At 63.8% G+C, this 55,719-nt stretch carries 54 protein-coding genes (1 of these 54 only partly in view); 27 read left to right on the forward strand and 27 right to left on the reverse strand.

Annotated features, from left to right (window positions below; all coding sequences use genetic code 11):
- Positions 1-234: 234 nt before the first annotated feature.
- Together ade and HV823_RS22780 are read right to left on the reverse strand one after the other, a co-directional pair.
- Positions 235-1,929, reverse strand: coding sequence for an adenine deaminase (gene ade, locus HV823_RS22775; RefSeq protein ID WP_176951969.1), 1,695 nt, complete (start codon positions 1,927-1,929; stop codon positions 235-237).
- A 77-nt stretch (positions 1,930-2,006) separates the two neighbouring features.
- Complete coding sequence (locus HV823_RS22780; protein WP_176951970.1) at positions 2,007-2,876, reverse strand: aldose 1-epimerase family protein; 870 nt, start codon at positions 2,874-2,876, stop codon at positions 2,007-2,009.
- A 202-nt stretch (positions 2,877-3,078) separates the two neighbouring features.
- Between HV823_RS22780 and HV823_RS22785 the strand changes: the two genes are divergently transcribed.
- The 3 genes from HV823_RS22785 (at position 3,079) to HV823_RS22795 (ending at position 4,179) form a co-directional block, all read left to right on the forward strand.
- Positions 3,079-3,402 (forward strand): ArsR/SmtB family transcription factor, encoded by a 324-nt coding sequence (locus HV823_RS22785; protein WP_176951971.1) that lies wholly within the window; start codon positions 3,079-3,081, stop codon positions 3,400-3,402.
- Entirely contained in the window at positions 3,399-3,809 is a 411-nt protein-coding gene (locus HV823_RS22790; RefSeq protein WP_176951972.1) for an SRPBCC family protein, read from the forward strand. Before HV823_RS22785 ends, HV823_RS22790 begins: the two co-directional genes overlap by 4 nt.
- 157 nt (positions 3,810-3,966) lie before the next feature.
- A complete protein-coding gene (locus HV823_RS22795) occupies positions 3,967-4,179 on the forward strand; it encodes a hypothetical protein (RefSeq protein WP_176951973.1) in 213 nt (70 codons plus the stop codon).
- A gap of 59 nt (positions 4,180-4,238) precedes the next feature.
- Here HV823_RS22795 and aptA read toward each other — a convergent pair whose 3' ends face one another.
- From aptA to HV823_RS22825, 6 genes are all read right to left on the reverse strand, one after another.
- Positions 4,239-5,564, reverse strand: a complete 1,326-nt coding sequence (gene aptA, locus HV823_RS22800; RefSeq protein ID WP_176951974.1) for an omega-aminotransferase AptA — start codon at positions 5,562-5,564, stop codon at positions 4,239-4,241.
- A gap of 178 nt (positions 5,565-5,742) precedes the next feature.
- Complete coding sequence (locus HV823_RS22805) at positions 5,743-6,078, reverse strand: ArsR/SmtB family transcription factor (protein WP_176951975.1); 336 nt, start codon at positions 6,076-6,078, stop codon at positions 5,743-5,745.
- 128 nt (positions 6,079-6,206) lie between these two features.
- The gene (locus HV823_RS22810; protein ID WP_176951976.1) at positions 6,207-6,980 is read right to left on the reverse strand and encodes a HugZ family pyridoxamine 5'-phosphate oxidase; all 774 of its coding nucleotides are present in this window, start codon (positions 6,978-6,980) and stop codon (positions 6,207-6,209) included.
- 179 nt (positions 6,981-7,159) lie between these two features.
- Positions 7,160-8,203 (reverse strand): choline ABC transporter ATP-binding protein, encoded by a 1,044-nt coding sequence (choV, locus tag HV823_RS22815; protein WP_176951977.1) that lies wholly within the window; start codon positions 8,201-8,203, stop codon positions 7,160-7,162.
- Positions 8,200-9,072 (reverse strand): choline ABC transporter permease subunit, encoded by an 873-nt coding sequence (gene choW, locus HV823_RS22820; protein ID WP_176951978.1) that lies wholly within the window; start codon positions 9,070-9,072, stop codon positions 8,200-8,202. The genes choV and choW overlap by 4 nt, the downstream gene beginning before the upstream one ends.
- Before the next feature lie 190 nt (positions 9,073-9,262).
- Positions 9,263-10,219, reverse strand: a complete 957-nt coding sequence (locus HV823_RS22825) for a choline ABC transporter substrate-binding protein (protein WP_176951979.1) — start codon at positions 10,217-10,219, stop codon at positions 9,263-9,265.
- A gap of 233 nt (positions 10,220-10,452) precedes the next feature.
- Here HV823_RS22825 and HV823_RS22830 point away from each other — a divergent pair, with 233 nt between their 5' ends.
- The 8 genes from HV823_RS22830 (at position 10,453) to HV823_RS22865 (ending at position 19,050) form a co-directional block, all read left to right on the forward strand.
- Positions 10,453-11,043 (forward strand): thymidine kinase, encoded by a 591-nt coding sequence (locus HV823_RS22830; RefSeq protein ID WP_176951980.1) that lies wholly within the window; start codon positions 10,453-10,455, stop codon positions 11,041-11,043.
- A gap of 34 nt (positions 11,044-11,077) precedes the next feature.
- The gene (locus HV823_RS22835) at positions 11,078-11,452 is read left to right on the forward strand and encodes a c-type cytochrome (RefSeq protein WP_176951981.1); all 375 of its coding nucleotides are present in this window, start codon (positions 11,078-11,080) and stop codon (positions 11,450-11,452) included.
- A 210-nt stretch (positions 11,453-11,662) separates the two neighbouring features.
- A complete protein-coding gene (locus HV823_RS22840; protein ID WP_176951982.1) occupies positions 11,663-12,751 on the forward strand; it encodes a coiled-coil domain-containing protein in 1,089 nt (362 codons plus the stop codon).
- A gap of 151 nt (positions 12,752-12,902) precedes the next feature.
- On the forward strand, positions 12,903-14,051 hold the full coding sequence (locus tag HV823_RS22845; RefSeq protein WP_176951983.1) for a hypothetical protein: 1,149 nt from the start codon (positions 12,903-12,905) through the stop codon (positions 14,049-14,051).
- 4 nt (positions 14,052-14,055) lie between these two features.
- Entirely contained in the window at positions 14,056-15,969 is a 1,914-nt protein-coding gene (locus HV823_RS22850; protein ID WP_176951984.1) for an AAA family ATPase, read from the forward strand.
- A gap of 222 nt (positions 15,970-16,191) precedes the next feature.
- Positions 16,192-16,593 (forward strand): endonuclease domain-containing protein, encoded by a 402-nt coding sequence (locus HV823_RS22855; RefSeq protein WP_176951985.1) that lies wholly within the window; start codon positions 16,192-16,194, stop codon positions 16,591-16,593.
- Positions 16,590-17,891: a DUF6638 family protein gene (locus HV823_RS22860; RefSeq protein WP_176951986.1), complete on the forward strand. Its 1,302-nt coding sequence runs from the start codon at positions 16,590-16,592 to the stop codon at positions 17,889-17,891. Before HV823_RS22855 ends, HV823_RS22860 begins: the two co-directional genes overlap by 4 nt.
- A complete protein-coding gene (locus HV823_RS22865; protein WP_176951987.1) occupies positions 17,884-19,050 on the forward strand; it encodes a DUF2333 family protein in 1,167 nt (388 codons plus the stop codon). Before HV823_RS22860 ends, HV823_RS22865 begins: the two co-directional genes overlap by 8 nt.
- Positions 19,051-19,130: 80 nt before the next feature.
- On the opposite strand, the gene HV823_RS22870 is transcribed toward HV823_RS22865, so the two are convergent.
- Positions 19,131-19,592, reverse strand: coding sequence for an Lrp/AsnC ligand binding domain-containing protein (locus tag HV823_RS22870; protein WP_176951988.1), 462 nt, complete (start codon positions 19,590-19,592; stop codon positions 19,131-19,133).
- 274 nt (positions 19,593-19,866) lie between these two features.
- Here HV823_RS22870 and HV823_RS22875 point away from each other — a divergent pair, with 274 nt between their 5' ends.
- Positions 19,867-21,552, forward strand: a complete 1,686-nt coding sequence (locus tag HV823_RS22875) for a formate--tetrahydrofolate ligase (protein WP_176951989.1) — start codon at positions 19,867-19,869, stop codon at positions 21,550-21,552.
- Between the two features lie 443 nt (positions 21,553-21,995).
- On the opposite strand, the gene HV823_RS22880 is transcribed toward HV823_RS22875, so the two are convergent.
- The 3 genes from HV823_RS22880 to HV823_RS22890 all read right to left on the reverse strand — a co-directional run bounded on the left by HV823_RS22880 (position 21,996) and on the right by HV823_RS22890 (position 26,000).
- Positions 21,996-24,263 (reverse strand): TonB-dependent hemoglobin/transferrin/lactoferrin family receptor, encoded by a 2,268-nt coding sequence (locus HV823_RS22880; RefSeq protein ID WP_176951990.1) that lies wholly within the window; start codon positions 24,261-24,263, stop codon positions 21,996-21,998.
- Between the two features lie 212 nt (positions 24,264-24,475).
- Positions 24,476-24,985, reverse strand: a complete 510-nt coding sequence (locus tag HV823_RS22885) for a DUF1993 domain-containing protein (protein WP_176951991.1) — start codon at positions 24,983-24,985, stop codon at positions 24,476-24,478.
- Between the two features lie 100 nt (positions 24,986-25,085).
- On the reverse strand, positions 25,086-26,000 hold the full coding sequence (locus HV823_RS22890; RefSeq protein ID WP_176951992.1) for an extensin-like domain-containing protein: 915 nt from the start codon (positions 25,998-26,000) through the stop codon (positions 25,086-25,088).
- A 24-nt stretch (positions 26,001-26,024) separates the two neighbouring features.
- On the opposite strand from HV823_RS22890, the gene trpLE reads away from it, so the two are divergent.
- The 4 genes from trpLE (at position 26,025) to queF (ending at position 29,886) form a co-directional block, all read left to right on the forward strand.
- Positions 26,025-26,069 carry a trpE operon leader peptide TrpLE gene (trpLE, locus tag HV823_RS26530; RefSeq protein WP_210270910.1) on the forward strand — a complete coding sequence of 15 codons (45 nt, stop codon included), beginning with the start codon at positions 26,025-26,027 and terminating at the stop codon, positions 26,067-26,069.
- A 110-nt stretch (positions 26,070-26,179) separates the two neighbouring features.
- Complete coding sequence (locus HV823_RS22895; protein ID WP_176951993.1) at positions 26,180-28,369, forward strand: anthranilate synthase; 2,190 nt, start codon at positions 26,180-26,182, stop codon at positions 28,367-28,369.
- Positions 28,370-28,507: 138 nt separating this feature from the next.
- On the forward strand, positions 28,508-29,425 hold the full coding sequence (locus HV823_RS22900; RefSeq protein WP_176951994.1) for a cation diffusion facilitator family transporter: 918 nt from the start codon (positions 28,508-28,510) through the stop codon (positions 29,423-29,425).
- The gene (gene queF / locus HV823_RS22905) at positions 29,422-29,886 is read left to right on the forward strand and encodes a preQ(1) synthase (protein WP_176951995.1); all 465 of its coding nucleotides are present in this window, start codon (positions 29,422-29,424) and stop codon (positions 29,884-29,886) included. The genes HV823_RS22900 and queF overlap by 4 nt, the downstream gene beginning before the upstream one ends.
- 191 nt (positions 29,887-30,077) lie before the next feature.
- On the opposite strand, the gene HV823_RS22910 is transcribed toward queF, so the two are convergent.
- A complete protein-coding gene (locus HV823_RS22910) occupies positions 30,078-30,431 on the reverse strand; it encodes an SPW repeat protein (protein ID WP_246301889.1) in 354 nt (117 codons plus the stop codon).
- Between the two features lie 217 nt (positions 30,432-30,648).
- Positions 30,649-31,227, reverse strand: a complete 579-nt coding sequence (locus HV823_RS22915; RefSeq protein ID WP_176951996.1) for a HupE/UreJ family protein — start codon at positions 31,225-31,227, stop codon at positions 30,649-30,651.
- 260 nt (positions 31,228-31,487) lie between these two features.
- On the opposite strand from HV823_RS22915, the gene HV823_RS22920 reads away from it, so the two are divergent.
- Positions 31,488-32,066, forward strand: a complete 579-nt coding sequence (locus tag HV823_RS22920) for an ATP-dependent Clp protease proteolytic subunit (protein ID WP_097140838.1) — start codon at positions 31,488-31,490, stop codon at positions 32,064-32,066.
- 143 nt (positions 32,067-32,209) lie between these two features.
- Here HV823_RS22920 and HV823_RS22925 read toward each other — a convergent pair whose 3' ends face one another.
- On the reverse strand, positions 32,210-32,410 hold the full coding sequence (locus HV823_RS22925) for a hypothetical protein (RefSeq protein ID WP_176951997.1): 201 nt from the start codon (positions 32,408-32,410) through the stop codon (positions 32,210-32,212).
- A gap of 415 nt (positions 32,411-32,825) precedes the next feature.
- On the opposite strand from HV823_RS22925, the gene leuA reads away from it, so the two are divergent.
- Positions 32,826-34,535: a 2-isopropylmalate synthase gene (leuA, locus tag HV823_RS22930; protein WP_176951998.1), complete on the forward strand. Its 1,710-nt coding sequence runs from the start codon at positions 32,826-32,828 to the stop codon at positions 34,533-34,535.
- 103 nt (positions 34,536-34,638) lie between these two features.
- Here leuA and HV823_RS22935 read toward each other — a convergent pair whose 3' ends face one another.
- From HV823_RS22935 to HV823_RS22950, 4 genes are all read right to left on the reverse strand, one after another.
- Positions 34,639-35,448 carry an anti-sigma factor family protein gene (locus HV823_RS22935; RefSeq protein WP_343052011.1) on the reverse strand — a complete coding sequence of 270 codons (810 nt, stop codon included), beginning with the start codon at positions 35,446-35,448 and terminating at the stop codon, positions 34,639-34,641.
- A 33-nt stretch (positions 35,449-35,481) separates the two neighbouring features.
- Positions 35,482-36,000, reverse strand: coding sequence for an RNA polymerase sigma factor (locus HV823_RS22940; protein ID WP_176952000.1), 519 nt, complete (start codon positions 35,998-36,000; stop codon positions 35,482-35,484).
- Positions 36,001-36,218: 218 nt separating this feature from the next.
- Positions 36,219-36,818: a tetratricopeptide repeat protein gene (locus HV823_RS22945; protein ID WP_176952001.1), complete on the reverse strand. Its 600-nt coding sequence runs from the start codon at positions 36,816-36,818 to the stop codon at positions 36,219-36,221.
- 102 nt (positions 36,819-36,920) lie between these two features.
- Positions 36,921-37,835 (reverse strand): metallophosphoesterase family protein, encoded by a 915-nt coding sequence (locus tag HV823_RS22950; RefSeq protein WP_176952002.1) that lies wholly within the window; start codon positions 37,833-37,835, stop codon positions 36,921-36,923.
- Positions 37,836-38,017: 182 nt separating this feature from the next.
- On the opposite strand from HV823_RS22950, the gene HV823_RS22955 reads away from it, so the two are divergent.
- The gene (locus HV823_RS22955; RefSeq protein ID WP_176952003.1) at positions 38,018-38,509 is read left to right on the forward strand and encodes an NUDIX domain-containing protein; all 492 of its coding nucleotides are present in this window, start codon (positions 38,018-38,020) and stop codon (positions 38,507-38,509) included.
- A gap of 27 nt (positions 38,510-38,536) precedes the next feature.
- On the opposite strand, the gene HV823_RS22960 is transcribed toward HV823_RS22955, so the two are convergent.
- The gene (locus HV823_RS22960) at positions 38,537-39,523 is read right to left on the reverse strand and encodes a glutathione S-transferase family protein (protein WP_176952004.1); all 987 of its coding nucleotides are present in this window, start codon (positions 39,521-39,523) and stop codon (positions 38,537-38,539) included.
- A gap of 283 nt (positions 39,524-39,806) precedes the next feature.
- On the opposite strand from HV823_RS22960, the gene HV823_RS22965 reads away from it, so the two are divergent.
- Both HV823_RS22965 and HV823_RS22970 read left to right on the forward strand, forming a co-directional pair.
- Positions 39,807-40,364, forward strand: coding sequence for a GNAT family N-acetyltransferase (locus HV823_RS22965; protein WP_246301892.1), 558 nt, complete (start codon positions 39,807-39,809; stop codon positions 40,362-40,364).
- A 227-nt stretch (positions 40,365-40,591) separates the two neighbouring features.
- Positions 40,592-41,080, forward strand: coding sequence for a hypothetical protein (locus HV823_RS22970; RefSeq protein ID WP_176952005.1), 489 nt, complete (start codon positions 40,592-40,594; stop codon positions 41,078-41,080).
- A gap of 167 nt (positions 41,081-41,247) precedes the next feature.
- Here HV823_RS22970 and HV823_RS22975 read toward each other — a convergent pair whose 3' ends face one another.
- Genes HV823_RS22975 through HV823_RS22990 form a run of 4 tightly spaced genes read right to left on the reverse strand, consistent with a single transcriptional unit; the run spans position 41,248 to position 48,077 of the window.
- Positions 41,248-43,317, reverse strand: a complete 2,070-nt coding sequence (locus HV823_RS22975) for a hypothetical protein (RefSeq protein ID WP_176952006.1) — start codon at positions 43,315-43,317, stop codon at positions 41,248-41,250.
- Position 43,318: 1 nt separating this feature from the next.
- The gene (locus tag HV823_RS22980) at positions 43,319-46,135 is read right to left on the reverse strand and encodes a DUF4159 domain-containing protein (protein WP_176952007.1); all 2,817 of its coding nucleotides are present in this window, start codon (positions 46,133-46,135) and stop codon (positions 43,319-43,321) included.
- Complete coding sequence (locus HV823_RS22985) at positions 46,132-47,052, reverse strand: DUF58 domain-containing protein (protein ID WP_176952008.1); 921 nt, start codon at positions 47,050-47,052, stop codon at positions 46,132-46,134. The genes HV823_RS22980 and HV823_RS22985 overlap by 4 nt, the downstream gene beginning before the upstream one ends.
- Positions 47,053-47,063: 11 nt before the next feature.
- The gene (locus tag HV823_RS22990) at positions 47,064-48,077 is read right to left on the reverse strand and encodes an AAA family ATPase (RefSeq protein WP_176952009.1); all 1,014 of its coding nucleotides are present in this window, start codon (positions 48,075-48,077) and stop codon (positions 47,064-47,066) included.
- A gap of 160 nt (positions 48,078-48,237) precedes the next feature.
- Between HV823_RS22990 and HV823_RS22995 the strand changes: the two genes are divergently transcribed.
- From HV823_RS22995 to HV823_RS23005, 3 genes are read left to right on the forward strand one after another with little or no spacing between them, the layout of a single operon-like run.
- Positions 48,238-48,861: a DUF1285 domain-containing protein gene (locus HV823_RS22995; RefSeq protein ID WP_176952010.1), complete on the forward strand. Its 624-nt coding sequence runs from the start codon at positions 48,238-48,240 to the stop codon at positions 48,859-48,861.
- On the forward strand, positions 48,858-49,490 hold the full coding sequence (locus HV823_RS23000; protein WP_176952011.1) for a CoA pyrophosphatase: 633 nt from the start codon (positions 48,858-48,860) through the stop codon (positions 49,488-49,490). The genes HV823_RS22995 and HV823_RS23000 overlap by 4 nt, the downstream gene beginning before the upstream one ends.
- Positions 49,487-50,743 (forward strand): CCA tRNA nucleotidyltransferase, encoded by a 1,257-nt coding sequence (locus HV823_RS23005; RefSeq protein WP_176952012.1) that lies wholly within the window; start codon positions 49,487-49,489, stop codon positions 50,741-50,743. Before HV823_RS23000 ends, HV823_RS23005 begins: the two co-directional genes overlap by 4 nt.
- A gap of 107 nt (positions 50,744-50,850) precedes the next feature.
- Here HV823_RS23005 and HV823_RS23010 read toward each other — a convergent pair whose 3' ends face one another.
- From HV823_RS23010 to hemF, 3 genes are all read right to left on the reverse strand, one after another.
- Positions 50,851-51,039 carry a DUF1059 domain-containing protein gene (locus HV823_RS23010; protein WP_176952013.1) on the reverse strand — a complete coding sequence of 63 codons (189 nt, stop codon included), beginning with the start codon at positions 51,037-51,039 and terminating at the stop codon, positions 50,851-50,853.
- A gap of 145 nt (positions 51,040-51,184) precedes the next feature.
- Positions 51,185-51,415: a hypothetical protein gene (locus tag HV823_RS23015; RefSeq protein ID WP_176952014.1), complete on the reverse strand. Its 231-nt coding sequence runs from the start codon at positions 51,413-51,415 to the stop codon at positions 51,185-51,187.
- 184 nt (positions 51,416-51,599) lie between these two features.
- Positions 51,600-52,511 (reverse strand): oxygen-dependent coproporphyrinogen oxidase, encoded by a 912-nt coding sequence (gene hemF / locus HV823_RS23020; protein WP_176952015.1) that lies wholly within the window; start codon positions 52,509-52,511, stop codon positions 51,600-51,602.
- A gap of 176 nt (positions 52,512-52,687) precedes the next feature.
- Between hemF and HV823_RS23025 the strand changes: the two genes are divergently transcribed.
- The 3 genes from HV823_RS23025 to HV823_RS23035 all read left to right on the forward strand — a co-directional run.
- A complete protein-coding gene (locus tag HV823_RS23025; RefSeq protein WP_176952016.1) occupies positions 52,688-52,948 on the forward strand; it encodes a hypothetical protein in 261 nt (86 codons plus the stop codon).
- 593 nt (positions 52,949-53,541) lie between these two features.
- Positions 53,542-55,125 (forward strand): ABC transporter substrate-binding protein, encoded by a 1,584-nt coding sequence (locus HV823_RS23030; RefSeq protein WP_246301893.1) that lies wholly within the window; start codon positions 53,542-53,544, stop codon positions 55,123-55,125.
- Positions 55,126-55,406: 281 nt separating this feature from the next.
- Positions 55,407-55,719: the start of a hemolysin family protein gene (locus HV823_RS23035; RefSeq protein WP_176952018.1), read on the forward strand. The gene runs 971 nt beyond the window's last position; 313 of the gene's 1,284 nt are visible here — the first part of the coding sequence; it begins with the start codon at positions 55,407-55,409; its stop codon lies beyond the right edge, outside the window.

The following is a 55,719-nucleotide window of genomic DNA, read 5'->3' on the forward strand; positions in this document are numbered from 1 at the left end:
GAACGAACCGTCGAAACAACATGGAGGCGCGTCGGCGATCTCCTGCAGCTCTTTACGCCGCAGGAGTGCTCGAACTATCTGCGACATGCAGGCTATGGTGCAGCCTAGCCCTGACAGACTCTAGCGATGCTACGCTCTCTTCGATCTTTTCAAGCTTCGACATCAGCGGGTTCCGGTAAATTTGATTACCTGCGAAAAATAGGTCGTTTCCGCCTTGCTGCCAAGTATTGTCATTCACCCGATCAGTTCGAACCGGCCCACGTCGACCATGCCGCGGTCGGAGATCTTCAGGTGCGGGATAACCGGCAGTGGCAGGAAGGCGAGCTGCAGAAAGGGCTCCTCCAGCGTCGCACCGAGCGCACGTGCCGCCTGGCGCAGGTGGTGCAGCGTGTCGCGGACTGTCTCGAAGGGCTCAAGGCTCATCAGGCCGGCCACGGGAAGCGCGATCTCGCCGGTGATCCTGCCGTCCTCGACCACGACGAAGCCGCCGCCGATCTCGCCCAGGCGGTTGGTGGCAAAGGCCATGTCGTCTTCGTCGACGCCGACCACGCAGATGTTGTGGCTGTCATGGCCGACGGTCGAGGCAATCGCGCCCTTCTTCAGGCCGAAGCCCTGGACGAAGCCGTTGGCGTGGTTGCCGTTCTTGCCGTGCCGTTCGATGACGGCGACCTTGATGATATCCTGCGACAGGTCCGCCGCCGTCTGGTTTCCCTTGGAAGGCAGGCGGAAGCGGCGATGCTCGGTGATGATCTTGCCGGGGATGACGCCGATCACCGGCGTCTCCCCCTCCGTCACCGGCACGGCGAAGTGGGCCGCCTTTACCTGTCTTGCCCTGACGCTGTCGAGGCCTACGGGTGCGACAGGCTTGCGACCGGCAAATAGTGCGTCTGTGACGCGGCGACCGGCCGAGAAGACCATTTCGGCACGGCAGTCCTCCAGCGTGTCGATAACGACGAGGTCGGCCCGCCAGCCGGGGGCAATCAGGCCGCGGTCGTGCAGGCCGAAGGCCTTCGCCGCCGAGATCGAGGCGGCGCGGTAGACGGCAAGCGGGGCGCGGCCGTGGGCGATCGCGGTGCGGATCATGTGGTCGAGATGGCCCTGCTCGGCGATGTCGAGCGGGTTGCGGTCGTCGGTGCAGAGCGCGATGAACGGCGACAGCCGCTCGGTGAAGAGCGGCATCAGCGCCAAGAGGTCCTTCGATACGGAACCTTCGCGGATCAGGATGTGCATGCCCTTCCTGATCTTTTCCAGCGCCTCTTCCGCGCTGGTGCATTCGTGGTCGGTGCGGATGCCGGCTGCGAGATAGCCGTTGAGGTCGCGGCCGGAGAGCAGCGGTGCGTGGCCGTCGATATGGCCGCCCTGGAAGGCTTCGAGCTTGGCAATGCAGACGGGATCCTTGTGGATCACGCCGGGAAAATTCATGAACTCGGCCAGCCCGATCACCTTGGGATGGTGGCGGAAGGGCAGGAGCTTCTCGATCGGAAGGTCGGCGCCCGAGGTTTCCAGATGCGTCGCCGGCACGCAACTCGACAGCTGCACGCGGATGTCCATGATCGTTCGTTCGGCGGAATCGAGGAAGAAGCGGATGCCGTCTTCGCCCAGTACGTTGGCGATCTCGTGCGGATCACAGATTACCGTCGTTACGCCATGCGGCAACACGCAGCGGTCGAACTCGTGCGGGGTGACGAGCGAGCTTTCGATATGCAGGTGGGTGTCGATGAAGCCCGGAACGACGATGCGGCCGGAAATGTCGATCTCCTCGCGCCCCTCATAGGCCTCGCAGGTGCCGACGATCCGCTCGCCGCAAATCGCGATGTCGGAGGCGACGAGTTCGCCGGTGACGAGGTCGAAAAACCGGCCGCCCTTGAGCACGATGTCGGCGGGTTCGCGCCCCGTGCCCTGGTCGATGCGGCGTTCCAAGTCGGTCATGGCGGTCTCCGGATTGTTGTCTTGCGACAGTGCGAATGTGCCCGGTCAAAGGGCGGAAGCGGGTGAAGACCACTATCTCATGCGGGCAGTTCAACCGAAAAGCCGTAGTTTGCACTTTCCCCCGCTGCCAGCGCCGCCGTGAAGGGTCGCTCGGTCAGTTCGGCGGTGCCGCCGGCATGGGCGGCCATGCCGTGCCAGGGTTCGATACACAGAAAGGGGGCACCCGGCTTCTGCCAGAGGGCCAGATTGGGGAGGTTTTCGAAGCAGAACTTGAGACACGGTCCACCGTTCGCGGCATAGGTCAGCTCGGAGCCAGTGCCTTCCGGAAAGATCATGGCGTCGGCGTCGAAGAAGCCGGATTCCAGCACGAGGCGGCCGGCATGGAAGGGCGAAGGGAGGTGGTCGGCAGCCAGGTATCCGTCATGCAGCCGGGCCAGCGGCGGCTCGGCCCCGTTGCCGAGCGTAACCGTATGCGGCTTGCCTTCGCCGCCCGGCAGCGGCCAGAGGAAGGCGGGGTGGAAGCCGATGCCGTAGGGCATCACGTCGGTGCCCTCGTTCGTCACGGTGGCGGTGACGCGGAGTATCGCCCCTTCCAGCCGATGCTCCAGCGAGAGCGAGAAGTCGAACGGATAGACGGCCCGCGTCTCGGCGCTGGCCTTCAATTCGTGCCGGCAGAAGCTGTTGTCGGACTGTGTCAGGGCGAATTCGCTGCGCCGGGCAAAGCCGTGCTGCTTCATCGGGTAGCGCGTACCGCCGATCGCCAGGCTGTCGTCGGGTGCCTTGCCGACGATCGGGAAGAGAAGCGGCGCGCGGCCGGACCACCAGGCGGCGTCGCCATGCCACAGCCATTGGCGGCCATCCCTGTGCGCCAGCGACTGCATTTCCGCGCCAAGGGAGGACACGTCCACGATGAGGGCGTTGCTTTCGATGCGGATCGTTTCGGACATGGTCACTCCTGATGCGGCGATATGTGCAGCGTAGCATAGACGTTTCTTCGGCGTTTTCGTGTGTTGTCGCTGATCCTGGAGCGGTTTTCCGGTGCTGTGATGCATTGGGCGTGACCATCGTGTCAGGCCCCAGGGCAGCGCTTGACATATTCATAACCAAAGAGTTATTGAATAAATCAATAGCCAACGGGTTATGGATTCGATGGGCGAAGCGCAGGACCTTCTCTTCTCCGCACTGGCGGACCCGACACGACGGGCGCTCTTCGAGCGGCTGTGCCTTCGCGGCGAGCAGACCGTGGGCGCCCTGACCGCAGAGGCCGGCGTCTCGCAGCCGGCGGTTTCCAAGCACCTGGGCGTGCTGAAGCGGGCAGGCCTCGTGCGCGACCGGCATGAAGGCCGCCAGACGCATTACAGTGCCAAGCTCGACGCGCTTTCCCCGTTGGTGGACTGGACAAAACAGATGTCCGGCTTCTGGGAAAGCCGGTTCGACGATCTCGAAGACCTGCTCAAGAGGATGGACCAATGACCGCAACCGAAGCGAAAACACTCTCCGTCGTCGTCGAACGGGAGCTGCCGCATCCGCCGGAAAAGATCTGGCGCGCGCTCACGCAACCGCAACTCATCGAGGAGTGGCTGATGAAGAACGAATTCAAGCCGGCCGTCGGCCACGCCTTCAGCCTGCGCGCCGACTGGGGCACGGTCGAATGCAAGGTGCGGACCGTCGAGCCGAACAGGACCTTGTCCTACACATGGGATGCCACGCCGCTGGAGAGCATCGTCACCTGGACGCTGACTCCGACGGCGACCGGGACGATGCTGCGCATGGAGCAGACGGGCTTCCGGCAGGATCAGCCGATGTTCTATGGCGGCGCGAAGATGGGCTGGCCGAAGTTCATCGACAAGCTGGAAGACGTGCTGGCGCGTCTGGGCTGAGGCCCACCGCGTCCGTCACCCAAAAGAAACTCCCGCGACGCCATCAGTTATCGCAGACGTGGCCCTCTTGAAGGAACCGCGGATGACGTCGCCGTGCCTTTGCGGGCTCGGCATCAAACGACGGGCCACGCAGTCCGCCACCAAAACGGAGACCGAATTGAACTGGAACAGAAAGATAAGGCAGTTTCACCGCTGGGTTTCGATCGCATTCACCCTTGCCGTGATCGCCAACATAGCCGCCATGGGCATGGAAGAGCCCGTCGTCTGGATCGGCCTGCTGGCGCTGGTGCCACTCGTCCTCCTGCTTTTGACAGGGCTCTATCTTTTTGCGCTGCCCTACACCGTAAAGCGGCGCGACATCGCCGGATAACACCGGCCCGGAACGAGGAAGCGGCCGGGGCGGCCGCTTCCTCTCAAATCTTTCTGCCGTCAGATGTTGTGCTTCAGCACGCCACGCAGCTTGTCGAACAGCTCGTCGATATGGTGCTTCTCGATGATCAGCGGTGGAGACAACGCGATGATGTCGCCGGTGGTGCGGATCAGCAGGCCTCGCTCATAGGCCTTGAGGAAGGCGGAGAAGGCGCGCTTGGTCGGCTCGCCGGCGATCGGCGACAATTCGATCGCGCCGATCAGGCCGATGTTGCGGATGTCGATGACGTTCGGGCAGTCCTTCAGCGAATGCAACCCGTCCTCCCAGTAGGAGGCGAGTTCGGCGGCGCGCGTCAACAGGCCCTCTTCCTTGTAGGTATCGAGGGTGCCGAGGGCTGCGGCGGACGCGATCGGATTGCCGGAATAGGTATAGCCGTGGAAGAACTCGATCAGGTGTTCCGGGCCGTTCATGAAGGCGTCATGGATCTCCGAGGTGACGAAGACGGCGCCCATCGGGATGACCCCGTTGGTCAGGCCCTTGGCGGTGGTGATGATGTCAGGCTTGACGTCGAAATACTGTGCGGCGAATGGGGCGCCCAGGCGGCCGAAGCCGGTGATGACTTCGTCGAAGATCAACAGGATGCCGTGCTTCGTGCAGATCTCGCGCAGCTTCTGCAGATAGCCTTTCGGCGGGATCAGCACGCCGGTGGAGCCGGCGACCGGCTCGACAATGACGGCGGCGATCGTCGAGGCGTCGTGCAGGGTGACGATGCGCTCGAGCTCGCTGGCAAGGTCGCCGCCATGTTCCGGCTGGCCGCGGGTAAAGGCGTTCTTTTCCGGCAGGTGGGTGTGCGGCATGTGATCGACGCCGGTGAGGAGCGTGCCGAACATCTTGCGGTTGGAGACGATGCCGCCGACGGAGATGCCGCCGAAGTTGACGCCGTGATAGCCGCGCTCGCGGCCGATCAGGCGGAAGCGTGAACCGTCGCCCTTGGCGCGGTGGTAGGCGAGTGCCACCTTCAGGGCCGTATCGACCGATTCCGACCCCGAATTGGTATAGAGCACATGGTTCATGCCTTCGGGGGCGATGTCGACCAGGCGGTTGGCGAGCTCGAAGGCTTTCGGGTGGCCGAGCTGGAAGGCCGGCGCATAGTCGAGTTCGCCCGCTTGTTCGCGGATCGCCTCGGTGATCTTCGGACGGCAGTGACCGGCATTGACGCACCATAGGCCAGCCGTGCCGTCCAGAACCTGACGCCCGTCATGGGTCTGGTAGTGCATGTCCTTGGCGCCGACGAAGAGGCGCGGTTCCTTCTTGAACTGCCGGTTCGCCGTGAACGGCATCCAGAAGGCGCGCATATCGTTGGGGGTGTTGAGGCGGTTGGACATGAGGATCTCCGGGGCCATGTTTTCTCGGCGGTGTCGTTCCCGCCATGCATTATTTACCTGTTGGTCAAACTATCGAAGCGACGGACGCCGTCAAGCCTGCGCGCGAACGAAGGAACAAAGGAAAACGCCCGGCGAAGTGGCTTCGCCGGGCGTTCGGAACTGGCTTCTGAGGTCGCTCTCAGGCGTAGCGCAACTGTCTGCTGTCGCGGGCGAGCGATTCGCTGAAGATGCTGTCGATTGCCTCCAGAATGGTCAGAACGGCTTCCGACTTGCTGGAATAATAGATCGTCTGAGCGTCGCGACGCGTGGAGACGAGGTTCTGCGCGCGCAGCTTGGACAGATGCTGGGATAGGGCAGACTGGCTGAGCCCCACCTTCTGTGCGAGTGCGCCGACAGCGATTTCTCCACCGACGAGTACCTTCAGGATCAGCAGGCGCTTGGGATTCGCCACCGCTGAAAGGAAGTTGGTCGCAACTTCCGCCTGTGCTTGCTCGTCTTCAGAAAAAGTGTCCATTGGAAACTCCTTCAATGCGTATCATATTCAATATGTGCGGTCCCGTACTGTACGACTGTTAGCATATAAACAAAACCAAACACATCAAGGGCCAGAAATGGGGGTAGGCGCGGGAGCGGTTTCGTGCTTCAGGCTTGCTCGGTGCGGGCGGCGTGAAGCAGGTCGGCGAGGACCGTGCGCAATTGCAGCGGATCGCTCAATTCCTGTTCGAATTCAAGGCGCTTCAGCTGGTAGCCCGCCGACAGGTCGATGCCGGCGGCGTCAATTCCCGAGATGATCCAGTTCCCTTTTTTGGCGCCGAGGTAGTGGCTGGCATAGATCCCGGCAGCCTCCGCATGGTCGCTGTTCATATGGTCGATTGCGGCAGCTTCGCGGCCGGCAAGGGCCTCGCGAACGGCTGAGCGAATCAGGAGATCGTCGGCCGACAGCAGGTAGGCCTTGCCGAATCCGCCGTTCAGATTTGCCCGTATCGGCACGAGCCGGAAGAAGGTGAAATCGGGAAAGTCGACATAGAGTTGCGCCTTCGGGTGCCTTCTGACGAAGCGTTCGCGCAGGCGGGCATGTCCGTCGCTGCCGCGCTCTACCTCCTCCGCCTGCGTGATGACGGTCAGGCGGGGATGGGCGAGGGGGTCGCCCTTGCCGGGTTCGCCCGCAAGGAGAGAGGAGCGCGGATCGCGCCTGAGCGCCTGCGTGTGGACGGAAAGGGCCGACACCAGGATCACCGGAACGCCGTCGATATCCATGCCGGTCAGCACGCGGCTGGCAAAGGGATGACCGGTCTCCGGCTCGAGCACCGCGAGTGCGGCACTGCGCGCCGAGCGCAGCAGCACCCGGGCCAGTCGGCGCGCCGCGTCGTCGGTCTCGCGCAGAACCTTCGGCGCGTCCTTGTCGTTCTCTGTCATGCAGGCCTCGCCTGTTAGGGTTTGTCAGGGAAAAGTGGAATCCGGCTTTCCCGAAAAGACAAACGAAACAAGGAACCACTGGAATGAACCAGGGAGGCTCCAGTGCGACGTTCGATCCGGTGAGGCGGGCCCCGCCGGGCGGGCATTGTCAAGCTGCAGGCCCGGCGCTCCCGTCGATGTTACTCGCGGCGGCGGTGGCGGGTCAGGCTTTCGACGACGTTCTGCGCGTTGATCATGCCGACGATCGCCCCGTTTTCGACCACACCGATATTGCCGGGCTGGCGCGCCATGGCGTCGAGGATGTCCACCAGCGGCGTATCGGGGCGGGCCGTCGCGGTGACGCCGACCGCCGGTCCGCCAAGGCCGGTCTGCATCACGTCCTGCGCCGTCAGCATGTTGATGGGGTTCATGTTCTGGACGAAGTCCGCCACATACTGGTTTATCGGGTTCTTGACGATGTCCTGCGGCGTGCCGCACTGGATGATGCGGCCACCTTCCATGATGGCGATGCGGTTGCCGATGCGGAAGGCTTCGTCGAGATCGTGGCTGACGAAGATGATCGTCTTCTTCAGGCGGCGCTGGAATTCGAGCAGTTCGTCCTGCAGGCGCGTGCGGATCAGCGGGTCGAGGGCGGAGAAGGGCTCGTCCATCAGAAGGATCGGCGCGCCGGTGGCAAAGGCGCGGGCAAGGCCCACGCGCTGCTGCATGCCGCCCGAGAGTTCGTTGACCTTGCGGCCGGCCCACTGCGTCAGGTTGACGAGCTTCAACTGCTCCTCGACGCGGGCCTTGCGTTCGGCTTCCTTCATGCCGGCAAGCTCCAGCCCGAAGCCGACATTGTCGGCGACCGTGCGCCAGGGCAGCAAAGCGAACTGCTGGAACACCATGGAGACGGTGTGCATGCGGAAATCGCGCAGCGCCTTCGGCGAACAGCCGTAGGGGTTGAGCGCGCCGTTGCCGGTCTTTACCTGAACCTCGCCGCGCACGACGGGTGCCAGACCGTTGACCGCGCGAAGCAGGGTGGACTTGCCGGAACCGGATAGGCCCATCAGCACCAGGATCTCGCCCTCGTGGATGGCGAGCGATGCACCGGCGACGCCCATGACCAGGCCGGTTTCGCGGCCGATGTCGTCGCGGGTCTTGCCGGAATCGACCATGGCGAGCGCCCGTTCCGGCTTTTCGCCGAAGATGATGTCGACGTTGTCGAAGACGACGGTTTCGGTCATGCGCCTTCTCCTTCATCGGAAGTGCGGAACAGGCGGTCGAGAATGATCGCAAGGATGACGATGCAGAGGCCGGCCTCGAAGCCCATGGAGATGTTTACGGTGTTCAGCGCACGTACGACCGGCACGCCGAGACCCTTCGCGCCGACGAGTGCTGCGATGACGACCATTGACAGCGACAGCATGATCGTCTGCGTAAGCCCGGCCATGATCTGCGGCGTGGCGAAGGGCAGTTCCACCTTGCGCAGCACCTGCGACGGCGTGGCCCCAAAGGCCTGCGCGGCTTCCACCAGCGAATCCGGCGTGGAGATGATGCCGAGCCGGGTCAGGCGGATAGGGGCGGGGATTGCGAAAATGACGGTGGCGATCAGTCCCGGAACCATGCCGAGCCCGAACAGGATCAGCGCCGGGATCAGGTAGACGAAGGTCGGGATCGTCTGCATCAGGTCGAGCACGGGTCGCAGGAAGGCGTAGAACATCGGTCGGCGGGCGGCGGCGATCCCGAGCGGAATGCCGACGGCCATGCTGACGCCGGTGGCGGCGAGAACGAGCGCGAGCGTCTCGGTCGTCTCCTTCCAGTAGCCCTGGTTGACGATCAGGAGCAGGCCGAGGAACGTGAAAAGCGTCACGCCGAGCGACCGGCGCAGATACCAGGAAAGAAGCGTGATCAGCGCGATCAGCGCCAACGCATAGGCAAACCTGCCCTGATCGCTGGAGAACGGCCCCTGCATCACAAACAGGATGGCATCGATGCCGGCCTGCAGGACGACCTTGAGCAGGTCGAAGAGATCCTTGCCGTTCGTGGTCAGCCAGGTGACCGCGGTCTTGGCCCAGGGGCCGATGGGCAGTTTGATGTTTGTCAGCCAATCCACGGAATCGTACCTGCCTTCCAAGTGTTGCCGGGTTCACGTCCCCATCCTGCCTGCTGCAGACAGCGGCATGCAGCGGCGGTACGGCGGGACCAGAAGATCACCAGATGATGGTGAAGTCGATGTGTCTATGGGCGACAGATCGTTTCGCATGGTCGAAAAAAGGCGGGACCGTGTCCCGCCTTTGCCATGCTCAGAGACCGAGCGAGGACTTCACGGCGGCCAGACCGTCGCCGCCGTCCTTGGTCGTGACGCCCGCCAGCCACGGCTCGATGGCTGCGGGATTGGCCTTAAGCCATGCGCTCGCAGCCGCTTCCGGGGCCTCGCCGTCGTTGAGGATCTTGCCCATGATCTGGTTTTCCATCTCCAGCGTGAACTTGAGGTTCTGCAAGAGCTTGCCGACGTTCGGGCATTCGGTGGTGTAGCCCTGGCGGACATTGGTGTAGACGGTCGCGCCGCCGAAGTTTGGGCCGAAGACGTCGTCGCCGCCGGTCAGATAGGTCAGCTTGAAGTTGGCGTTCATCGGATGCGGTTCCCAGCCGAGGAAGACGATCGGCGCACCGTCCTGCTCTGCGCGGGCCACTTCGGCGAGCATGCCCTGCTCGGACGATTCAACGACCTCGAAGCCCTTGAGATCGAAGGTGCCCTTGTCGACCATGTCGATGATCAGGCGGTTGCCGTCGTTGCCCGGCTCGATGCCGTAGATCTTGCCGTCGAGCGCTTCCTTCTGTGCGGCGATGTCCTTGAAGTCCTTGATACCCAGCTCGGCGCCCTTGGCATTGGTGGCGAGCGTGTACTTGGCGCCCTCCAGATTCTCGCGGACGGTCTCGACCGTGCCGGCCTCGCGGAAGGGCTTGATGTCGGCTTCCATGGTCGGCATCCAGTTGCCGAGGAAGACGTCGATGTCCTTGTTGGCGAGCGATGTGTAGGTGACCGGGACCGACAGGACGGTGGTTTCCGTCTCGTAGCCGAGGCCCTTGAGGATGGTCGAGGCGGTCGCGGTGGTGGCGGTGATATCGGTCCAGCCGACGTCGGAGAAGCGGACCTTGCCACAGCTCTCGGCCTCGGCGGCCAGCGCACTGCCGACGCCAAGCGCGACGATCGAGACCGCAGCCAGAGCCGATGCTTTCAGTGTCGATGCAAATTTCATGTTCAATGCTCCCCATTTTTGTTCTGATGCCGCAAGCCAAGCATCAAAAACGTCATCATTCAAGCACTTTACGTACCTGACACAGCCATCGCCGGCCTAGTTTATTTCACGCCGCTTCGCAATCGAGCGCAAGAATGTCGTTGTGAACGGAGCGTCGCAAAATCTGTGGTCTGCGCCTCACCATGGCTGGAAATCCGGGTTCTTCCGCGCCAGAACAGGCCACGAGGAAAATCATGGCAAAACTCTATTTCCACTATGCGACGATGAACGCCGGCAAGTCGACGATGCTGCTGCAGGCGTCCTACAACTACCGTGAGCGCGGCATGCGCACGGCGATCTTCATCGCCGCCTTCGACGACCGCGCGGGACGGGGACGGATCTCCTCGCGGATCGGCCTGCACTCGGATGCCATCGCCTTCGATGAGGGCGACGACCTGCAGGCGAGGGTGGAGGCGATGGGTGCGGACGGGGACGGCCCGATCGCCTGTGTCTTCGTGGACGAGGCGCAGTTTCTGAGCGAGCGGCAGGTATGGCAGCTGGCGCGCATTGCCGACCGCATGGGCATTCCGGTGATGACCTACGGCCTGCGCACGGATTTCCAGGGCAAGCTGTTCCCCGGCTCGAACGCGCTGCTTGCGATAGCGGACGAGTTGCGCGAGGTGCGCACCATCTGCCATTGCGGGCGCAAGGCGACCATGGTGGTGCGGCTCGACGCAAACGGCACCCTCGTCAGGGAGGGGGCGCAGGTGGAAGTCGGCGGCAACGAGAAATACGTGTCCTATTGCCGCCGCCACTGGGACGACCTGATGCAGGGCGATTCCTGATGCAGAACGAGTACGGCAACGGAGGCCTGCACGCATGAAATCGATCGCCTTGTCGGCATTCTTCGTTCTTGCCGCCGCCTCGTCCGGCGTTGCCGGTGACGCCGATGCCGGAAAGGCCGTCTTCCGGAAGTGCGTGGCCTGCCACACCACGGACCCCGTCAACCGGGTCGGGCCGTCTCTCGCCGGCATCGTCGGCCGTCCCGTCGCGTCGTTTCCCGACTACAGCTACTCGTCCGCGATGGTTGCGTTCGGCAAGGGCAAAGTGTGGGACGAGGCGCTGATTGCCGACTATCTGGCCGCGCCAAGGGCCATGGTGCCGGGCACGGCGATGGCCTTTGCGGGGCTGAAGAAGCCGCAGGATATTGCCGATATCATCGCTTTTCTGAAGGGCGCTTCTGCCGCACAATGAGAACTGCGGTCGCGCCTGCCGGCGCCGTTGCTGACATTTTCAGGTTTCATGCAAAAAATACATGCCTTTAAGGGTTGCAGCCGCGATGCTGCTTCCCACATCATGTCCTGCAGGCAGACGGCGGGAATTCTGTATCTGCGATGCCGCGCGGCGGTGTCTTCACATGTTTCGTCCAGCGTATGACGCCGGTCGTTGAGAGAGGGATGAGGGATGGCGACGCTTCAGAATTTCGATACCGAGATTGCGCGGACGCGCGACACCGTCGAGCAGATGCGCGGCAAGCTGGAGCAGACCGGCATCGTGCTGGAGGAGTTCGCCAAGGCGGACACCAAGCTCGGCGACGCCAATTTCGATATCGAGAACGCCCGCCTGCAGGACGTGCTCACCCAGCAGAAGGTGATGGAAGCCAACATCGCCGACCTGATCATCGGGCTCGAGGACGCCACCAATGTGTTCGGCGTCGAGTTCGAGAGCATGAAGAGCTACACGGGCTACGAGAAGTTCATCGGCATCTTCTCCAAGCAGAAGATGCAGCGCATGCGCACCGACCGCGTGCGCAACATGTCGCTCTCTGGCAATCTCCAGGAGCTTTTGGCGAAGTCCGACACGATCGTCGGTATCCTGAAGGAACAGAAGGCTGTGCTCGACAGCCGCTACAAGACGTCCGAGGCGAGCCTGATACAGGTGATCGAGCGGCGCAAGCAGACGATGGCGAACCTGGAGACCACGCAGAAGCGGATCGAGGAACTGAACCCGCAGCTCCTCGACATCGAGAACCGGATCGCCGCCTCCACCGACCAGAAGACGCGCACGCAACTGGAGGGCGAGCGCTCGACGCTCGCCACCGAATACAACGAGCAGCAGGCCAAGGAGCAGGAGCTGCTCGCCGAAAGCCAGACGCTGGAGCGCTATACCTCGATGTTCCAGACCTTCGTCGACTCGCTCAACAACCAGATCGCCGCGCAGAACACGCTGATCAACAAGCTGACGATCGATACCGAGCAGCGCATCGTGCTCTACAAGGCGCTGGAGGATTCGCTGAAGACCGCCGCACAGCAGGACGTCGCCCACCGGATCAACACGCTCGGCAGCAAGGTGGATACCGCAGCCGAGGAAACGATGGCCGGTATCGGTGCCGCCGCGCAGAAGCACATCGGCGACCTGCTCGAGATGCACGAGAAGAACATGCTCGCCACCCAGGACATCCAGCGCCGCAAGAAACTCGCCGACGATGCGTTTGCCCGGCGCTTCCAGGACGTGATGGACAAGCACAACGCTTCGAACTACGTGAAGGCGTGACGGCGATGGCCCGGTCGGGTTTGGGTTCTGGAAGTTTGCCCGTCTCCCTGGTCCTCTCCCCGCAGTCGGGGAGAGGGGATAAAGATGGCGCGGCGTCCGCCTTCGCCCTGCTTGCGGATAGAAGGTGCCGGCAGGCGGTTGAGGGGCAGACATGAAACCCCCAGCCGACAGTGCGGTCGCGCAGTACTTCACCTCCATCCGGGCGGCCCTCGGCGGGCTGGAGGTGTTTCTCGGCGACCGCAATTCGCCGCTCTACCAGCACGGCGTCGTCGGCGAGGCGATCGTGCCCTATCTTGCCCGACTGAAGGCGTCGTTTTCCTGCTGGGAGAACCGAATCGGCTTCGTCGACCAGTTCCGCATCTCGCGTGCCGAAAGCGGCTTCCCGGTCTATCAGAACGTCCTTGAACTCGAAAACGATCGTAAGGGCGCGGAAAAGCGGCTTTCGGAGATCCCGGGCGCCGATCAACTGCGCGGCGAGATGGCCGACTTCATCCTGCGCAACAAGGCTTTTCCGACCGAGCTGCAGGTTCGCATGGCCGAGCGGATGTACCTGCAGCAGATCGGCAAGGGAGAGGTATTCTCGCCCTTCGTGCTGCCCGAGACGATCCGCGTCGCCGTCAACCCGAAGACGATGCGGCCCTACTACGTCGTCAGCTGGGGTGCCTTCGACGGCGCCAGCACGCTGCCGATGGTCTACATGGCGACGATCGAGGACAGTTCGGAGAAGATCGTCGAACTGCTGGTGACGAAGGACGGCAAGCTCAACCCCGACGTCCAGATCGACCTGCCGGTCGGCGGGCTGCTCAACCCGGAGCTCGCCAGCCGCTTCGATGATTTCGCGCTGAAGAACAGCGCCTATTCGCTATCGCCGGTGACGATCGCCACCAATCTCGACCGCGACTTCGAGATGCTGCATCCCAAGCAGCTGCGCCGCATCGTGCTCGGCCCGTTCTATTCCGCCGACATCACCGAGAACAACCAGAAGGTCCGCGACATCCTGTCGAAGGTGCGCAAGGTCGAGAACGCCTGGCTTCTGACATGGACGATCCAGGAGGTGTTCTCGCAGGCCGAGCGCCCGGCGAAGAAAGGCTTCTGGAGTTCGACGCCGGCGCAGGAAGAGTTCCATATCGACACCAACAACCTCGAGGCCGCGCGCATGGGCGTCAGCTGTTTCGAGAAGCATGCGCTGGTGCCGCACGATGCCTACCAGGCGCTCTATGCCGCCGGTGAGGCGGAAGCGATCTTCGGCGAATACAAGGTGCACGTGATTTCGGGAAACCGGGTGGTCAGCGGGGTATGACGCGATGAGCTTGAACGCCGGACTGACGATGATCCCCGAGAGCGATATCGCAAGGCACCGCGCGGTGGCGCAGAGCATGGTGACGCGGCTCGCCATCCTGGAGAGCGATGGCGGGCCTGCCGGCGCGCCGATCGCAGGCACCGGGCGGCGCTTTGTCTCCACCGTCTCGACCGGCGGCATGCGGCGGACGCGTGAGGTCGAGCTGGCAAAGACCATCGCCGCGGTGCGGCCGGGCGATCCGCTTTTGTCGCCGGCGCAGCACCAGCTGCTCTATCGTGCCCGCCGCGGCATCGAGATCGCGCTGGCCGTCGCCGACGTCTTCGCCCGGCAGACGGAACTGGAGCAGTTGCAGGCGCGCAACGCCACCGCCCCGCTTTCCGGCGAGGAGGCCGAGCGCTTCAAGGCGCTGCTTTCAGCCTCGGCCTATGTCACCGCCTTCACCCTTGCCGCCTATCTCGGTGCCATGCTGTCCGGCGAGGGCGAGCCGGCGGAGGATACCGACGAGCCGGACTACCTGTTCGACACCGCCCAGGATGCCGCCAAGAGCCTCGTCGCCGGCCTCGACCGGGCGATTGCGGGATCGGCCGACGACACGGTGCTGGTCGCGCGCGCGCGGGCCTTCGCCCGCGTGGCGCTGGAGGGACTAATCGGCCGCAAGGCGCGCTTTTCGGGGCTGTCGAGCTTCGAGAGCGCGCATATTCGTATCGAGCAGGACGATTTCACCCTCAACGGCTTCGACGTCGCACCGGGGCAGAAGCGCAAGCCGCTTTCGATGACGTTCAAGAAGCCGACCGACATCGTCGGCAACCATATCGCCAAGTACCAGGCGTTGCGGCTTGCCAAGATGCTGATGGCCTACGACTTCGAGCGGCAGATGAACCCGTTCGTCGAGCTCGGAGGCTTTCTTTTCACCTTCATCGGCGACGGCATGCCGGGTACCGGCAAGACCATGCTGATCCAGATGCTGGCCGGCCTGCTCGACGACTATTGCCGGGTGGCCGGCTATCCCTTCCACTACGAGAACTTCGGCGTCGACCAGATCTCTTCCTACCAGGGCAAGTCGGGACAGAACTGCAAGGAATTCGTCAACAACGTCGTCAACCCGCGCGCAATCGGCTTCGGCACGATCGACGACGTCGACCAGGTGGCCGCCAAGCGTTCCGACGACAGGGCGTCCGCCGGCCAGCACGAGGTGACGGCCGTCTTGATGGAGAGCTTTGCCGGCGCCTCGACGGTGGTGCGCGGCAACTGCACCTTCGGCATGTTCTCCAACTATCCCGAAAACGTCGACGATGCGCTTCGCCAGCGCGCCGGCGCCCGCTGGCTCGTCGACGGGCCGCAGTCGCGCGCCGATTATGTCGACATCTTCGCGCTGCTCGTCGGCAAGAACCATTCGATCCCGCTCGGCGAGCATGCGCTGCTGGCCGGGCAGGAGATCAAGACCGCGGTCTCGACCTCCTACGGCCAGCACGCACTGCCGCAGGAAGACGGGCTTCTCAAAGTGTGGGAGCGCTACGAGAAGGCGCACGGCAAGCTGGCGAGCCTCGCCGACGTCGGTACCTACCTGCACATGATCAAGGAGGCCGAGCCGCGCTTCACCGGACGGGCGATCAAGAACATCACCGATGCGATCAAGATGCGGGCGATGGACGTTGACCTGCCGGACGACTGGTTCGCCGCGCCCGACGCCTTCATGCACAAGTCCTACGACGAGAAGAAGGGCATGATCGAGGAACTGCGCGGGCCGATCACGATGGAGATGGTGCTGCAGGAGATCAACCGCTACGCCGACAGCGAATTCCGCTACGCCGACAAGTCCGACGACGCCGCGGTGGCCGACATCATCCGCCGCGAACGCCTGCGGGAGCGGGCGGTTGGAGAGATTGAGGCGATGAAGCGAGAGGGGCGTTGGGGGTGACGTGAGCGCGGCATCCTGTTTCGCATTGGTGAATTCAAAGTCGCCCCTCATCCGCCTGCCGGCACCTTCTCCCCGCAGGCGGGGAGAAGGACGGGCGCGGCAGCGTTTCCAGTCCCTTCTGCTGCTTGCGGCGGGAAGGGGCGGGTCCACAACGCTTCCAGTTCCCTCACCCCGCTTGCGAGGAGAGGGTTAGGTGAGGGGCAATTAACTCGTGAGGCAGCGATGAGAGGGGCGAACTCGAAGAGGAAGGAACGGGCGCGCAGGCTTCGGCAGGTCGAGAACGATGCGGAGGTGTTGCTGTGGTCCGAATTGCGCGGTCGGCGGCTGAATGGGTTCAAGTTCGTGCGGCAGATGCCGATAGGCCCGTATTTCGCCGACTTCGCTTGCCGGGGGAGGATGCTGGTTGTCGAGGTGGACGGCAGCCATCATGCCGATAGCGCGTATGATGCGAGGCGGAACGAATTCATGAACACGAACGGCTGGTCTGTCGCCCGATTCTGGAACATGGACATTCTGCGCGAGCTGAAAGTGCTGGAGACAATCGTCGCAATCTGCGACGGTCGCCTTGTCGAAAAGACGCATGCAGCCGACTTCATTTTCATGCCGGTGTCGGAAAGACCATGAAACGCCTCCTCGAAGCCGAACTGATCTACGGGCGGTTGCTCGATGTGTCCGAGCCGCATCTGGTCGAACGCTACAACAAGGCGCTGGAAGCCTTCGGGCTGCCGCGGACGAACCTAGCGCGCTTCGGCATCGACATGACCGGGTTTTCGCCCGAAATCGCCGATGAGCTCGGAGACCGGGACTATCTCGATCCGAACCGGGTGAACCGGCGCTTCATCATCCTGACGCCGGATCAGGTGGATCTGCCCGTGGTACACACGAGCTTTTCCAACACCGCCGCGCTGATGCACGAATTCTTCAACGCGAACGCGCGGGCGATCAATGCGGTGACGATCCGCGACGCGCTCTATGGTGAGATCGAGGACAGCGTCTCCGTCGTCAATGACATCGACGACCTGCTCTCGATCAACGAGGTGCGCTTCCGGGTTCTGTCGGCGGAAGATGTGCTCGGCAAGGCGGCGGAACTTCGGACGCTGGTCGACCGGTTGAAGACGGTGCCGAACGCCTGGGCGGACGACGCGATGCTGAACCGGATGGTGGAACTGTCGAAGCAGACCGGCGACATCCGCCAGAACGCGCTCGTGCCCGACCAGCTCGTGTTCCGCCATGAAGCCTTCTGGGCCAATCATTTCGGCGGGGTCTACGTGTTTCTCGACGGCAGGCAAGCGACGGTCATTTGCGATCCGTCCGTGCCCGGCTTCCGTCGCTCGCGACCCTGGCAGGTCAGCTACATCGCGCTCGACGATTATCCGCGCATCTTCGAGTTTCTGGCTTCGACGAAGCGGCTGGAACTGCCGCGGGCTTCCTGGGTGGAGGCTTCCGGGCTGCTGCAGCACCGCGCCGACATGGCGATCCTGAACCTGATCAACAAGACGGAGCCGCGTGCGAACCTCGCCAAGGCGGACCGGATCTGGATCCAGACCTGGATGCACCGCAATGCGGCGCTGATCGCAGAGGACGGAATCTATCCCTTCCTGCAGGAGGCAATCCGCATCATTTCCGCCACCGGCGAGATCCGCATCAAGGACGTGGCACCATGGCCGCGCTTCCTGCTGGTGCGGGCAGCGCCCGTCCATCCGGACCAGTGGCTGGTCAACCGGCTGATTTCGCAACTCACGCCATTTGATTTCGTGTCCCGTTTCGTCTTCGACAAGCAGGGCTTCTACGAATCCTATGAAAAGCTCAGCGAAAAGTTTAGAGAATTCGTGGTTGAAACGCTGACGCGTACCTATCTTGAGAACAAGCCCGCCTTCCGGCAGAGGCTCTTCGGAATTCGAGAGGAAAAACGAAATGCTTGACCCGATCGCCGCGTTCTTCCAGCGCGTCTTTGCTGCCATCGGACGGGGCATCGGGCTCTTCATATCATGGCTTGTCTGGCCCTTCGTCGCCGCGGCGAACTGGTATCGGCAGCGCAACTGGCTGATCAAGGGGCCGATCGGCATCGTGCTGCTGGGGCTTGTTGCCCTCTACGGCTATTTCATCTGGCAGACGCAGGTCTGGACCAACTTCAACATCGACTACGTCAACGCCTACAATTTCCCGGCGCGCAAGAACGATGCCGGCCTGCCCGTGAAGAGCGCCGCCCAGTCTTCGGGCGCAACGACGGCGACCGGACAGACGGCGGGGCAGGCCGCTCCCGCAAACGCCTGCGAGCGCTCCGCGATCGTCGATGTCGCCGCCGACCTGATCGACTTCAACGTCGACCAGAACGCCTGGATCTCCTCGATGGTGCTCTACAAGCTCGGCCTTTTCGGCATCGACTGGGACGATACGCCGTGGCTCGACAACAAGGCGTCGTTCCAGCGCGGCGTCAACCAGGCGGTTCGCCGTACGACGGTGGAACTGGTGGATTCGCTCGGCCGCGTGCGCGGCACCTCCGGGATCAACAACGACCTGCAGTCCGCACGCGGCAACATCCAGTTCGACGAGGAGACCTGGTACTTCAGCCTGAGCCCGTTCGGCCCGAGGACGCCGACCCCCAGCATCTACCGCGCGGCGGCGCGCGACCTGCAGAGGTTCAACGCCTCACTGACCGCCTGCAATTCGACATTCGATGCGCGGTCCGACAACCTCGTGGAGTTTCTCGACCGCATTGCCAACGACATCGGCAATACGTCGGCGATCATTCGCGAGCGCTCCGAATTCCACAACGGCGGCTGGTTCGACGTCCGCGCGGACGACCGTTTCTGGTTCGCCTTCGGCCAGCTCTACGGCTATTACGGCATCCTGTCCGCCGCCGGGGCCGATTTCGACAGTGTCATCGCCCAGCGCGGCCTGACGCAGATCTGGAACGAAACGCTCAAGCAACTGCGCTCGGCCCTGAACATCCAGCCGGCCATCATCTCAAACGGGCGCGAGGATGGCTGGATCATGCCCACGCATCTGGCGACGATGGGCTTCTACATCCTGCGCGTTCGCTCCAACCTGGTGGAGATGCGCGATATCCTCGCGCGGTGAGGAGATCCACGGCCGACCTGAGCATCCGAGGATGAGGCAGCCCCCTTCCTCGGTTGCCCCTCTTCATGTCGTGCTGCGCGTCAGACCGGCAGCCAGCCGGTGCTCTTGACCTCTTCCATCACCGCGTAGGTGTGCGTCTCGCGCACGCCGGGCAGCGACAGGAAGACGTCGGAAAGGAAGGTCCGGTAGGCTTCCATGCCGGCAACCCGCGCCTTGACGAGATAGTCGAAACCGCCGGCGACCATATGGCATTCCATCACGTTGTCGCTCTGGCGGACGGCCTCGGCAAACGTGTCGAATACGTCAGGCGTCGTGCGGTCGAGCTTGATCTGCACGAAGACGAGCAGGTTGCGGCCGAGCCGTTCCGGCGAGAGGATCGCCATATAGCCGGTGATATAGCCGTCGCGGGTCAGGCGCTTGACGCGCTCGGCGGTTGCCGTCGGCGACAGGTTCACCTTCTCGGCCAGTTCGATATTGGACAACCGCCCCTCCTGCTGCAGCGCGCGGAGAATTTTGCGGTCAAGTCGGTCAAGTTCCTTCATGATTCCCTACCTATCTTGTCCTTGGTCGTCATATTCGGGGGGAAACTGCATGATTGCTGGTGATCCTCTCTCCACATTTTCCGGGTATCTGCAAGCGATTATCGCCGGAAAGACGCAAATGTGAGCGGGAGCGGCGCAAAACACTGTGGCTTCGGGCGGCCTTTGCGGGTCTAAATATACGCCATGAGCGTCACGGTGGTCACAACCGCAAAGACAAGAACAGAGCGGGGCGTGAGGCGCGATCGACGTCATTTCCATTCGAAGGGGAGGAAGAATGGGCAATACCGGTTTCAAATCCGACATAGAGATCGCCAGGGCGGCCAGGAAAAAGCCGATCCTCGAAATTGGCGCAAGCCTCGGCATACCGGCCGAAGAGTTGCTCCCCTACGGCCATGACAAGGCAAAGATCAGTGCGGACTTCATCGCCGCGCAAAGACAGAAGAAGGATGGCAAGCTCATCCTCGTCACCGCCATCAATCCGACGCCTGCAGGCGAGGGCAAGACGACGACCACGGTCGGCCTTGGCGACGGGCTGAACCGGATCGGCAAAAAGGCGATCGTCTGCATCCGCGAGGCGTCGCTCGGACCATGCTTCGGCGTCAAGGGCGGTGCTGCAGGCGGCGGCTATGCGCAGGTGGTGCCGATGGAGGATATCAATCTCCATTTCACCGGCGATTTCCATGCGATCACTTCGGCGCACAACCTCCTTGCCGCCCTGCTCGACAACCACATCTACTGGGGTAACGAACAGAATATCGACATTCGCCGCATCGCCTGGCGCCGGGTCATGGATATGAACGACCGGGCGCTGCGCGATATCGTCTGCTCGCTCGGCGGTGTCGCGAATGGATTTCCCCGCGAATCCGGCTTCGACATCACCGTCGCCTCGGAGGTCATGGCCATCCTCTGTCTGTCGGAGGATCTGGCGGATCTCGAAAAGCGGATCGGCAACATCATCATCGGCTATCGCCGCGACAAGAGCCCGGTCTTTGCCCGCGACATCAAGGCGGACGGGGCCATGGCGGTGCTGCTGAAGGATGCGATCCAGCCAAACCTCGTCCAGACGCTGGAGAACAATCCGGCATTCGTCCACGGCGGTCCGTTCGCCAACATCGCCCATGGGTGCAACTCCGTTGTGGCGACCAAGACGGCGCTGAAGCTTGCGGACTACGTCGTCACCGAAGCCGGCTTCGGGGCGGATCTGGGCGCGGAGAAGTTCTTCGACATCAAGTGCCGCAAGGCCGGGCTGAAGCCCGATGCCGCCGTGATCGTCGCAACCGCGCGGGCGATGAAGATGAATGGCGGGGTGAAGAAGGACGCGCTCGGCGAGGAGAACATCGCAGCGGTGCGCAAGGGATGCGCCAATCTCGGCCGACACGTGCAGAACGTCAAGAAGTTCGGCGTGCCGGTGATCGTGGCAATCAATCATTTTTCCAGCGATACGGAAGGCGAGATCCAGGCGATCAAGGATTATGTCGCGACGCTCGGAACGCAGGCCGTGCTGTGCCGGCACTGGGCGGAGGGATCGGCCGGCATCGAGGAACTGGCGCACAAGGTCGTGGCGCTCGCCGAATCCGGGCGATCGCAGTTCGCCCCGCTTTATCCCGACGACATGTCGCTGTTCCACAAGATCGAGGCGATCGCCAAGGACATTTACCATGCCGGCGAGGTGATCGCCGACAAGTCGGTGCGCGACCAGTTGCATGTGTGGGAGGCGCAGGGCTATCGCAACCTGCCGATCTGCATGGCGAAGACGCAATATTCGTTCTCGACCGATCCGAACCTGCGCGGCGCGCCGGAGGGCCATACGGTGCCGGTGCGCGAAGTGCGGCTTTCGGCCGGCGCCGGTTTCGTCGTCGTCATCACCGGCGAGATCATGACCATGCCCGGCCTGCCGAAGGTGCCGTCGTCGGAGAAGATCTTCCTGAACGAGCAGGGGCAGATCGAGGGCCTGTTCTAGGGGGTGGTACCGACAGTTTTCGCCGCCCCTCATCCGCCTGCCGGCACCTTCTCTCCGCTTGGGGAGAAGGAAACAAGCGGAAACGTCTTCCTTCTCCCTCTCGCTGCTTGCGGGGAGAGGGCCGGCCTGAGGGGAAAATGTAAATCTGTCGTGTGCTGTGGTTCTTATCGTACCGACTGAGGCGGCGGCGGGGAGCGTCACCACCGTTCCGTCACCCCGGACTTGATCCGGGGTCCAGCGACCGCGTCGGCGGCGCCGGAATTGTTCCTTTCGCGCAACGACCTGCGCCGTTGGATACCAGCTCGGGGGCGGTGTGACGGGGCGCGGTTGCGGGTAGGCCCTCGGATGCGGGAGGGCAGGCGTTCAGACGGAGTGCGTGCCTGCATGCAAAACGCCGCGGCGGGGCCGCGGCGTCCATATCTCGATCCGCGTCTCGCGGAAGCTCAGAAGGTCTTGGTGAGCGACACGCGGAAGGTGCGGCCGGCCTCGCTGTAGAAGTCGCGCGCTTCCTGCGTCGTGCCATCCGGCACGTCGATGGCATTCCAGTACTTCTTGTCGAAGATGTTGAAGACGCCGGCCTGGACGCGCAGACCCTCGACCTGCTTCGGCTGCCACCAGGCCGTCATGTCGACGATGCCGTAGCCCGGGGCCTTGAAGCCGCCGTCGCTGACCTTGTCGCGGGCCGCTGCCGTCGTCAGCGAGACGTCGGAGCCCCAGCCTTCGGTCGCATAGCCGAGGCCGATGATGGCGCGCAGCGGTGCCACCGAGTTCAGGTACTGGTCGGTCTCGGTATCCTTGCCGTGCGACCAGGCCACCGAACCCCATGTGCGCCATTCGTCCGTGAAGCGCCATTCGCCGGCGAATTCCACGCCGTAGATACGGACGCGATCCAAGTTCTCGTAGCCGATGATGCCATTGACGGGATATTCGCCGCCGGGCGGGGCGAGCTGCACCTGATCGATGAAGTTCCGATAGTAGTTGTTGAAGACCGTCGCCGACACCGTATAGGCGTCGGAAGCGTAGTTCGTGCCGATCTCGAAGCCGTTGCTCGTCTCGCTCTTCAGATCCGGATTGCCAATGCGGGCATAGGAGCCGGGAGCGCCGAAGTTCTGGTAGAGTTCGGTGGCGCTCGGAGCGCGAAAGCCCTGCGCCCATTGGGCGAAGAATTCGAGCTCGGACGTCGCCTGCCAGGCGGCGCGCAGCTTCGGCGAGAAGCGGGAATCGCTCGTGCCGTCGAGATAGGCGGCGTCGAAGTTCGGGCTGCGCTCGTATTCCGCGGTGGTCTTCGGCGAATGGCGGTACCAGTCGAAGCGCAGGCCGGGGGTGATCGTCAGGCGGTTGTCGATCAGCTTGATATCGTCCTCGACATAGGCGCCGAAGAAGACGCTGTCGACGTCGGGCATGTCGGAAGCGTTGGTGTGCAGCATGCGGCAAGACTGCGGGCCGAACGGCTGCGGTACCGTCAGCCAGTCGACATCCGGGCAATTGTCGCGGCCGGACGAATACTGGTGCGTCTTCTGGCCGTAAAGTTCCGCGCCGAAGCGGAAGCCGTGTTCGATGCCGCCGAACTGCACCGCCTTGGCCGCATCGCCGTTGATGCCGTAGCTGGTCTGCTCCAGCATGTTGTCGCGGTAGTAGTCGCCCGTCGGATAGCCGTAGTAGAATGGGTCGCCTTCAATGATGCCGGCGCGCGCATCACGCAGGCGGAAGCCGTCGGTCGTGTTGTTCAGCCGCTGCCTTTGCCAGTAAGTGACGACGCTGGCCTGGTCGAGCCAGTCAGTGCCGTCGGGCGAAATGAAGTCGTAGGAGGCGGAGACGCGCTTGCGGTCGATCTCCTCGCCGGATTTCAGCGAGTCGGGCTCGTAGCTTGAGGTCGTGCCCCGCATGTTGTCGATGTCTTCGTCACGGTTGAAGATTTCGCCGGTCAGGCCGAAGCGGTGGCCGCCATCGATATACTGATGGATCTTGGCCAGCATGTTGCGCTGGTCGAAGTCCATCGGATTGGCTTCGGTGCGGGCCGTGCCGTAGCCGCCGACGTCGCCGCGGTTGTCGGTCTCGTGTCCCTTCTTGTAGCCACCCTGCAGCAGCAGCCAGGTATCGTCGAAGCGACCGGCGATCGCTCCGTTGCCGACAACGCTCTTGTCGGTGCTGTCATAGGTGGTCTTGGTGACCGCGCCGAACGTCTTGCCTTCGGAGATCAGGTCTTCCGGGTTCAGGGTGCGCAGTTGCACCACGCCGCCGAGCGCGCCGGAGCCATAGCGCGACGAGTCGGTGCCCTTGGTCACGTCGATGCCGGAGAGGCTGTCGAAATCGAAGCCGTTCAGCCCGCCCTGCGCGGAATCGCGCGGATCGGTGAGCCAAGGCACGCGGATGCCGTCGAGGGTCGTCAGGACGCGGTCGTTCTGCAGGCCGCGAATGTTGATGCTGTTGTTCTGGGTGCTGAAGTTGACGCCCGCATCGACGCGTCTGGCGAAGTCCTGAAAGTCAGTGACCATGCGGTCTTCCAGCGTCGCCCGCCCGGTCGTCTGCGTCAGCGGCGATGGGTTTGCGTTTTCGCCGGCGCCTTCGACCGTGATGGTCCTGAGCGTCGTCGGCTGGACGGTCGTGGTGCCCGTTGCCTCCTGGGCGAGTGCCGGCACGCTCGCGCCGACCACAATGGCGATGGCTGTTCCCCCCAACAGTCGCCGCGACAAGGAAGAGAATGGTATCATCGAATTTCCCCTGTAAATGCACGCAAGAAACCTTCGCACGCAGCACATCTGCCGCGTCCGTCGCTCTGTTCGTGGAATCCCTGTGGAAGGAAGCCCGGGACGATACCTATTTAATCTGGATTAAATTCATCAAGTTTAAATATGACTTTTTGAATCAAGTTATTGTGAGCACAAGTGATCGGCCAGAGGCTTGCCGGTCGGCGCCTCTTGGTTCAGCCGAAAGGGCCGAGGTAGTCGCGCTTGCCGATCTCTACGCCGTCGTGACGCAGGATGTCGTAGGCGGTGGTGACGTGGAAAAAGAAGTTGGGCACGGCGAATTCGAGGAGATAGTTCACGCCGGTAAAGGTCACGCCGAAGCTGCCGACCGCCAGGTTTACCTCGCGTGTCTCGCTGCCCTGAAGGTCGCGTTCCGAGATCGTTTCAAGATAGGCGATGGTCTTTTCGATGCGCGCTCCAAGCTCCGCGAACGTCGCTTCGGTGTCTGGCAGGCTTGGCGCCGGTTTCGCTGTCAGGCGGCCAAGCGCGTTCTTGGAGGTATCGCTGGCGCGCTGGATCTGGCCGCAGAGCGAAAGCATGTCGGGGGCGAGGCGGGAATTCAGCATGATCCCGGGCTCGATCCCGTTTTCGCTGGCATGGGCCTCCGCCTTGTCGAGCAGCGTCGAAAGCACCTTCAGGCCGCGGATGAAGACCGGGACGGAAAGGCGATACATGGATACGGTCATGCTGGGCGTTCCTTGTCTATGCAGGTTTGTCTCGCACCCAATATAGGCAGTTCCGCTGCGGAGTTGAGCCCGCTGTGGCGTCTTGCCGAAAGAAACGGACTTACCAGCAATAGCGATAGCCGTTTTTTCGCTTGATGACGTCGAGATGCAGATGGGTCTCGTGCGCCGCATCGCTGCCCGGATCGAGCACCGTCGTGAAATAAAGGCAGGCGGTCGCGACGGCTGCGCGCTGCAGGGCTCCCTCGACTGTCGAGTCCTTTTCGCGCGGGGCGATGTCGAGGCGGCTTCCGTCCGAGAAGATGAACGCGGCGATATCGACCGCATTGCCGAATGCGTGTTCGGAAACCTTGCCGTTGGACGCGTTGTTGCGGTTGCGGCAGACGTAGCCCGATGCCTGCTCAAGCCCGGTCAGCTTCTTGTCCGGCATCGCTGCCTTGACCGCCGGCACCATCGCCTCCTGTGACCACCGCTGCAATTGCAGCGCGGTCTCGCAGCGAAGCGTGGCCTTCGGCTCCAGCGCGATATCGGCGGAGAGGCGGGACAGTTCCACCGGCCGGGCAATGCCGCAGCCGTTCTGCGGATCGATCGGATCGATTTCCTTGACAACCGCGCCTGCCGATTTCAGTTCGCCGAGGCAGGCTGCCAAGGCGTCGTCGCTCTCTCTTTCCAGCGGCCGCGGCGGCTCTTTCGCCTCGGTCCTTTTCTTCTGCTCTTCTGTCGGTGCCGGCGGTCCCTGCATTTCCCGTGGTGCGGATTTTTCCGCAGTTTCGGCTTGCGGGCTCGCCGTCGCATCGGGTCGGGGGAGCGGCAGCGGGCCATTTTTCGGAAGCCCGGCACCGGTCAGGGATAAAAGGCTCAGGATCAGGATGGTCGTCTGGCGCGGATCGATGATGCGGCCCTCCGGTTTCGCACGAACGGTGAGATGAAAACGCGCGACGAAGGTTTCGGTTTCCAGAAAGCATAAAGAGCGGCTGGCAGGCCGCGGGAGCGCGGAAATCGCAGTTGCGTTCGCCATGGCTTCGCGCTAACAATTCGGCCGATGAAAAACGCACGCAACATTTCGATCTGGTGGTGGGCTCGCTGAAGCGGCCTCGACCAGTCACGCGTGATTGAAACGAACAGCCGCCCGGAAACCTCGAGGCGGCTTTTTCTTTTCGGGCCGCAGGTAGACCGGGCCGAACAGGAGAGCAGGGAATGGTGACGAAGCAACTGGAGGACGGCGCGGAGTCTTACGAGACGCGGGGCGGCATTACCGTTATCCGCCGGCGCCGGGACGCCGACTACGCCAACGCGATTTCCACCTATGTGGACAAGCTCGACGAGCACCGCGGCGCGGTCTTTTCCTCCAACTACGAATATCCCGGCCGCTACACCCGTTGGGATACCGCGATCGTGGACCCGCCGCTCGGCATCTCCTCCTTCGGCCGCAACGTCTGGATCGAGGCCTATAACGGCCGGGGCGAGGCGCTGCTCGAAATCATCAAGCCGCGCCTGCAAAGCGTCGCCGAGCTTTCGCTGGGGGCATCGACGCCGCGCCGGCTCGACCTGACGGTGAACGCGCCGGATCGCGTCTTCACCGAGGAGGAACGTTCGAAGATCCCGACCGTGTTCACGGTGCTGCGCGCGGTGACGGACCTGTTCCATTCCGCCGAGGACGCCAACCTCGGCTTTTACGGCGCTTTCGGCTACGATCTCGCCTTCCAGTTCGACGCGATCGACCTGAAGCTGGAGCGGCCGGACGACCAGCGCGACATGGTGCTGTTTCTGCCCGACGAAATCCTGGTGGTCGACCACTATGCCGCCAAGGCCTGGATCGACCGCTACGATTTTGAAAAGGGCGGGGTCACCACCGAGGGACGCGAGCAGGCGATCGCCTCCGAACCTTTCCGCACGTCGGATACCATTCCGCCGCATGGTGATCACCGGCCGGGCGAGTATGCCGAACTGGTCACCAAGGCGAAGGAGAGTTTCCGCCGCGGCGACCTGTTCGAGGTGGTGCCGGGACAGAAATTCTTCGAGCGCTGCGACAGCAAGCCGTCGGAGATCTCGCTCCGGCTGAAGGCGATCAACCCGTCGCCCTATTCCTTCTTCATCAACCTCGGCAATCAGGAATATCTCGTCGGCGCTTCGCCGGAGATGTTCGTGCGCGTGTCCGGCCGCCGTATCGAGACCTGCCCGATCTCGGGTACGATCAAGCGCGGCGACGACCCGATTGCCGACTCGGAGCAGATCCTCAAGCTCCTCAATTCCAAGAAGGACGAGTCCGAACTCACGATGTGCTCGGACGTCGATCGTAACGACAAGAGCCGCGTGTGCGAGCCCGGTTCGGTCAAGGTGATCGGCCGTCGTCAGATCGAGATGTATTCGCGGCTGATCCACACGGTGGACCACATCGAGGGCCGCCTGCGCGACGACATGGATGCCTTCGACGGCTTTCTCAGCCATGCCTGGGCGGTGACCGTCACCGGGGCGCCAAAACTCTGGGCGATGCGCTTCATCGAGGCGCACGAGAAGAGCCCGCGGCTGTGGTATGGTGGGGCCATTGGCATGGTCGGCTTCAACGGTGACATGAACACGGGCCTGACGCTGCGCACCATCCGCATCAAGGACGGGATTGCGGAGGTCAGGGCCGGCGCGACGCTGCTCAACGATTCCAACCCGCAGGAAGAAGAAGCCGAAACCGAACTGAAGGCATCCGCCATGATCGCAGCCATCCGTGACGCCAAGGCCGGAAACGCTTCAAAGACGCAACGTGACGTTGCTTCGGTCGGCGCCGGCGTCAACATCCTGCTCGTCGATCACGAGGACAGTTTCGTCCATACGCTGGCGAACTATTTCCGCCAGACCGGGGCGACGGTGACGACGGTGCGCACGCCGGTCGCCGAAGAGCTGTTCGACCGGCTGAAGCCCGACCTCGTCGTGCTTTCGCCCGGACCCGGCAGCCCGAAGGACTTCGACTGCAAGGCGACGATCAAGAAGGCGCGCGCACGCGACCTGCCGATCTTCGGCGTCTGCCTCGGCCTGCAGGCGTTGGCGGAAGCCTATGGCGGCGATCTTCGGCAGCTTGCAGTGCCGATGCACGGCAAGCCGTCGCGCATCCGCGTGCTGGAGCCCGGCATCGTCTTCTCGGGTCTTGGCAAGGAGGTGACGGTCGGCCGCTATCATTCGATCTTCGCCGATCCGGCGACGCTGCCGCGCGACTTCATCATCACGGCGGAGAGCGAGGACGGCACGATCATGGGCATCGAGCATGCCAAGGAGCCGGTGGCCGCGGTCCAGTTCCACCCCGAATCGATCATGACGCTCGGCGGCGACGCCGGCATGCGGATGATCGAGAACGTGGTGGCGCACCTGTCGCGAAAGGCGAAGACGAAGGCTGCATGAGCCGATTCCGGCTTTGACTTTTCGGCCGAACCGGCCGATAGAGATGCCGATCACAGCCGCCTGCGCGACCCCCGCGCGGGCGGTTTTGCGTTGAAGGGCGAAACTCTGCAATTCGTTCGCATCCGCACTGGAGGCCACATGGCAAGCAACGGCAATCCTACCGTCAATCGGCTGGCCCTGATCGGCATCCCGATGGCCATTTTCGTGCTGGGGCTGAAGATGCTGGCCTGGTGGGTGACCGGCTCGGTGGCGCTGCTCTCGGATGCCCTGGAATCGACGGTGAACGTCGTTGCCGCCGTCGTTGCATGGGGCGCGATCCGCTACGCTTCGCGGCCGGCCGATGCGACCCATCCCTTCGGCCATCACAAGGCGGAATACGTCTCTGCGGTCATCGAGGGCGTCCTCATCGTTGTCGCCGCGTTGCTGATCCTGCAGGAGGCGATACCGAAGCTGTGGGCGCCGACGGTGCTCGAGCAGCCGGTGCTCGGGCTTGCGATAAACTTCCTGGCCGGCGTCATCAACGTCGTCTGGGCGACGATCCTCATCCGCGCCGGGCGCCGGCATCGCTCGCCCGCGCTTACCGCCGACGGTCATCACATCATGGCGGACGTCGTCACCTCGGCGGGTGTTCTGGTGGGCCTCATTCTGGTCGTTCTCACCGGTTATGCGATCCTCGATCCGGTGATGGCGATCCTTGTGGCGATCCACATCGTCTTCCAGGGCTGGAAGATCATCATGAATTCCGTCAACGGACTGATGGACCATGCGATCGAGGCGGAGGAGGAAGCAGCCATCAAGCAAGCGATCGCCGTCAATGCGGACGGTTCGCTCGGCGTCCATGACCTAAAGACGCGCCGGGCCGGACAGGTGATCTTCGTCGAGTTCCATCTCGTGGTGCCGGCGAGGATGGCGGTCGGAGACGCGCACGACATCTGCGACCGGCTGGAAGCGGCGATCGAGGGTGTCCGTCAGGGCGCGCAGGTTGCCATTCATGTGGAGCCGGAAACGGAAAAGGCACATGGTATCAGGGTGAAAGTGGAAAAGGCCAAGGCATGAGCAAGACCGACGTTTCAAATCTCTCCCAACTCGGCCGCAATGTCGATCTGCCGTCGACACCGGAGGAGGCGGTCCTGGAAAAGGTGCCGAACGGCAACCAGGGCACGGACTATGTCGTGCGTTTCACCGCGCCGGAATTTACCTCGCTCTGCCCGATGACCGGGCAGCCCGACTTCGCTCATATCGTCATCGACTACATTCCCGATGCGTCGCTGGTGGAATCGAAGTCGCTGAAGCTGTTCCTGCACTCCTTCCGCAACCACGGCGCCTTCCACGAGGACTGCTCGATCTATATCGCCAAGCGTCTGGTGGAACTGCTTGCCCCGAAGTGGCTCAGGATCGGCGCCTACTGGTATCCGCGCGGCGGCATCCCGATCGACGTCTTCTGGCAGACGGGGACTGTGCCGGATGGCGTCTGGCTGCCGGATCAGGGCGTGCCGACCTATCGCGGGCGTGGTTGAATTCACGAAAGTCGGCCGAAGCGCGATGCGGTGGTGGACGCGCGACATTCAAGGCGGAAATCGGCCGGCAAAAGAAAGCGCCGCTCGTCGGTTTGCGGCGGGCGGCGCCGGCATGGGGCGTTCGGCGCATTCGGCCGGAACGCCTGCTCGGTTATTTCCCGACAGGCCGTTTCCGGCCTGACGGGGTGCCGTCAGGCGTGCGAATGCGGGTGGCGGAAGTCCCAGACTGCCCATGCCGACAGAGCGGCGGTGCAGAGTCCTAGGATGACATGCGTCCACATCGCGTTCGTATTGGCCATGAAGCCGAGCATCCAAGGCGAGGCGACCAGCCACAGGCCGATCACCATGTTTACCCATTCCTCCCATTCCGCAAAGGCGGAAAGCGTCATGATCGCGCAGGCGCCGAGGACGATGGCGGCGATCCAGGCGTTCCAGCTTGGCGTCAGGTCGGCGGCGAAACCGACGACCCAGGGAGAGATGAACAGGCAAAACGCCAAGATCAGAGTGACCAGATCCTGACCTCTCCGTCCAGACATCATGTTCATGCTGCAACCTCCGTTCGTGAGGCATTTTCACGCCGCACACGGTTGTGTGGCGTATTATTAGTGTACTCTAAAAAATACTTTATTTCAAAATGTTAAGTTCTGTCGTCGCGCTCTTGTGAAGCCGCCGTGCACCAAGGCCGTGTGTCGGAGAGAAGAGGCGCTGTGCGAGGCACGACGCTGCAGCGGTGGCTGCAGCGTCGATGCAAAGCCAGCGCGCTCAGCCGAAGGCGAGGGCAACGCCTGCAAGCGCGGTGGCGGCGCCAAGAATGCGCGTCACGATACGGCCGCCGGTGATCCGCCCGATGCCAAGGCCAAGTGCGATGCCGGCGACATGCAGCAGTGCGGTTGCGATCACGAATCCGGTTGCAAAGGGCAGGGCACCGGCGACACCGAGCTCGCCGCCATGGGCGTGACCGTGGAAGAGCGCGAAGACGGCGACGATCGCGGCCGAGACGGCCGGATCGAGGCGGACGGCCATCGCCACCAGCAGGCCCAGGGCCACGACCGAGGCGAGGATCACCGGCTCGACGAAGGGCAGCGAGACGCCCGCGACGGCAAGGCCGAAGCCGAGTGCCATCATCGCCACGAAAGCCGCCGGTACCGCCCCCATTGCCCTTCCGCCGATCTGCGCCGCCCACAGGCCGACGGCAACCATGACGAGGATGTGATCGAGGCCGAACAGCGGATGGGAGAAGCCGGCCATGAAGGAGCCGTGTTCCTGCGGGTTGAGGTGGGCGAAGGCCGGAGCGGCCGATGCGGCGGTCAAGCCGAGCGCGAGCAGAAGGCGTTTGAACATAATGTCCCCAGAGTAAATCCGGCCGTGGGAGACAGCCGGTTCGTTTCGTCAATACATCCGGTATCTTAGGGTCGCGAACGGCCGTGTCCATACGTAAAGATGCGCAAGTCCGGCCGCGTCCCTGTCGATCATTTACCCTTTTTCCCGGTGGTGTTTGCCGCCTCTATCGCCCGGCTTGCGTTTTGTTGCATTGTCTTGGCACGTGAGTCGCATTATCTGACTGCGGCAAGACCTATGAGACAACAGGCGGAGAGTTGCCGATGAGCGACGAAGAAGACAAGAAGACCGAGCTGCCGCTCGGCAAGGAAACCGAGGCGAACCTGTTCAAGTCGCGCTCGATCTTCATCTATGGCGGCATCAACCAGGAGCTGGCACAGAAGGTCAACTCGCAGCTCGTGGCGCTCGCCGCTGCCAGCGACGAGGACATCCGCATCTTCGTCAACTCTCCGGGCGGCCACGTCGAGTCCGGCGACAGCATCCACGACATGATCAAGTTCATCAAGCCGAAGGTGTGGATGATCGGCACCGGCTGGGTCGCCTCCGCCGGCGCGCTGATCTATGTCGCCGCTCCAAAGGAGCGCCGGATCTGCCTGCCGAACACGCGCTTTTTGCTGCACCAACCGTCCGGCGGCACGCGTGGCATGGCTTCGGACATCGAGATCCAGGCCCGCGAGATCATCAAGATGAACGAGCGCCTGAACAAGATCTTCGCAGACGCAACCGGCCAGCCGATCGAAAAGATCGCCAAGGATACGGACCGCGACTACTGGCTATCGGCCAAGGATGCGATCGAATACGGTCTCGTTTCGCGGATCGTCACGTCGCAGGCCGATATCTGAGCAGGCCTGCACTGCGCGTTACCAAGCGCCTTCCGTCGCCCTGACGGAGGGCGCTTTTCATTTTGTCGATGGCGATCTCACGCCGCGGTCTTCGCGATCAAGACATGCGCAAATCCGCGAGATCGCGATCGGCTTCCGGCTGATCACCAGCCGGCAGTCGCCGGCGTTACTTCCATGCCCATCTGCCGGGCATAGACGCATGAGTCGTAGTTGGTATTGGAGGGGCCTCCGAAGCGACGGAAGCAGTAGTTGGTCGCGTCGAGCGTCTTCTGGCTCGGCGGATTCGACTGACAGCCGACCGATAGTACGGCCATGATTGCGAGCATCGCGTAGCGGACCTTCATCGTTTCATTCCCTTGCGGCGGCTGCCGATCGGCGCCATCGGCAAAGACTATCCCCGGCCAGCGGTTTTCACAAATCATCTAGCCGCGACTTGCGCCCTTGCGGGTTCGCGGCTATAAGCCGGTCCATGTCCAAGAGCGAAAGCAACATCGTCGCACGCATATCGCGCAGCCGTCAGGCCGCCCGCGAACGCGCGCGCAGCTTCACCTCGCTCCTTCTTCTCGGCCTTACGCGCGGTTGCCGGGTCCTTTGAGGAGCGCCCGGCGGCCGAAAAGCCCGCCGGCACAAGTGCTCCTCGCATTACCCCTATCGTAAATTTCCCGGGCGCCCGACGAAGGGCCGCTTTCGCCGTCGCCAAGCGAGCTTCGATCCGCTATGAGGCTGCATGCGAGAGCCGGGACGAGAAGAGACAGGCACATGAGCACCACTATCGACACCCGTAAGAGCGGCATGAGCAACGCCGCCGTGAAGTATCAGCCCTATCCGCAGGTCAACATTCCCGACCGCACCTGGCCCGGCAAGACGATCGACCAGGCGCCGATCTGGTGTTCGGTGGACCTGCGCGACGGCAACCAGTCGCTCGTCAACCCGATGGGCCATGACCGCAAGGCCCGCATGTTCCAGCTCCTGCTGGACATGAACTTCAAGGAAATCGAGATCGGCTTCCCGTCCGCTTCGCAGACGGACTTCGACTTCGCCCGCTGGTGCGTCGAGCAGGGCAACGTTCCCGACGACGTCTCGTTGCAGGTGCTCGTCCAGTGCCGGCCGGAGCTGATCACCCGTACCTTCGAGGCTCTCGAGGGCGCGAAGCGGCCGATCATCCATTTCTACAACTCGACCAGCGAGTTGCAGCGCCGTGTCGTGTTCGCCAAGGACGTGGCCGGCATCAAGCAGATCGCCACCGACGCGGCCAAGATGATCACCGACATGGCGGCGAAGGCCGGCGGCGACTACCGCTTCGAATACTCGCCGGAGAGCTTCACGGGCACCGAGCTCGAGGTAGCGCTGGAGATCTGCAACGCGGTTACCGAGATCGTGCGGCCGACGGCGGAGAACAAGCTGATCATCAACCTGCCATCGACCGTCGAGATGGCGACGCCGAACGTCTATGCCGACCAGATCGAATGGATGTGCCGCAACCTCGACAACCGCGAAAACCTGATCGTCTCGCTGCACCCGCACAATGACCGCGGCACCGGGATCGCTGCGACCGAGCTCGGCCTGATGGCGGGCGCGGACCGCGTCGAAGGCACGCTGTTCGGCAACGGCGAGCGCACCGGCAATGTGGACGTCGTGACGCTGGCGCTCAACATGTACACGCAAGGCGTCGATCCGGGGCTCGACTGCACCGACATCGAGCGCATCAAGGCGGTCTACGAATATTCCAACGAGATGATCATCCCCGAGCGCCACCCTTATGTCGGCGAACTGGTCTATACCGCTTTTTCGGGCTCGCACCAGGATGCGATCAACAAGGGCATGAAGGCGATCAAGACCGCCAACAAGCCGCTGTGGGAGGTGCCCTACCTGCCGATCGATCCGCAGGATGTCGGGCGTACCTACGAGGCGATCATCCGCATCAACTCGCAGTCGGGCAAGGGCGGCATCGCCTACATCCTGCAGCAGGATCACGGCATCAACCTGCCGCGCAACCTGCAGGTCGAGTTCCGCGAGGACATCCAGCGCATTACCGACGAACAGGGCGTGGAACTGCCATCGCAGCGCATCTACGAGCGCTTCGTCGAACGCTATGTGAGCCAGCCGGATGCGCGGCTGCGCTTCGTCGACCACCACACCTATCCCGATACCGCGCACAAGGGCGTGCGAATCGTTGCGGCCGAGATCACCGATCGCAATGAGACGAAGCGGATCGAGGGGCAGGGCACCGGGCCTATCGACGGCTTCATCCATGCGCTTTCGATTTATACCGGCATCGAGATGTCCGTCGTCGACTATTCCGAACACTCCCTCCAGAAGGGCTCGAATGCGGCGGCGATCGCCTATGTCGAGATCGCCCATCCCGGTGGAAAGCTTTTCGGCGTCGGCATGAACACCAACATCGTCACCGCCTCGCTGGAAGCGATCGTCTCTGCGGCCAATCGCGTTCTGGAAGAAGCCGGCCGCTGACATAGCGAGACAAAGGCAATTCGACGCCGCTCCGCATTTCGGGGCGGCGTTTTCGCGTCCAAGTGGATCGTCGATAGCGTGAGGCGTCCGACGGAGCTGCGTGTCAGATCGTCTGGGCCACGGCCGTGGCGATGGATTCCAGCTGCGGATCGGACGAGGGGCCGATGACGACGAAGGCGCCTGCGCCGCGTTGCCAGGAGACCAGGCCGAGGTCGTCGCGGATGCTGTCGGTCAGCTCCGTCATTTCCGGCACGGGCTCGCTTTTCTGGAAACAGACGGCGAAGATGTCGCCGTCCTGGTCGCGGTATATTAGCTGTGCCGTCGGCATGCTGCCGGCGACGAGAAGGCGCGCACCCTCGAAGGTCAGGCCCTTCGCGCTGAGGTCCGGTATCGAGAAGTCGACGCCGACCGCGGTCGTCAGCCATTGGGTGATGTGCTGGCTCTCGGAAGCCGGCACCTCGACGAGGTGGCGGGACTGGCGGGCATAGATCCGGTGGTAGTCGGCGATGTCGTCAAGCCAGTTTCGCGCGACGGCGATGTGGACCGGCGGGGGAACCGGGTTCTGCCATGCGGCGGAGAGATAGCCGGCGCCGACGCCGGCAGCGAGCAGGGCGAGTCCGGCTCCTGCAACTTTCCATAGTCTTTTCTTCGGCGGTGCCTCCTTGGAAGGCGGCGACAGGGGAGAGCGCATGCGGTTCTGGCCGGTCTCGGCCGAGGCCTGCTTGATGCTGCGGACGAGGTCGAGCGGGACGGGGTCGTGCAGCATGTCCTCGAAGGCCTTGCGGCCGAGGTCGCTGCCGAGCTTCAGCCGGTTGAACAGCGTGCGCGCCTTTTCGTCGCGCGCCAGCATGACGTCGATTTCCCGGATTTCGCTGTGGCTCAGTTGTCCGTCCAGATAGGCCGACAAGCGCACTTCCAACGGGAGACCCTGCGTGCTTTCCAAAGCTCAGGTCCTTCTCTCTGTCTGTTCGGATATCATCGCGGCCAGTCGTATACGGGCGGTCGACAGCCTGCTCATGACGGTTCCGATCGGTATTCCGAGAATGTCGGCGGCCTCGCGGTAGCTGTGCCCTTCCACGTTGACGAGCAGGAACACGCTGGAGAGGCCCTCCGGCATGGTCATGATCAACTTGTGCAGTTGCTTGGCGTAGACGGCCTTGTCTGCCGATGCTTCGATGTGGAGATCGTCCTGTTCGGAGAAATCGACGGTCCCCGAACCCGTGCGGACCTTGCGCTTTCGGACCTCGTCCACCCAGAGGTTGCGCGTCATGGCATAAATCCAACTCTCCAGCCGTCCCTCTCCGTTCCAGAGGTGGCTGCGGGTGATCGCACGTTCACAGGCTTCCTGGACGAGATCGTCTGCATCGCTGGCGTTTCTGGTCAAGGTCATCGCAAAACGGCGCAGCTTCGGCAGAAGTCCAACCAGGTCACGCCGGAATTCGTCTGTTTCTGCCGTCTGACGCATTGCTTCCCCAAGGGAACGTTCGAGATCGGATCGGTATTCGCACTGTGCGGGGCTCGACGCACAGGTATGAAACATTTGCCCGCTGCTGCGCAAGCATCAGACCGGAGAATGGAAGCTCCGTGCCTTTCCTGCCCCTCGTTCCTGCCAGTCTGGAAGCATGATAGCAAAAGGGCCGGCGCTTGCACGCCGGCCCGAACGACTTTTTTCGACGCTTGCGGTCAATAACGGCTGCGTTCGCCGCCAAGGGATTGCAGAAGGGCGCGATAGGCCCAGGTCCCTTCGCCGCCGCGGTCCCTGATCTCCACCAGCTGGACGCGGGCGCCTTCGATGTCGCCCTGCTGGATCAAGGCCTGTCCCATGTAGGAGCGGGCGAGGATGTAGTTCTCGTCGGCCTGCAGTGCCTGGTGGTAGTAGGACATCGCCGTGTCCATGTCGCCGAGCTTGCGATAGGTGAAGCCGTAATAGTTGAGGATGCGCGGGTCGCGCTGGTTCTCCGCCGCCTTCAGCGTTTCAAGAGCGTGCTGGTATCGGCCCGCATAGGCAAATTCGCGGGCGGCCTCATACAGAATGTCATCCGGCTTCAGCTCGCTCTTCTTCTGCGAGCCTTTCTTTTTCTGCTCGGATTTGATCTGTTCCGGCGTCAGGCACATCTTGCGCGTCGCGCTCCAGATCTTGCCGTTCGTGCAGGTGGTTGTCGTCTGGGTGGGCGTAGGCGGCGAGCCGGAGCCGCTGTCTGCGGCGGACGCCTGGCCGATCGGCGTGAACGCCAAAAGCAGGGCTGCCGCAAGGGTCGTACGGGTTACGGACTTGGCGGGCATGAGCGTTCCTTCCACGAGAAATTGCCGATCGGAAGAAGACGTCCCCGCCCGGCATCCGGCAACGGAAACGCATTCTCCTGTTGGACGCTGCCGCCTTGCGATTTATTCCGCTATCGAAAACCGCGTGGTCTCTGCAAGCACGATATCTGTGCCGAACTGATCGATTTCGTAGCGCTCGCGCATCATGTTCCAGCGTCCCGGCCCGCCGGAAATCGAGAAGATGTTGTAGCCCGCCGGCGGCTTGTGGCCGCCCGGGCCTTGCGAGGCGGACGAGATGCCGACGACCGGTACGGGAGCCGCCGGGCTCTTCAGCCAGTGGACGGTGTTGAGGTGGGTGTGGCCGTGCAGGACCAGCTCGGCCCCGCCGGCCGATATCGTCGCGGCAAAGCGGCGAATGCCGATCATGCGCTTGTGAAAGGAGGTGGCACCGTGGATCGGTGGGTGATGGATCATGACGACGCGGAACAGGCCGGCCTCGCCGGCGGCGCGCAGAAGATTGACGGTCTCGCGCGCCTGCCGCCTGCCGAAATAGCCGCTGGCGGCAAAAGGGGGCGTGGCGACCGCCGTGGAGCATCCGATAAGTGCGACATTGTCGCGAACGCGTATATAGGGAAACACATGCCGGTCTTCGCTCCACGCCTCCGGCGCGCCGTCGCCGCGCATGTAGGGGTACCAGCTCTGCGTTGATCGCTCGTAGGCGCCGGGCACATAGGCGTCGTGGTTTCCGGGCACGACGGAGACGTTTTCGGGCTTGCCGACGCCGGAAAGCCAGCGGGCCACGGTGTCGATCTCGATCCTGGCGGCGAGATTGACGAGGTCGCCGGTGATCGCAAGATGATCTGGATCGCGGCGCTCGACATCGTCGGTCACGAGTTCCAGCGTGTTGGCGAACAGGTGGCGCCGCCGGTTTCGATGCCAGTTGACGAAGCCGGTTATCCGTTTCGAGGCCAGTTCCAGAACGGACAGGGCGGGGAGGGGCCCCAGGTGGATGTCGGAAATATGTGCGAGACGGAACATGACCCTCAATAGACCAAGATGCGACGCAAAGGGAATGCCGGCTGCCGGGATTCGTTGCCGAGGCGCTCGGGCTTTTCGCTTTGTGGGTGGACAATGCGGGACTGGCCAGGTGGGTGGATTGATTCCGGCCACGTTTGTGGCAAAGCCTAATGGGCCGTGATTGGAGGCGGCGAAGGGAGCCGATGGACAGCGATCAACCGCCGGAAATGCGAAACCTGTGGGCCCGCATCTTCACGCGCGCCATTCACACCTATTTTGCCTATGCGCGCGGGATGACACTCGGCGTGCGGGCGGCCTGCTTCGACGCGGAGGGGCGGATTTTCCTCGTCCGACACAGCTACGTTACCGGCTGGCACATGCCGGGCGGCGGCGTCGAGCGGCACGAGACCGCCCCGCAGGCGCTGGCCAAGGAGATGCGGGAAGAGGGCAACCTTCTCTTCGGCGACGCGCCGGAGCTCTTCCATGTCTATTTCAACAGGCAGACCAGCAAGCGCGATCACGTGCTCTTCTACATCTGCCGAAACGTTCGCCAGAGCGCTCCCAAGGTGGCGGACCGGGAAATCGTGGAGGCGCGGTTCTTCGCGCTCGGCGACCTGCCGGCGGGGGTGACGGCTGCGACGCGCCGCCGGCTGGAGGAAGTCGCCGGCAACACGACGCCGGCCGACTTCTGGTAACGGCGCAGGGGGCGGGAACCCGCGCTCTCAGGCCGCCAGCAGGCTGTCGCGCCCGTGCGGGGCGGTGAGATCCTGCTGCGGGCCGACAGGCACGATGCCGGTCGGGTTGATCGTCAGGTGGCTGCGATAGTAGTGCGTCTTGATGTGGTGCATGTTCACCGTTTCGGCGACGCCTTTCACCTGGTAGAGATCGCGCAGGTAGCCGGACAGGTTCGGATAATCGGCGATGCGGCGGATGTTGCATTTGAAGTGGCCGACATAGACGGCATCGAAACGGACCAGCGTCGTGAAGAGCCGCCAGTCGGCTTCGGTGATCTGTTCGCCGGTCAGGTAGCGGCGGGTCGCAAGCCGCTCTTCCAGCTCGTCGAGGGTGGCAAAGAGCCTGACGACGTTTTCCTCATAGGCTTCCTGCGTCGTCGCAAAACCGGACTTGTAGACCCCGTTGTTGACGGTGTCGTAGATATGTTCGTTGAGCGCGTCGATCTCACCGCGCAGGGCGGCGGGATAATAGTCGTCCCGGCAGCCCGTGACGCCGTCGAAGGCGGAGTTGAACATGCGGATGATTTCAGCGGATTCATTGGAAACCGGCCTGCCCTGCTTCTTGTCCCACAGCAGCGGAACAGTGACCCGGCCGCTATAGTGCGGGTCGGCTTTCACATAGACCTGCCACAACGCACCCAGTCCGAAGAGATGGTCGACGGTGCCACCGTCCGCTCCCTTGAACTCCCAGCCGCTCTTCAGCATCACCGGATCGACGATCGATACCGAGATCAGATCCTGAAGCTTCTTCAGGTTGCGGAAGATGAGCGTGCGGTGCGCCCAGGGACAGGCGAGCGACACATAGAGATGGTAGCGACCGGCTTCGGCCTTGAAGCCGCCTTCACCGGTCGGGCCAGCGCTTCCGTCCGGCGTGACCCAGTTGCGAAACTGCGAGGGCTGCCGCTTGAAATGTCCCTTCGTCGCCTTCGTATCGTACCAGACGTCCTGCCAGACGCCGTCCACAAGCCTTCCCATGCCTGATCTCCTTCGATTTCCTCGTCGTTTTGTCTGGCTAGATAGATAATGAAACGAACACGTACGAATAGGCTCTATTTTCTGAACAGTGCGTTTTTGGCTTTGACACGCGGCAATTTTCTGCTATCCGCGCTGGTCAGGAAATTCATGCCGCCGTGGCATGATGAGGAACGCTTGGTCCGCACGATGTTCTTTGCAGGAAACCCGCGACGACGCTGATGCTCGTGACGCCTCCCTCGAGGCGAAGCCATCTCTTGTTGTCTCGCATACGGTTTCCGATCCCATGTCCAAACACGACCTGTCCAAGCACGACCTCGTCTACCTGACCGAAGACGCGTCCCACGACGCAGCCATCGAAATCATCAACGAAGAAGCCTTCGGCCCCGGACGGCATGTGCGCGCCGCTGCCCGCATCCGGGAGCAGGGTCCGCACGACCTTTCGCTTTCCTTCATCTGCGCCGACGACGGTGAGACGATCGCATCGGTTCGGATGACGCCGGTCATGGCAGGATCGGTGAAGGGCCATCTCCTCGGTCCGCTCGCCGTGAGGCCTTCGCACAAGAACCGGGGCATCGGACGGGAACTGGTCCGCATCGCCGTGGAAGCGGCAAAGCGGAAGGGCTCGGAGGCGGTCATCCTCGTCGGCGACCCGCCATATTATGGCCCGCTGGGCTTCGAGAAGGTCGCCTACAACGCGCTGACCTTCCCCGGACCGGTGGACCCGAAGCGGGTTCTGGTCGTGCCGTTCTCACCCGATACGCATGCCCGCCTGCAAGGCACGATCGGCTGGCGACCGGAAGAGGCTGCAGCCCAGCCGCTGGAGCTTGCGGTCGCGAGCTAGCTCCGGCTCGCGCGGCAATTCCTGCCTGAACGTCGCACGCGGCGTCTCAGGTGGTGTATCCGCTTTCGCCGCACCCCTTCAGACTTCAATCCATGCCATGGTTTGTCTTGCCCATCCTCGGGGATGCGCGGGAAACGCCAGTATAGTTGTGCCGGAATGCCGTTCCTATACTATGGGGCGCAGAAGAAAACGCCGCGATGGACGCGGATTGTTCGGGAGCGCCATCCATGAAGACTGCGGCCCTTGCGATTGCCATTGTCGGTGCATGCCTGGCTGCGGGCGGCGGTCCGGCGCGTGCGGCAGGCCTCGAATGCCCGCGGCTTGCAGACCTCGACACGCCCGCCGCTCCGGTGGAAGTCGAACGCCTCCGCGCCAAGGGCATATTGCTGGAACAGCCGGCGGAGCTGCAGGCTGCAGCCGGTTTCCTGCGCGAACAGGGCCTTTCCGCCGACGATTCCATCAATCATCTCATTGCGTTCTATTGCCCGGCGGTCGCCGCCGAGGCGAGCCTGAGCGATGAGGAGAAGGCGGCACGCGTCAGGGAATTCGCAGCGCAGGCGAGCAGGGTGGTGCTTGCCGAGGGCAATGTCGAGGATCTGGTGTATCAAGTTCCCCTCGATCCGAACACCGCAGCGGCGGTGAGCGAGCGCGCCAGGCAGGCCGGTATCACGCCCGAAGAATGGATTGCGAGAACGGTGGAAAGCGCGCTCCGATAGGGAACGGAGGCGGAAGGCCATCCCCGGACAGGCGAATTCGAACGCTGTGAGGCCGCGGATGCCCAGGACGGGGCGAAACGGGAGCCCATCAATGACGGAGCCCCGGTGCGCGGAAATGCTTCAGCGCGCCGGGGCTCCCTTGTCGTGTCGGCTATCCGACAAACCTGTCAGCGCCCTTCGCGATACCAGGTGGCGGAGAGTGCGAGCAGCAGCAGGCCGACGCCGGCGAAACCGGCAAACAGCGACAGGCTGTCGATCCCCTTCAGCACGGTCTCGTTGGTCATGCTCAGCGAGAGGCGTTGCGGGTCGGCGGTGCGTACAGAACCGGAAACCGGCAGGAGCGGCGGGACTTCCGGGCTGCCTTGCGCTTCGGCCAGCCGACGCACCGTACCCTTCGTGTTTTCGGCAAGCGGCGCCAGGGTTTCCGTGGTCGAGATGGTCGCCTTGAATTCCGGCGCATCGACTGCGCCGACATGGACCAGCGCGGTCAGTCCGTCGTTTTCGATTTCGTAGAGGCCGGTTTCGGCCGTCTTCAACTCGGCCTTGTAGAGGCCGGGACCGCTTTCCTTGAGCTCGACCGATTCCGTCCGGCCGGAGGGCAGCTTCACCGTTGCGGGGCCCGGCGCATCCTTGATCGTCTGGCGGGTGATCTCCAGCGTCCTGCCGAAGGTGCGCGCCGTCAGGGCCTCTTCCTCCAGCGCCGGTTCCTGCATCAGCCAGTGGGCGGTGCGGCGATAGAGCGAAACATGCGGGCCGCCGCCTTCGAAACCGCGCGCCCACAGCCAGCCCTGGTCGGATAGCAGCATGGCGACGCGGCCCTCGCCGTAGCGGTTGAGCACCAGAAGCGGATTGTTGTCGGCCCCTTCCATGACGACATTGCCCTGCGGGCGCGCCACGTCGACGGTGCGGAACCAGCGTCCCCACTGCGGCGGCTCGTCGAATGCCCCTTCGAGGCCGCGGGTGACGGGGTGTTTCTTGCCCTGTTCGGAAAGGCGCGGATAGAAGGCCTTCTCGTTCATGACCCCGGTCGGCGTCGCCGGAAGGACGACGGAGAGCGGCGTATAGGCTATGGAATCGCTGCCGGCATGCTCGGGCCCCGCGGCAATCAGCAGCGCGCCGCCGTTTTCGACGTATTGGGCGATATTGTCGTAGTAGAGGATCGGCAGCACGCCGCGATGCTGGTAGCGGTCGAAGATGATCAGGTCGAACTCGTTGATCTTGTCGACGAAGAGCTCGCGGGTGGGGAAGGCGATCAGCGACAGCTCGTTGATCGGCGTGCCGTCCTGCTTTTCTGGCGGGCGCAAAATGGTGAAGTGGACGAGGTCGATCGCGGTGTCGGACTTCAGCAGGTTGCGCCAGGCGCGCTCGCCGGCATGCGGTTCGCCGGAGACCAGCAGCACGCGCAGGTTCTCGCGGATGCCGTCGATGATGTGGACGGCGCGGTTGTTGGCGGTGGTGATCTCGCCTTCCACCGGGTCCACGGCAAATTCGAGGACATTGTGGCCGCCGCGCGGAACGGCGAAGCGGAAGGGCGTCTCGGCGCCCGGCGCCACCGTCTCGGATGCGATCTCGTTGCCGTTCAGGCGGATGGTGACGCGTGCTGTCGTGCCCGGGCTCTTGCCGTCGTCGGTGACGCGGAACCTCAGTTCCTGCGGCTCGCCGACGATGCCGAAGCGCGGCGCGCTCAGCACCTCGATCCGCCGGTCGAATTCGTCCGGACGTCCCGTGATCAGACCATGCACCGGCGCATCGAAGGCGGAAAACGCCGTGGGATCGGGAATGTCGTGGATCTGGCCGTCGGTGATCATGATGGCGCCGCCGACGCGCGACGGAGGCACATCGGCCAGCGCGGCCGTGAGCGCATCGAACAGGCGCGTGGACGGCGTGTCGGAATCCGGATCGTCGCCTGCCTCGACGATGCGCGGCTCGATGCGGGGATAGCGGGAGAGGTTGTCGTTCAACTGCGTCAGCGCCTGATCGGTCATCGCCGTGCGTTCGGGGTTCTGCTGGCTCTGGCTGCGGTCGACGACGACGGCGACGACGGTCGACAGCGGCTCGCGCTCCTCGCGCATCACGACGGGATTGGCGAGTGCGAGCACGAGAAGGGCGAGGGCAGCGGCCCGAAGTGCGCCGCCGCGCATCCGCCGCCAGAGACCGATCCCGGCCAGCACAAGCGCCAGGGCGGCGATCAGGCCGATGACATACCATGGAAAAAGCGGGGAGAAGGTGATGCTCATGCTACTGGCCCAGCCTTTCGAGAAGGGCGGGCACATGTACCTGATCCGCCTTGTAGTTGCCGGTCAGCATGTACATCATGATGTTGACGCCGGAGCGGAAGGCATGCTCGCGCTGCACCTCGTCCGGCGGCACGGTCGGCAAAAGCGGCATGCCGTTGGCGTCGATTGCCCAGGCGCCGGCGAAATCGTTGCCGGTGATCATGATCGGGGTCACGCCGTCGCCGGCGCGGGCCGGACGGTTCGGATCCTGCGCCTGGTCGAGTTCGGCTTCGACCCAAAGGGGGCTGCCGGCATAGCGCCCGGGGAAGTTACTGAGAAGGTAGAAGGACTTCGTCAGCACGTGATCCGGCGGCACCGGCTCCAGCGGCGGGATGTCGAGGTTGGCGAGAATATCGCGCAGCCGCTGCGTGTTGGGGCTGGTGTCGGCGCTGTTCTCCAGTGACGAATACTGGTCGCGGGTGTCGAACAGGACGGTGCCGCCATTGCGCATGTAGGCGTCGATGCGGGCGACGTCTGCGGGCGAAGGCATCTGCGCCGTTGCGCTGACCGGCCAGTAGATCAGCGGATAGACCGCAAGCTCGTCCTTGGAGATGTCGACCGCCATCGGCTCGCCTGGCTCCAGCGTGGTGCGGTAGGTGAGAAACTCGGTGAGGCCGGCAAGCCCGCGCTCGGAGATGCTGTCGACCTCGTCCTCCCCGGTCAGCACATAGGCTAGATGGGTGGTGTCGAGCCGTTGCAGCAGACCATCGTCGTCGGGCTTGGTGTCCTCGGCGAGCGCTTGCGTTGAGGCGAGCGCCAGCATGCCGACCGAGACGGTGACCATCGCCATAAGCGCGGCCGCGCTGCGCGCGGGCGTTACCCGGAAGCGGCGCGTGAAGGCGCCGTTCATGAACAGCACCACGAGGCAATCTGCCAGCAGCAGCAGCGTCGCGATCAGGAACAGGGCGGGCTTCAGCGATTTCGCCATCTGGCCGATCAGGCTTTCGCGCATGAGGGACGCGGCGTCTCCGGTTGCGAGCGGCTTCAGCATCTGCCCGGCAGCCAGCAGGTTGTGGGCCACGAACCCGTCCTGCGAGCCGTAGAGGCCGGGCGGGTTGTCGGCGGTCGCAGCGGTGCTGCCGGCCGTGGCCGGATCGAGGGGCTTTGCTTCGCCGGTGTCGGTCGAAAGCGTGCCGACGGCGGTCAGGAGCCGGTAGGGGGGCAGGCGCTGGCCCTGCGCTTCTCCGCTCGCTGCGACGCCGCCGCCGCGCGACAGCTGCACGCTACGGCGCAGCATCTCCACGAAGTCGCCCGAAAGCGGCAGGTTCGACCATCCCGTCTCGGCGCTGACGTGGAACAGGACGATACGGCCGGCACCGACCTTGCCGGTGGTGACGAGCGGGGTGCCGTCTGCCAGGCTCGCCCAGGTGCGCTCGGGAAGGTCGGGCGTCGGCTCGGCGAGAACCTGGCGCTTGACCAGGATATCGCCGGCGCTCGGCATGCCCGCAAACGGGCTGCCTGGCGGATAGGCGGCCAGCGGCTGCGGCTCGGACCAGGAGAGTGCGCCATCAAGGGCGCGCTCGCCCTTGCGCAGCACCACCGGCACCAGCGGGTCGTCGGCAGGGGCGGCCGCAAGCCTCGGCCCGGCGAAGCGGATCAGCATGCCGCCGGCCTCGAGCCACTTCTGCATCGGGCCATAGGCTTCCTCCGGCAGGCGGCCGATATCGGCCATGATCAGCACGGACGGACGCTGGTCGAGCAGTTCCGGTATGGCGGCTGCGAGATCGGAAACGTTTGGTCGGATCAGGTCGGAATAGGGGGCCAGTGCCTTTTCGATATAGTGCAGCGGCGACAGCAGCGGCTGGCTGGCGTCGATCGTCTCCCCGCTCAGGAGCGCCACGCGCCGGCGGCGGAACCCGTCGTCCAGAAGATAGGTGCCGCCGGCTGTTGCCAGCCCGTCGACGCTGATCTGCGCGAAGTCGTTGCGAAGCTCGAAGGGCGCGGCGATGCTGCCGGTGCCTGTCGTCTCGCCGGCGCGGAAGTCCAGCGTGCCATTGCCGATCGGCCGGCCGCGCGTGTCGTGCGCCGTGACGGCGAGCGTGCGGGCCTCGCCGGCCGAAAGCCGGCTTGCAGCCACCACCATCGCCTCTGCGTCGTTGTTGGCATCGGTCAGCGCGAGCGCACTGCGACCATCGCCCTCGATCAGGCGCATCTGCGCAGGCTTCAGCGCCTGCAGTGCCGCGACGGTGCCGTCGTCGTCGCCGGCGGCGATCCCGTCGGAGATGAAGGCGAGGGTGCCGGGCGGGGTTCCGGCGAGCGCGGTATTGAGTGCGGCCACGGCGGACTGGCGGTTGGCCGGCAGCGGGCGCGGCTGGGCTGCCGCGAGCCGCGTGCGCGCGGACTGCGCGTCGGTCGGCACCGCGTCGTGCTGGCGGTCCACGGTGAAGACGATGGAGATCGGCAGATCGCGCGCCTCCGCATCATCGATCATCGTGCTGGCCGTATCGACCCGGCGTTGCCAGTCGCCGGCGGACGCCCAGCTGTTGTCGATGACGAGGACGAGCGGGCCAGAGGCGGCGAGCGTGTTTTCGCGCGGATTGAGCACCGGATCGGCGATCGCAAGGATGACCGCGGCGGCCATCAGCATGCGCAGCAGCGTCAGCCACCAGGGGCTTCTGGCAGGCGTCTCCTCGCGCTTGAGGATGGAGGCGAGGATACGGAAGGGCGGAAAGGCCTCGACCACGGGCTTGGGCGGCGTCAGCCGCAGCAGCCACCAGATCGCCGGCAGGAGCACCAGTGCCGCGAGGACGGCGGGATAGGCGAAGGCAAGGCCGCTCATGGGCGTTCACCCGCGGCCCTCATGGCGGGCAGGCCGGACAGGTACATGTGCACGGCGACGAGGGCCTCGGAGGCGAGGTGGTCGGTCCGATGGGTGATGAAACTCCAGCCGAGATGGCGCAGGCTGTCGGCCAGTGCCGCGCGTCTTGCCTGATAGGCGCGGGTGTAGTCCTCCTTCAGGGTCTCGGCGCGGCCGGCCGTCAGCTTGTCGCCGGTCTCGGGATCGGTGAATTCCGTCCGCCCGGTATAGGGAAACAGGTCTTCGGCCGGATCGGCGACCTCGATGACGTGGCCGCGCAGACCCCGGCGCGCGAGCGGGCCGAGCCGCTCCATCACCTGGTCCGGCGGATCGAGGAAATCGCCGATGAGGACGATATCGCTGGACCCGCGGATCATGTCGGTGCGCGGCAACCCGTCGGCAAGCGGGCTATGGGCGATGGCGGTGGCCAGCCTTTCGGCCGCATTGCGTGCGGCGATCGGCTCCATGACGCCCGGGCAGCCGATCCTTTCGCCGGAGCGCGCCAGGATTTCGGCAAGCGCCAGCATGAGGACGAGTGCACGGCTTTCCTTCGAGACGCTGCCGAGCGTGGACTTGTACATCATCGACGGCGACAGGTCCGCCCAGAGCCAGATCGTGTGGGCGGCTTCCCATTCGCGGTCACGCACATAAGTGTGGTCGTCGCGGGCGGAGCGGCGCCAGTCGATGCGCGACAGGCTCTCGCCGTCGACATAGGGGCGGAACTGCCAGAAATTCTCGCCGATGCCGCGCTTGCGACGCCCGTGCCAGCCGGAAATCACCGTATTGGCCAGTCTGCGCGCCTCGACCAGGCAATCCGGCATCAGGGCGGCGCGCGCCTGCGCCCGCGACAGGACGTCTGCGGAAGGGGTACGTTGGACGGTGGTGCCGATGGAGGCCATCACGCGCCCCGTCAGCCGCGGGCCTGCGTGACGAGCGAGGCAATCACGTCGCGCACCGATATGCCCTCGGCGCGGGCGGAGAAGGTCAGTGCCATCCGATGCTGCAGCACCGGTTCGGCGAGCGCCAGCACGTCGTCCACCGACGGTGCAAGGCGTCCTTCATAGAGCGCACGCGCGCGGGCGCACAGCATCAGCGCCTGGCCGGCGCGCGGCCCGGGTCCCCAGGCGACCTGCTTGTCGGTTTCGGCATTGCCATGGCCGGGACGGGCGGAGCGCACGAGCGAAAGGATCGCGTCGAGCACGGTTTCGCCGATCGGCATCTGCCGGATGAGGGTCTGGATTTCCAGCAACCTGCCCTCGGGCATCGCCTGGCTGGCTTCGGCCTCGGCGGTGCCGGTGGTCTCCAGCAGGATGCGCCGCTCGGCGGCGAGATCGGGATAGCCCACGTCGACCTGCAGCAGGAAGCGGTCGAGCTGCGCCTCGGGGAGCGGATAGGTGCCCTCCTGCTCCAGCGGGTTCTGCGTCGCCAGCACGTGGAAGGGGCGGGGCAGGTCGTTGGCGCGGCCTGCAACGGTGACATGGTACTCCTGCATCGCCTGCAGGAGGGCGGACTGGGTGCGCGGCGAGGCTCGGTTGATCTCGTCGGCCATCAGCAGCTGCGTGAAGATCGGCCCGGGCACGAAGCGGAAGGAGCGCTTGCCGTTTTCGTCCTGGTCCATCACCTCCGAGCCCAGAATGTCGGAGGGCATCAGGTCAGGGGTGAACTGGATGCGGCTTGAGGCGAGGCCGAGCACGGTGCCGAGCGTCGCCACCAGCTTCGTCTTCGCAAGGCCCGGCACGCCGACCAGCAGGGCGTGACCGCCGGAAAGGATCGCGAGCATCGTCTGCTCCACCACGCTCTCCTGTCCGAAGATGACCTTGCCCACCTCCTTGCGGACCAGCGCTATGTCTGCAAGCGCGCGTTCGGCTGCGGCGATGACGGCTTTTTCGTCCAGAGCTGCTTCGGTGGATGTCATAACGCCCATGATCGTCTCCAGATCGCTTTTTCCGCCGCCCGCCGGTTGGCGGGTGCCGCTCCAATGGCCGATAGTTTTGAGCTTATCGGCTCTCCTGCTGCTGACAAGTCAGCATGAAATGTCTATCTCGTCACAAGAGCTTGAGATAGGGGCCAACCGGGACGGAACAATGGCGAAGGGCGAAATTCAGGCTTCGGGCGATGCCGCCGGACTGGCGGCGCTGATTGCCCGCGCGGCGGCCGACAAAGGCGGGCGGGAGCGCGGCCTGCCGCCGGTCGACAAGTGGAATCCACCTGATTGCGGCGATATCGACATGGAGATCCGCGCGGACGGCACGTGGTTCTACATGGGTACGCCCATCGGCCGCGCGCCGCTGGTGCGGCTGTTTTCCACCGTTTTGCGCCGCGAGGAAGACGGAAAGACCTATCTCGTGACGCCTGTGGAAAAGGTCGGCATCCGCGTGGTCGATGCGCCCTTCGTCGCCGTCGAGATGGATTCGCACGGCGCGGGCGACGAGCAGGTGCTGACCTTCCGCACCAATGTCGGCGATGTGGTCGAGGCCGGCGACGAGCACGCCCTGCGCTTCGTCGTCCACGGCAGTAACAAAGAATTGAAACCCTACCTGCATGTGCGCGGCCGGCTGGAGGCGCTGGTGGCACGGCCGGTGATGTACGACATCGTCGCCCTCGGCGAGACGCTGGAGCTCGAGGGCAGGGCGATGTTCGTGGTGCGCTCGGGCGGTGTCATCTTTCCGATCATGCCGCAGGCGGAACTGGACGCGCTGTCGCGATGAGCCTTTCCCTCTACAGCGCGGCCGAATTCCGCAAGCGGGCGATCGCGCAGACGCAGACGATCACCGCCGACAGCTGGCGCGACACGGGTGATGCCAAGCTGAACCCGGCGACGATCCCGCATGTGGAGGAAATGAAGCTGAAGGACGCGGCCGTGCTGGTGGCGGCCATCGACGAGGGCGACGATGCGCGCCTCATCTTCACGCAGCGTACCGCCACCTTGCGCAAGCACTCCGGCCAGATCGCCTTTCCGGGCGGGGCGGTGGACGACGAGGATCACGACGTCGAGGCGGCCGCGGCGCGCGAGGCGGAGGAGGAGATCGGGCTGGACCGCCGGCTGGTGGAGCCGGTCGGGCGGCTGCCGGACTACATGGCGCTTTCCGGCTTCCGGATAACGCCGGTGCTGGCGGTTGTGAGGCCGGGTTTCTCGCTCAGCCTCAATCCGACCGAGGTGGCGGACGTGTTCGAGGTTCCCCTGTCCTTCCTGATGGACCCCGCCAACCACGAAATGGGCAGCGGCGTCTGGCTGGGCAGCGAGCGTCACTATTATCGCATGCCCTATGAGGGGCGAAACATATGGGGCATCACCGCCGGGATCATTCGGGTGATCTATGAAAGGCTTTACGCATGATATCGGTTGCTGATCGGGACTGGTTCAGGGAGCCGGCGCTCAGGCGCGTGCTGACCATGCTGAACGCCGATGGCGGAGAAGCGCGGATTGCCGGCGGGGCGGTGCGCAACAGCCTGATGAACCTGCCAGCCGGCGACATCGACATCGCCACGACGCTGGTGCCGGCCGAAGTGGTGGCGCGCGCCAAGGCTGCGGGCATCAAGGCGGTGCCGACGGGCATCGAGCACGGCACGGTGACGCTGGTCATCGGCGGCGCCCCCTTCGAGGTGACGACGCTGCGGCGCGACATGGAGACCGACGGACGCCGCGCGCAGGTGGCGTTCGGCACAAGTTGGCAGGACGATGCGGAGCGCCGCGACCTGACGATCAACGCGCTCTACGCGACGATCGAGGGCGAGGTGGTCGATCTCGTCGGCGGCCTTCCGGACATCGAAAGCCGCACCATCCGCTTCATCGGCGATGCCGCGAAGCGGATCGCCGAGGATCATCTGCGCATCCTGCGCTTCTTCCGCTTCTTCGCCCTTTACGGCAGCGGGCGGCCGGATGCGGACGGGCTCAGGGCTTGCGCGCGGGCCAAGGACAAGCTGCAATCGCTGTCGGCGGAGCGCGTCTGGTCTGAGACGAAGAAGTTGCTTGCCGCACCCGATCCGTTCCGCGCGCTGCTGTGGATGCGGCAATCCGGCGTGCTGACGGAAATCCTGCCGGAGACGGAGAAGTGGGGCATCGACGCGATCCCGGGCCTGGTCGCCGCCGAACAGGCATTCGGCTGGACGCCCGAGCCGCTCTTGCGGCTTGCAGCGGTGGTGCCGCCCGATGCGGAGCGGCTCGCAGCCCTTGCCGCCCGCCTCAAGCTTTCGCGCGCGGAAGCTGCGTTTCTCGGCGATTGGGCGGCAGCGCCGCAGATACCGGCGACGCTGGCAGACACCGCGTTCGACCGCATGCTCTACCGAAGCGGCCCGCAGGGTCTCGTCGTGCGGCTCAAGCTTGCGCTCGCTTCCGCCCGAAGCAAGGCGGAGAACGATCCCGCGCAGATGGCCCATGTCGGACTATGCCAGCGCTTGCTTGATCGCGCCGAACGCTGGACGCGGCCGAGCTTCCCGCTGTCGGGCGCAGACGTTCTTGCAGCCGGCGTGCCTGCCGGACCGAAGGTCGGCGCGGTGCTCGCTGCGCTGGAAAAGGACTGGGTCGAGGCGAATTTCAATCTCGATCGTGACACCCTGCTTTTACGTCTGGCGGAAAGCACCGGGCGGTAGCCGGACCGTTTGCCGATGGTAAAATGCATTACACCGCCGCGCTACAGGCGGCGGTGTATGGGCTGGCTGGGTCGGATGACGCCTCAGGGACAGTTCAGGGGGACAATTCAGGCGCCGACCTTGTTCTCGTCGACGATCCGCGCCTTGATGTTGTCGACCATGTTTTCGCGAATGACCGTTTCGCCATGCGCGTTACGCAGGTGCTCGACGGCCCGGCGCACGACTTCGGCGTCGTTGTCGGCGCGTGTATGCCATTCACAACCCGGGACGAGGGTTCCGCATTCGAAAAGTCTCATTGCAAATCTCCCTTCGATTGCTGGCTTTCATTTCTCGTTCCTTGCCGGCCAGGCTCGGCAGCCGGAACATCTTACAGGCATTCAAGGAAAACGTGGACCGTGCGACGAGGTTCCATCCCGCCGCGATCCGCATTGCCGTGAGCCTTCAGTTGCTGGCCCGGCCCTGCTCCGGTTTCGCCCAGGCATCGAAGCATGCGGACGATTGATATTTCTCGTCCTTGGTCCTGTCCGGTGCCTGCTTGCGGGACAATTGCAGGCGGGCCTGCGGCAGGAAATAGTCTCGCGGCAGATTGCTGCCACTCTCGATGCGCAATTTCTCAGCGATGGAATTGATGATGTCTGCGTCGTTCGGCATGCCGGCAGTCACAGTCGTCATGATAACCCTCCTCCGATGGAACCATGCGGGATGATCGTATCATGAAAAAAACTAGTACGGTATGCGAACGGCGTTGTTGATCTGGCGCAAGCCTGGCTGACGCGGGCCGCGAAATACCCCCGACGCCTTGAATTTCAAGCACGTCGTCATTGCAAAGTCGCTGCACGCTTTTGCGCGGCCTGCGTCAGGGCCAGCGCACGACAGGGGGGAGCGAGGACAGGATGGATTCCACATTGCCACCGGTCTTCAGGCCGAAGATCGTGCCCCGGTCGTAGAGCAGATTGAATTCGACGTAGCGTCCGCGCCTGATCAGCTGTTCGTCGCGGTCCTCTTCGGTCCAGCCATTGTTGAAGTTGTTGCGGACGATCTTCGGATAGACCAGGCCGAATGCGCGGCCGACGTCGCGGGTGAAGGCGAAGTCCGCCTCCCAACCGCCTTTGTCCTGCGGCGAATGCAGCCAGTCGTAGAAGATGCCGCCGGTGCCGCGCGGCTCGTTGCGATGCTTGAGGAAGAAGTATTCGTCGCACCAGGCCTTGAACTTCTCATAGTCGGCAACGGGATGCTGGCTGCAGGCGATCTCCATCGCCCGATGGAACAGCACCGTATCGGGATCAGTCTGAACGCGCCGGCGCCCGAGCATCGGCGTCAGGTCGGCGCCGCCGCCGAACCAGTGGCTGGTGGTGACGACCATGCGCGTGTTCATGTGCACCGTCGGCACGTTGGGGTTCACCGGGTGGGCGATCAGCGAGATCCCGGATGCCCAGAAGCGCGGATCTTCGGATCCGCCCGGGATCTGGCTGCGGAACTCGGGCGAAAATTCGCCGTGCACGGTCGACGTATGGATTCCGACCTTTTCGAAGACGCGACCCGACATCAAGGACATGCGCCCGCCGCCGCCCTGGCCGTCGTCGCGCTGCCAGTCGCGCGGGGCGAAGCGCCCCGGCTCGCGGTCGCTCAAGGGACCTTCCAGTTCGTCTTCCAGCGTTTCGAAGATATGGCACAACTGGTCGCGCAGCGCCTCGAACCAGTCGCGCGCCTTTGCCTTGCATTCCTCGATGTCGTCCGGCAGGCCCATCGGCAGGTCCGGTCTTTCCATTGTCGTTTCCCGATTGTCTGGCCGTATTGTACGGCCGATTCGAATTCCGGCACACTTCCCATTTTTTGCCGCCGTTTGGCAACTTCGCCGTCGCATTCGCGCTTCTTGAAGCGACTCGCCAAAGACGTACGGGCATCCTATCTTAGATGCATGAATGTGCTGCCGGAGGCTTCTGAATGGCGCGTATTCCAGGTCCTCCGCCGCTCGACGGACTGAAGCGGCGGATCGAAGAAAGCAGGCGGGCTCGTCCCGCAAGACGCAACGGGCAATTCATTCGCGAGACCTTCCTTCTCGAGCGGGACGCCGCGCGGCAGAAGGCGCGCGAGTGGTTCGACACCTGGCCGAAGGCCGCCTACTGGACGGAGGTCGAAAGCTGGCGGTCGCTGGAGGGCGACAGGATCGAGTTCACGATGCGTCGGCTACCGAGCGCCGATTGAGCGCCGCTTCGCAGCGGGCCGGTGTCCTTGGCGCAAAGCCCCAATGCGGACGACAAAGTCGATCTGGACTAGCGTACGGCATCCTTCTCAAAAACGCCCATCCTCCTCGACCGGTAGGGACCGTCCAGGATCTGCCGGTATGCCGCGACCTCCTGCGGCTCCCCATAAGGCTCAGCCAGAACAGCAGCGGCGGCTTGATAGGGTCAGAAGTTCAGCTTCAAGTCGTACCAGCCCTTTCGCATGAACATTTCCCAGGCGACGCTCAGATGGCGTGTCTCGTCGGTCGGTAGCAGCGCCAGGTCTGTCAGATGAGTAATGACGGTCTGATTCGTGCCGTCTGCCTGCGGTTTGCCGGGACGTGTTCTAGTCGGACGATCTATCTATAGGAGCAGGGGGGAATGGGTGAGCTTTGTATGGGCGATCCGTCTCAATCTATTGGCAATTCGTCTCAACCGAAGGCGCCGACGATCGCAGCAGGCAGTCGCGGCGCTGCGGCAGACGGCACAACCAGAGACAGAAGCCCATTTGCAATAACGATTTAGGCGATGCAGGATGGCCGCTGCCAAACCGGATCGAGGAGTGCAAATGTGACGATGGAATTCGATCATCTCAGCAGGCTTGTCGCAGGTGGACGCCTTTCCCGGCGTGAATTTCTGAGCCGGGCTGCCGCCCTTGGGGTGTCCGCGGCTGCGGCAAACGCCCTGCTGTCGAGTGCGGCCCGGGCGCAGGGGCCGGTAAAGGGCGGCATGTTGCGCGCCGGCCTCGTGGGCGGTGCTGCCACCGACAGCCTGGATCCCGCGACCTGGGCAAGCCAGGTGCCCTATACGATGGGTCGCTGTTGGGGCGAGCAACTGTTGGAAGTCTCGCCTGCGGGCGAGATCGAATATCGCCTCGCCGAATCCTACGAGGCGTCCAAGGACGCAAAGACGTGGACCTTCCGGATCCGCCAGGACGTCACGTTCCACAACGGCAAGGAACTGACGCCCGCCGACATCGTCGCGACGCTCGAGCGCCATGCGGACGCGAATTCGAAATCCGCCGCACTCGCCTTCGTTTCCGAGTTCGAAACCGTGAAGGCGGACGGCCGCAACGTCGTCATCACCCTTAAGGAGCCGAACGCCGATCTGCCCTATGTGGTCAGCGACTATCACCTGATGATCCAGCCGAACGGGGGCAAGGACAATCCGACGGAGGGCATCGGCACCGGGCCTTACAAGGTGGTCGTCAACGAGCCCGGCGTTCGCCATGTCGGCCAGAAGCACGAGGGTTACTGGGGAAGCGACCAGCGCGGCCACGCCGACACCATCGAGATCATCGTCATGAACGATTCGACAGCGCGCACGGCAGCGCTTCAGAGCGGCCAGATCGACATGATCAACCGTGTAGAGCCCAAGGTCGTCGAGCTCGTGAAGCGTGTCCCGGGCGTGACTATCCGCAACGTGCCGGGCAAGGGCCATTACGTGATGATCGCCCATTGCAACACTGCACCCTTCGATAACAACGACCTGCGGCTGGCGCTGAAATACGCCGTCGATCGCGAGGAGATGGTGCAGAAGATCCTGGGCGGCTACGGCACCGTCGGCAACGACACGCCGATGATCAAGGGCTATCCGCTGTTCGACGACGACATCGAGCAGCGCGTGTTCGATCCGGAGAAGGCCGCCGAGCACTACAAGAAGTCCGGCCATAGCGGTTCCGTGCTGCTGCGCACGTCGGACGTCGCCTTCCCGGGGGCCGTGGATGCGGCGCAGCTTTTCCAGCAGAGTGCGGCCAAATGCGGCATCACCGTCGAGATCAAGCGGGAGCCGGGAGACGGCTACTGGTCGGACGTCTGGAATCAGCAGCCCTTTTCGATGTCCTACTGGACCGGCCGTCCCACCCAGGATCAGGTCTATTCGATCGCCTATCTTTCCAAGGCGGAATGGAACGACACCCGGTTCTTCCGCGAGGACTTCGACAAGCTGATCATCGGTGCGCGCTCCGAACTGGACGAGAGCAAGCGCAAGGCCATGTATCGGCAGGCGGCGATGATCCTGCGCGACGAGGGCGGTGCCATAGTGCCGATGTTCAACAACTACATCGATGCGACGACCGCGAAGGTCGGCGGCTGGGTGGACGACCCGAACGGGGAGCTGATGGGCGGCCACGCGCTTACGAAATGCTGGGTCACCGCCTAGCGTGACCGTGCGAGAGGGGGCGAAGTGCCCCTTCCGGAGCCGCGCAGGCATCTCGATTGCCCCACGATGCCGGCCGGTCCCTCGTCGGACCGGCCGGCCGCTTGGAATAAGCTGCAGACGGGGCCGCTTCCGCACCGCCATGGCTGCGTCGCCATTCCCGCCACAATTCGTTCGCCGGCCGGCACGCGACACATTGACCGCGGCCTCGCCGGCCCCTAAGTTGCGGCCATCTGAAACAGCTGAAAGGTGCCGGTTCGATCAATGCGTCCGGCGAACACCGCTTGTTCGAACTTGCGATTGCATTTCTTCTTATCGTCATCAATGGAATTTTCGCTCTCTCGGAACTCTCGATCGTCTCTTCGCGGAAAGTCCGCCTGAGAACGATGGCTGCCCAGGGGCGGCGCGGAGCGGAGACGGCCATCAGGCTTGCCGACAATCCGGGAAAATTCCTCTCCACCGTCCAGATCGGCATCACGCTGGTCGGCATCCTGGCCGGCGCGGTCTCGGGTGCCGCACTCGGCGAGCGCCTCGGCGAGATCCTGCGCGATTCCAACGTACCGATCTGGCTTGCCGGCCCGCTCGGCTACGGCATCG

The organism is Mycoplana rhizolycopersici, assembly GCF_013378445.1.
Classification (GTDB): Bacteria; Pseudomonadota; Alphaproteobacteria; order Rhizobiales; family Rhizobiaceae; genus Mycoplana; species Mycoplana rhizolycopersici.

What these genes read in the sequence shown, in the direction of transcription:
- HV823_RS22845 (WP_176951983.1), top strand. Translation starts at nt 12,903, where the DNA reads ATGAAACCCCCAGCCGACAGTGCGGTCGCGCAGTACTTCACCTCCATC.
- HV823_RS22945 (WP_176952001.1), bottom strand. Translation starts at nt 36,818, where the DNA reads ATGCCCGCCAAGTCCGTAACCCGTACGACCCTTGCGGCAGCCCTGCTT.
- HV823_RS22995 (WP_176952010.1), top strand. Translation starts at nt 48,238, where the DNA reads ATGGCGAAGGGCGAAATTCAGGCTTCGGGCGATGCCGCCGGACTGGCG.
- aptA (WP_176951974.1), bottom strand. Translation starts at nt 5,564, where the DNA reads ATGTCCAACCGCCTCAACACCCCCAACGATATGCGCGCCTTCTGGATG.
- HV823_RS22850 (WP_176951984.1), top strand. Translation starts at nt 14,056, where the DNA reads ATGAGCTTGAACGCCGGACTGACGATGATCCCCGAGAGCGATATCGCA.
- HV823_RS22875 (WP_176951989.1), top strand. Translation starts at nt 19,867, where the DNA reads ATGGGCAATACCGGTTTCAAATCCGACATAGAGATCGCCAGGGCGGCC.
- HV823_RS22900 (WP_176951994.1), top strand. Translation starts at nt 28,508, where the DNA reads ATGGCAAGCAACGGCAATCCTACCGTCAATCGGCTGGCCCTGATCGGC.
- HV823_RS22925 (WP_176951997.1), bottom strand. Translation starts at nt 32,410, where the DNA reads ATGAAGGTCCGCTACGCGATGCTCGCAATCATGGCCGTACTATCGGTC.
- HV823_RS23025 (WP_176952016.1), top strand. Translation starts at nt 52,688, where the DNA reads ATGGCGCGTATTCCAGGTCCTCCGCCGCTCGACGGACTGAAGCGGCGG.
- HV823_RS22830 (WP_176951980.1), top strand. Translation starts at nt 10,453, where the DNA reads ATGGCAAAACTCTATTTCCACTATGCGACGATGAACGCCGGCAAGTCG.
- HV823_RS22855 (WP_176951985.1), top strand. Translation starts at nt 16,192, where the DNA reads ATGAGAGGGGCGAACTCGAAGAGGAAGGAACGGGCGCGCAGGCTTCGG.
- HV823_RS22880 (WP_176951990.1), bottom strand. Translation starts at nt 24,263, where the DNA reads ATGATACCATTCTCTTCCTTGTCGCGGCGACTGTTGGGGGGAACAGCC.
- hemF (WP_176952015.1), bottom strand. Translation starts at nt 52,511, where the DNA reads ATGGAAAGACCGGACCTGCCGATGGGCCTGCCGGACGACATCGAGGAA.
- HV823_RS23000 (WP_176952011.1), top strand. Translation starts at nt 48,858, where the DNA reads ATGAGCCTTTCCCTCTACAGCGCGGCCGAATTCCGCAAGCGGGCGATC.
- HV823_RS22990 (WP_176952009.1), bottom strand. Translation starts at nt 48,077, where the DNA reads ATGGGCGTTATGACATCCACCGAAGCAGCTCTGGACGAAAAAGCCGTC.
- queF (WP_176951995.1), top strand. Translation starts at nt 29,422, where the DNA reads ATGAGCAAGACCGACGTTTCAAATCTCTCCCAACTCGGCCGCAATGTC.
- leuA (WP_176951998.1), top strand. Translation starts at nt 32,826, where the DNA reads ATGAGCACCACTATCGACACCCGTAAGAGCGGCATGAGCAACGCCGCC.
- HV823_RS22975 (WP_176952006.1), bottom strand. Translation starts at nt 43,317, where the DNA reads ATGAGCATCACCTTCTCCCCGCTTTTTCCATGGTATGTCATCGGCCTG.
- HV823_RS22970 (WP_176952005.1), top strand. Translation starts at nt 40,592, where the DNA reads ATGAAGACTGCGGCCCTTGCGATTGCCATTGTCGGTGCATGCCTGGCT.
- HV823_RS22860 (WP_176951986.1), top strand. Translation starts at nt 16,590, where the DNA reads ATGAAACGCCTCCTCGAAGCCGAACTGATCTACGGGCGGTTGCTCGAT.
- HV823_RS22825 (WP_176951979.1), bottom strand. Translation starts at nt 10,219, where the DNA reads ATGAAATTTGCATCGACACTGAAAGCATCGGCTCTGGCTGCGGTCTCG.
- HV823_RS22885 (WP_176951991.1), bottom strand. Translation starts at nt 24,985, where the DNA reads ATGACCGTATCCATGTATCGCCTTTCCGTCCCGGTCTTCATCCGCGGC.
- HV823_RS22940 (WP_176952000.1), bottom strand. Translation starts at nt 36,000, where the DNA reads ATGCGTCAGACGGCAGAAACAGACGAATTCCGGCGTGACCTGGTTGGA.
- HV823_RS23030 (WP_246301893.1), top strand. Translation starts at nt 53,542, where the DNA reads ATGGAATTCGATCATCTCAGCAGGCTTGTCGCAGGTGGACGCCTTTCC.
- HV823_RS22785 (WP_176951971.1), top strand. Translation starts at nt 3,079, where the DNA reads ATGGGCGAAGCGCAGGACCTTCTCTTCTCCGCACTGGCGGACCCGACA.
- HV823_RS22955 (WP_176952003.1), top strand. Translation starts at nt 38,018, where the DNA reads ATGGACAGCGATCAACCGCCGGAAATGCGAAACCTGTGGGCCCGCATC.
- HV823_RS23010 (WP_176952013.1), bottom strand. Translation starts at nt 51,039, where the DNA reads ATGAGACTTTTCGAATGCGGAACCCTCGTCCCGGGTTGTGAATGGCAT.
- HV823_RS22870 (WP_176951988.1), bottom strand. Translation starts at nt 19,592, where the DNA reads ATGAAGGAACTTGACCGACTTGACCGCAAAATTCTCCGCGCGCTGCAG.
- HV823_RS22965 (WP_246301892.1), top strand. Translation starts at nt 39,807, where the DNA reads ATGTCCAAACACGACCTGTCCAAGCACGACCTCGTCTACCTGACCGAA.
- HV823_RS22910 (WP_246301889.1), bottom strand. Translation starts at nt 30,431, where the DNA reads ATGAACATGATGTCTGGACGGAGAGGTCAGGATCTGGTCACTCTGATC.
- HV823_RS22810 (WP_176951976.1), bottom strand. Translation starts at nt 6,980, where the DNA reads ATGACAGAGAACGACAAGGACGCGCCGAAGGTTCTGCGCGAGACCGAC.
- HV823_RS23005 (WP_176952012.1), top strand. Translation starts at nt 49,487, where the DNA reads ATGATATCGGTTGCTGATCGGGACTGGTTCAGGGAGCCGGCGCTCAGG.
- HV823_RS22840 (WP_176951982.1), top strand. Translation starts at nt 11,663, where the DNA reads ATGGCGACGCTTCAGAATTTCGATACCGAGATTGCGCGGACGCGCGAC.
- HV823_RS22890 (WP_176951992.1), bottom strand. Translation starts at nt 26,000, where the DNA reads ATGGCGAACGCAACTGCGATTTCCGCGCTCCCGCGGCCTGCCAGCCGC.
- HV823_RS22950 (WP_176952002.1), bottom strand. Translation starts at nt 37,835, where the DNA reads ATGTTCCGTCTCGCACATATTTCCGACATCCACCTGGGGCCCCTCCCC.
- HV823_RS22780 (WP_176951970.1), bottom strand. Translation starts at nt 2,876, where the DNA reads ATGTCCGAAACGATCCGCATCGAAAGCAACGCCCTCATCGTGGACGTG.
- HV823_RS22805 (WP_176951975.1), bottom strand. Translation starts at nt 6,078, where the DNA reads ATGGACACTTTTTCTGAAGACGAGCAAGCACAGGCGGAAGTTGCGACC.
- HV823_RS23015 (WP_176952014.1), bottom strand. Translation starts at nt 51,415, where the DNA reads ATGACGACTGTGACTGCCGGCATGCCGAACGACGCAGACATCATCAAT.
- HV823_RS22915 (WP_176951996.1), bottom strand. Translation starts at nt 31,227, where the DNA reads ATGTTCAAACGCCTTCTGCTCGCGCTCGGCTTGACCGCCGCATCGGCC.
- choV (WP_176951977.1), bottom strand. Translation starts at nt 8,203, where the DNA reads ATGACCGAAACCGTCGTCTTCGACAACGTCGACATCATCTTCGGCGAA.
- HV823_RS22920 (WP_097140838.1), top strand. Translation starts at nt 31,488, where the DNA reads ATGAGCGACGAAGAAGACAAGAAGACCGAGCTGCCGCTCGGCAAGGAA.
- HV823_RS22865 (WP_176951987.1), top strand. Translation starts at nt 17,884, where the DNA reads ATGCTTGACCCGATCGCCGCGTTCTTCCAGCGCGTCTTTGCTGCCATC.
- HV823_RS22985 (WP_176952008.1), bottom strand. Translation starts at nt 47,052, where the DNA reads ATGGCCTCCATCGGCACCACCGTCCAACGTACCCCTTCCGCAGACGTC.
- HV823_RS22835 (WP_176951981.1), top strand. Translation starts at nt 11,078, where the DNA reads ATGAAATCGATCGCCTTGTCGGCATTCTTCGTTCTTGCCGCCGCCTCG.
- HV823_RS22980 (WP_176952007.1), bottom strand. Translation starts at nt 46,135, where the DNA reads ATGAGCGGCCTTGCCTTCGCCTATCCCGCCGTCCTCGCGGCACTGGTG.
- HV823_RS22960 (WP_176952004.1), bottom strand. Translation starts at nt 39,523, where the DNA reads ATGGGAAGGCTTGTGGACGGCGTCTGGCAGGACGTCTGGTACGATACG.
- HV823_RS22895 (WP_176951993.1), top strand. Translation starts at nt 26,180, where the DNA reads ATGGTGACGAAGCAACTGGAGGACGGCGCGGAGTCTTACGAGACGCGG.
- HV823_RS22790 (WP_176951972.1), top strand. Translation starts at nt 3,399, where the DNA reads ATGACCGCAACCGAAGCGAAAACACTCTCCGTCGTCGTCGAACGGGAG.
- ade (WP_176951969.1), bottom strand. Translation starts at nt 1,929, where the DNA reads ATGACCGACTTGGAACGCCGCATCGACCAGGGCACGGGGCGCGAACCC.